The sequence below is a fragment of the Trichocoleus sp. FACHB-90 genome (genome assembly GCF_014695505.1).
Lineage (GTDB): Bacteria > Cyanobacteriota > Cyanobacteriia > Cyanobacteriales > FACHB-T130 > Funiculus > Funiculus sociatus.
On sequence record NZ_JACJOK010000087.1, the window covers coordinates 1 to 57,671 of the forward strand.

49 protein-coding genes, 2 pseudogenes and 1 riboswitch (1 of these 52 running past the window's edge) are annotated in these 57,671 nt (G+C 45.2%); of the genes and pseudogenes, 26 read left to right on the forward strand and 25 right to left on the reverse strand.

Annotated elements, in window-relative coordinates:
* The 7 genes and pseudogenes from H6F74_RS25195 to H6F74_RS25225 form a co-directional block, all read left to right on the forward strand.
* Positions 1-114 (forward strand): annotated as a pseudogene (locus H6F74_RS25195) (photosystem II protein D2); the annotation flags it as partial.
* A 975-nt stretch (positions 115-1,089) separates the two neighbouring features.
* Positions 1,090-3,225 (forward strand): iron uptake porin, encoded by a 2,136-nt coding sequence (locus H6F74_RS25200; protein WP_190444880.1) that lies wholly within the window; start codon positions 1,090-1,092, stop codon positions 3,223-3,225.
* 302 nt (positions 3,226-3,527) lie between these two features.
* Positions 3,528-3,965, forward strand: coding sequence for an Rrf2 family transcriptional regulator (locus H6F74_RS25205; RefSeq protein WP_190444881.1), 438 nt, complete (start codon positions 3,528-3,530; stop codon positions 3,963-3,965).
* A 106-nt stretch (positions 3,966-4,071) separates the two neighbouring features.
* Positions 4,072-4,320: a transposase gene (locus tag H6F74_RS29525; RefSeq protein WP_199301627.1), complete on the forward strand. Its 249-nt coding sequence runs from the start codon at positions 4,072-4,074 to the stop codon at positions 4,318-4,320.
* A 212-nt stretch (positions 4,321-4,532) separates the two neighbouring features.
* Positions 4,533-4,673, forward strand: a complete 141-nt coding sequence (locus tag H6F74_RS25215; protein WP_190444882.1) for a hypothetical protein — start codon at positions 4,533-4,535, stop codon at positions 4,671-4,673.
* A 96-nt stretch (positions 4,674-4,769) separates the two neighbouring features.
* Complete coding sequence (gene cysK, locus H6F74_RS25220; RefSeq protein WP_190444883.1) at positions 4,770-5,732, forward strand: cysteine synthase A; 963 nt, start codon at positions 4,770-4,772, stop codon at positions 5,730-5,732.
* A gap of 140 nt (positions 5,733-5,872) precedes the next feature.
* Positions 5,873-6,625 (forward strand): DnaJ domain-containing protein, encoded by a 753-nt coding sequence (locus H6F74_RS25225; RefSeq protein ID WP_190444884.1) that lies wholly within the window; start codon positions 5,873-5,875, stop codon positions 6,623-6,625.
* Between the two features lie 255 nt (positions 6,626-6,880).
* Here the strand turns inward: H6F74_RS25225 and H6F74_RS25230 are convergent, their stop codons facing one another.
* The 9 genes and pseudogenes from H6F74_RS25230 to fabG all read right to left on the reverse strand — a co-directional run bounded on the left by H6F74_RS25230 (position 6,881) and on the right by fabG (position 16,411).
* Positions 6,881-7,573 (reverse strand): hypothetical protein, encoded by a 693-nt coding sequence (locus H6F74_RS25230; protein ID WP_190444885.1) that lies wholly within the window; start codon positions 7,571-7,573, stop codon positions 6,881-6,883.
* A gap of 108 nt (positions 7,574-7,681) precedes the next feature.
* Entirely contained in the window at positions 7,682-8,845 is a 1,164-nt protein-coding gene (gene corA / locus H6F74_RS25235) for a magnesium/cobalt transporter CorA (protein WP_190444886.1), read from the reverse strand.
* 103 nt (positions 8,846-8,948) lie between these two features.
* Positions 8,949-10,235, reverse strand: coding sequence for a 1-acyl-sn-glycerol-3-phosphate acyltransferase (locus tag H6F74_RS25240; RefSeq protein ID WP_190444887.1), 1,287 nt, complete (start codon positions 10,233-10,235; stop codon positions 8,949-8,951).
* A 198-nt stretch (positions 10,236-10,433) separates the two neighbouring features.
* Positions 10,434-11,999: a tetratricopeptide repeat protein gene (locus H6F74_RS25245; protein ID WP_190444888.1), complete on the reverse strand. Its 1,566-nt coding sequence runs from the start codon at positions 11,997-11,999 to the stop codon at positions 10,434-10,436.
* A 631-nt stretch (positions 12,000-12,630) separates the two neighbouring features.
* Entirely contained in the window at positions 12,631-14,313 is a 1,683-nt protein-coding gene (groL, locus tag H6F74_RS25250) for a chaperonin GroEL (RefSeq protein WP_190444889.1), read from the reverse strand.
* Between the two features lie 199 nt (positions 14,314-14,512).
* Positions 14,513-14,749 carry a hypothetical protein gene (locus H6F74_RS25255; RefSeq protein ID WP_199301629.1) on the reverse strand — a complete coding sequence of 79 codons (237 nt, stop codon included), beginning with the start codon at positions 14,747-14,749 and terminating at the stop codon, positions 14,513-14,515.
* Positions 14,750-14,783: 34 nt separating this feature from the next.
* Positions 14,784-14,999: pseudogene (locus H6F74_RS25260) on the reverse strand (BrnT family toxin); the annotation flags it as partial.
* A 190-nt stretch (positions 15,000-15,189) separates the two neighbouring features.
* Positions 15,190-15,405: a hypothetical protein gene (locus H6F74_RS25265; protein ID WP_190444890.1), complete on the reverse strand. Its 216-nt coding sequence runs from the start codon at positions 15,403-15,405 to the stop codon at positions 15,190-15,192.
* A 238-nt stretch (positions 15,406-15,643) separates the two neighbouring features.
* Positions 15,644-16,411 (reverse strand): 3-oxoacyl-[acyl-carrier-protein] reductase, encoded by a 768-nt coding sequence (gene fabG / locus H6F74_RS25270; protein ID WP_347269553.1) that lies wholly within the window; start codon positions 16,409-16,411, stop codon positions 15,644-15,646.
* A gap of 148 nt (positions 16,412-16,559) precedes the next feature.
* Between fabG and trxA the strand changes: the two genes are divergently transcribed.
* A complete protein-coding gene (trxA, locus tag H6F74_RS25275; RefSeq protein WP_190424097.1) occupies positions 16,560-16,877 on the forward strand; it encodes a thioredoxin in 318 nt (105 codons plus the stop codon).
* A gap of 327 nt (positions 16,878-17,204) precedes the next feature.
* Here the strand turns inward: trxA and psb29 are convergent, their stop codons facing one another.
* A complete protein-coding gene (gene psb29 / locus H6F74_RS25280; RefSeq protein ID WP_190444891.1) occupies positions 17,205-17,909 on the reverse strand; it encodes a photosystem II biogenesis protein Psp29 in 705 nt (234 codons plus the stop codon).
* Positions 17,910-18,092: 183 nt separating this feature from the next.
* Here psb29 and H6F74_RS25285 point away from each other — a divergent pair, with 183 nt between their 5' ends.
* Complete coding sequence (locus H6F74_RS25285; protein WP_190444892.1) at positions 18,093-18,704, forward strand: chromophore lyase CpcT/CpeT; 612 nt, start codon at positions 18,093-18,095, stop codon at positions 18,702-18,704.
* A 108-nt stretch (positions 18,705-18,812) separates the two neighbouring features.
* Here H6F74_RS25285 and H6F74_RS25290 read toward each other — a convergent pair whose 3' ends face one another.
* The 3 genes from H6F74_RS25290 to hemF all read right to left on the reverse strand — a co-directional run bounded on the left by H6F74_RS25290 (position 18,813) and on the right by hemF (position 21,035).
* Positions 18,813-19,181 carry an STAS domain-containing protein gene (locus tag H6F74_RS25290; protein ID WP_190411700.1) on the reverse strand — a complete coding sequence of 123 codons (369 nt, stop codon included), beginning with the start codon at positions 19,179-19,181 and terminating at the stop codon, positions 18,813-18,815.
* A gap of 318 nt (positions 19,182-19,499) precedes the next feature.
* Positions 19,500-19,919, reverse strand: a complete 420-nt coding sequence (locus H6F74_RS25295) for an anti-sigma factor antagonist (RefSeq protein WP_190444893.1) — start codon at positions 19,917-19,919, stop codon at positions 19,500-19,502.
* A 72-nt stretch (positions 19,920-19,991) separates the two neighbouring features.
* Positions 19,992-21,035, reverse strand: a complete 1,044-nt coding sequence (gene hemF, locus H6F74_RS25300) for an oxygen-dependent coproporphyrinogen oxidase (protein ID WP_190444894.1) — start codon at positions 21,033-21,035, stop codon at positions 19,992-19,994.
* Between the two features lie 441 nt (positions 21,036-21,476).
* Here hemF and H6F74_RS25305 point away from each other — a divergent pair, with 441 nt between their 5' ends.
* From H6F74_RS25305 to H6F74_RS25330, 6 genes are all read left to right on the forward strand, one after another.
* Positions 21,477-21,968, forward strand: a complete 492-nt coding sequence (locus H6F74_RS25305) for an SRPBCC family protein (protein WP_190444962.1) — start codon at positions 21,477-21,479, stop codon at positions 21,966-21,968.
* A gap of 169 nt (positions 21,969-22,137) precedes the next feature.
* On the forward strand, positions 22,138-23,202 hold the full coding sequence (locus H6F74_RS25310; protein WP_190444895.1) for an Mrp/NBP35 family ATP-binding protein: 1,065 nt from the start codon (positions 22,138-22,140) through the stop codon (positions 23,200-23,202).
* A 76-nt stretch (positions 23,203-23,278) separates the two neighbouring features.
* Positions 23,279-24,532 (forward strand): rod shape-determining protein RodA, encoded by a 1,254-nt coding sequence (rodA, locus tag H6F74_RS25315; protein ID WP_190444896.1) that lies wholly within the window; start codon positions 23,279-23,281, stop codon positions 24,530-24,532.
* A 221-nt stretch (positions 24,533-24,753) separates the two neighbouring features.
* The gene (locus tag H6F74_RS25320; RefSeq protein WP_190444897.1) at positions 24,754-24,951 is read left to right on the forward strand and encodes an NAD(P)H dehydrogenase subunit NdhS; all 198 of its coding nucleotides are present in this window, start codon (positions 24,754-24,756) and stop codon (positions 24,949-24,951) included.
* A 73-nt stretch (positions 24,952-25,024) separates the two neighbouring features.
* Positions 25,025-25,693: an HAS-barrel domain-containing protein gene (locus tag H6F74_RS25325; protein WP_190444898.1), complete on the forward strand. Its 669-nt coding sequence runs from the start codon at positions 25,025-25,027 to the stop codon at positions 25,691-25,693.
* Between the two features lie 215 nt (positions 25,694-25,908).
* Complete coding sequence (locus tag H6F74_RS25330; RefSeq protein WP_190444899.1) at positions 25,909-28,044, forward strand: cation:proton antiporter; 2,136 nt, start codon at positions 25,909-25,911, stop codon at positions 28,042-28,044.
* 255 nt (positions 28,045-28,299) lie between these two features.
* Here the strand turns inward: H6F74_RS25330 and H6F74_RS25335 are convergent, their stop codons facing one another.
* Together H6F74_RS25335 and H6F74_RS25340 are read right to left on the reverse strand one after the other, a co-directional pair.
* Complete coding sequence (locus H6F74_RS25335) at positions 28,300-28,758, reverse strand: hypothetical protein (RefSeq protein WP_190444900.1); 459 nt, start codon at positions 28,756-28,758, stop codon at positions 28,300-28,302.
* Positions 28,759-28,896: 138 nt separating this feature from the next.
* Positions 28,897-31,935 carry a valine--tRNA ligase gene (locus tag H6F74_RS25340; protein ID WP_190444901.1) on the reverse strand — a complete coding sequence of 1,013 codons (3,039 nt, stop codon included), beginning with the start codon at positions 31,933-31,935 and terminating at the stop codon, positions 28,897-28,899.
* A gap of 1,027 nt (positions 31,936-32,962) precedes the next feature.
* On the opposite strand from H6F74_RS25340, the gene H6F74_RS25345 reads away from it, so the two are divergent.
* Together H6F74_RS25345 and H6F74_RS25350 are read left to right on the forward strand one after the other, a co-directional pair.
* A complete protein-coding gene (locus H6F74_RS25345) occupies positions 32,963-38,980 on the forward strand; it encodes a hybrid sensor histidine kinase/response regulator (protein ID WP_190444902.1) in 6,018 nt (2,005 codons plus the stop codon).
* A complete protein-coding gene (locus H6F74_RS25350; protein ID WP_190444903.1) occupies positions 38,977-40,554 on the forward strand; it encodes a response regulator in 1,578 nt (525 codons plus the stop codon). Before H6F74_RS25345 ends, H6F74_RS25350 begins: the two co-directional genes overlap by 4 nt.
* 415 nt (positions 40,555-40,969) lie before the next feature.
* On the opposite strand, the gene H6F74_RS25355 is transcribed toward H6F74_RS25350, so the two are convergent.
* Both H6F74_RS25355 and H6F74_RS25360 read right to left on the reverse strand, forming a co-directional pair.
* Positions 40,970-41,179: a hypothetical protein gene (locus H6F74_RS25355; RefSeq protein ID WP_199301631.1), complete on the reverse strand. Its 210-nt coding sequence runs from the start codon at positions 41,177-41,179 to the stop codon at positions 40,970-40,972.
* 134 nt (positions 41,180-41,313) lie between these two features.
* Entirely contained in the window at positions 41,314-42,426 is a 1,113-nt protein-coding gene (locus H6F74_RS25360) for a heparan-alpha-glucosaminide N-acetyltransferase domain-containing protein (RefSeq protein ID WP_190444904.1), read from the reverse strand.
* Between the two features lie 211 nt (positions 42,427-42,637).
* Here H6F74_RS25360 and H6F74_RS25365 point away from each other — a divergent pair, with 211 nt between their 5' ends.
* The 4 genes from H6F74_RS25365 to H6F74_RS25380 all read left to right on the forward strand — a co-directional run bounded on the left by H6F74_RS25365 (position 42,638) and on the right by H6F74_RS25380 (position 45,165).
* Entirely contained in the window at positions 42,638-43,066 is a 429-nt protein-coding gene (locus tag H6F74_RS25365; RefSeq protein ID WP_190444905.1) for a nucleoside deaminase, read from the forward strand.
* 596 nt (positions 43,067-43,662) lie between these two features.
* Positions 43,663-44,388, forward strand: coding sequence for a hypothetical protein (locus H6F74_RS25370; protein WP_190444906.1), 726 nt, complete (start codon positions 43,663-43,665; stop codon positions 44,386-44,388).
* A gap of 111 nt (positions 44,389-44,499) precedes the next feature.
* On the forward strand, positions 44,500-44,922 hold the full coding sequence (locus tag H6F74_RS25375; RefSeq protein ID WP_190444907.1) for a P pilus assembly/Cpx signaling pathway, periplasmic inhibitor/zinc-resistance associated protein: 423 nt from the start codon (positions 44,500-44,502) through the stop codon (positions 44,920-44,922).
* Between the two features lie 72 nt (positions 44,923-44,994).
* On the forward strand, positions 44,995-45,165 hold the full coding sequence (locus tag H6F74_RS25380; RefSeq protein WP_190444908.1) for a hypothetical protein: 171 nt from the start codon (positions 44,995-44,997) through the stop codon (positions 45,163-45,165).
* Between the two features lie 50 nt (positions 45,166-45,215).
* Here H6F74_RS25380 and H6F74_RS25385 read toward each other — a convergent pair whose 3' ends face one another.
* Positions 45,216-45,857 carry a uracil-DNA glycosylase gene (locus H6F74_RS25385; RefSeq protein WP_190444909.1) on the reverse strand — a complete coding sequence of 214 codons (642 nt, stop codon included), beginning with the start codon at positions 45,855-45,857 and terminating at the stop codon, positions 45,216-45,218.
* 141 nt (positions 45,858-45,998) lie between these two features.
* Positions 45,999-46,129: riboswitch (cobalamin riboswitch) on the forward strand.
* A 36-nt stretch (positions 46,130-46,165) separates the two neighbouring features.
* Between H6F74_RS25385 and H6F74_RS25390 the strand changes: the two genes are divergently transcribed.
* Together H6F74_RS25390 and sipA are read left to right on the forward strand one after the other, a co-directional pair.
* Positions 46,166-47,149 (forward strand): sirohydrochlorin chelatase, encoded by a 984-nt coding sequence (locus H6F74_RS25390; protein ID WP_190444910.1) that lies wholly within the window; start codon positions 46,166-46,168, stop codon positions 47,147-47,149.
* Between the two features lie 82 nt (positions 47,150-47,231).
* Positions 47,232-47,543, forward strand: coding sequence for a regulatory protein SipA (gene sipA / locus H6F74_RS25395; protein WP_190444911.1), 312 nt, complete (start codon positions 47,232-47,234; stop codon positions 47,541-47,543).
* A 114-nt stretch (positions 47,544-47,657) separates the two neighbouring features.
* On the opposite strand, the gene H6F74_RS25400 is transcribed toward sipA, so the two are convergent.
* The 6 genes from H6F74_RS25400 to H6F74_RS25425 all read right to left on the reverse strand — a co-directional run bounded on the left by H6F74_RS25400 (position 47,658) and on the right by H6F74_RS25425 (position 54,026).
* Complete coding sequence (locus H6F74_RS25400; RefSeq protein ID WP_190444912.1) at positions 47,658-48,023, reverse strand: aspartyl protease; 366 nt, start codon at positions 48,021-48,023, stop codon at positions 47,658-47,660.
* Positions 48,020-48,337, reverse strand: coding sequence for a hypothetical protein (locus tag H6F74_RS25405; protein WP_190444913.1), 318 nt, complete (start codon positions 48,335-48,337; stop codon positions 48,020-48,022). Before H6F74_RS25405 ends, H6F74_RS25400 begins: the two co-directional genes overlap by 4 nt.
* A 144-nt stretch (positions 48,338-48,481) precedes the next feature.
* The gene (locus H6F74_RS25410; RefSeq protein ID WP_347269554.1) at positions 48,482-49,366 is read right to left on the reverse strand and encodes a lysophospholipid acyltransferase family protein; all 885 of its coding nucleotides are present in this window, start codon (positions 49,364-49,366) and stop codon (positions 48,482-48,484) included.
* 164 nt (positions 49,367-49,530) lie between these two features.
* Positions 49,531-51,288, reverse strand: coding sequence for a pentapeptide repeat-containing protein (locus tag H6F74_RS25415; RefSeq protein WP_190444914.1), 1,758 nt, complete (start codon positions 51,286-51,288; stop codon positions 49,531-49,533).
* A gap of 294 nt (positions 51,289-51,582) precedes the next feature.
* Positions 51,583-53,112: an Ig-like domain-containing protein gene (locus H6F74_RS25420; RefSeq protein WP_190444915.1), complete on the reverse strand. Its 1,530-nt coding sequence runs from the start codon at positions 53,110-53,112 to the stop codon at positions 51,583-51,585.
* 131 nt (positions 53,113-53,243) lie between these two features.
* Positions 53,244-54,026: a TIGR03943 family protein gene (locus H6F74_RS25425; RefSeq protein ID WP_190444916.1), complete on the reverse strand. Its 783-nt coding sequence runs from the start codon at positions 54,024-54,026 to the stop codon at positions 53,244-53,246.
* On the opposite strand from H6F74_RS25425, the gene H6F74_RS25430 reads away from it, so the two are divergent.
* Complete coding sequence (locus tag H6F74_RS25430) at positions 54,019-54,162, forward strand: hypothetical protein (RefSeq protein WP_190444917.1); 144 nt, start codon at positions 54,019-54,021, stop codon at positions 54,160-54,162. The two genes, H6F74_RS25425 and H6F74_RS25430, sit on opposite strands and share 8 nt — an antisense overlap.
* A 38-nt stretch (positions 54,163-54,200) precedes the next feature.
* Here H6F74_RS25430 and H6F74_RS25435 read toward each other — a convergent pair whose 3' ends face one another.
* Positions 54,201-55,211, reverse strand: coding sequence for a permease (locus H6F74_RS25435; protein ID WP_190444918.1), 1,011 nt, complete (start codon positions 55,209-55,211; stop codon positions 54,201-54,203).
* A gap of 292 nt (positions 55,212-55,503) precedes the next feature.
* Here H6F74_RS25435 and H6F74_RS25440 point away from each other — a divergent pair, with 292 nt between their 5' ends.
* Together H6F74_RS25440 and H6F74_RS25445 are read left to right on the forward strand one after the other, a co-directional pair.
* Positions 55,504-56,601 (forward strand): GGDEF domain-containing protein, encoded by a 1,098-nt coding sequence (locus H6F74_RS25440; protein ID WP_199301632.1) that lies wholly within the window; start codon positions 55,504-55,506, stop codon positions 56,599-56,601.
* Positions 56,602-56,896: 295 nt separating this feature from the next.
* On the forward strand, positions 56,897-57,671 hold the 5' portion of the coding sequence (locus tag H6F74_RS25445; RefSeq protein ID WP_190444919.1) for an ATP-binding protein. It continues 722 nt past the right edge of the window; the window shows 775 of its 1,497 coding nt (coding positions 1-775); its start codon is at positions 56,897-56,899; the stop codon falls past the right edge of the window.

Here is a 57,671-nt window from a genome sequence, read left to right on the forward strand (position 1 = left end):
ACCAAGAACATTCTGTTGAATGAGGGGATTCGCGCTTGGATGGCTCCTCAAGATCAGCCTCACGAGAACTTTGAGTTCCCTGAAGAAGTTCTGCCTCGCGGTAACGCGCTGTAAGAAAGCTGAAAGATGGGGGATGAACTATTCTCCCTCTCTTCCAAATCCCCTGCCGATGAGCAGGGGATTTTTTTTTCTCCCTCGCTACACACAATCCGCTTTTGTGTGTGCTATCTTAAATGAGGGTGATGAATTCGCAAGCGATAAACACCCTAATCCTTTTGAGACATCCAACCGCTAAGGTAGATAGGAGGTGATGCCCATGAGTGATAGTAGTAAATTTATGGGTCATCAGGTTAGCGTCAACCGGCTGTGCGCCGGGGCTGTTCTCTAAAAGCCAGTTTTAATCCCCTTGTGGGATTAGAGCAGCGAAAGAGCTGGGCTGGCTAGGAGAATCTTCCGGCAGTCTGGTGCTAAACTGAAGACCCAACTAGACCGCTCTCACACTAAGTGTAATGGTTAATCCCAAATCACTTCCCGTGAGAGCGGATAGTTTTTAAGGGGCTAGGAATTAGGTAGGCAGCAATTTGACTTCTCTTCCACTGATAAAGGCGCAGTTGCTCATAAAGACAGAAAGCGGAAATGCCAGAAGGCATCACTCAGCTATCAGGCTTGACGGTAGAGAGGAAAAAGATAAGATGCAGCTGGAAATTTAAAGATTTTACAGAAGCTAAAAGCTCCATTTAGCAGCATAGGCAAAGACTTTGTAAGTTATTGGAAGTGAGCTGAAGCGGCGAGACATCATCGCAACGGAATTTAGAGAGCGCTCTGCTGGACTATACACAAACACAGGGGATAAATCTATAGACTACCCATGATGGTGGTAGTTTTACGGAAAAAGATTTTGCTCTAGTACAAGGTATTAAAAAGTTAGAATAACTCTTGCCAAAAAAGAAGTAAAATTCTAACATTGGCGTGGTATAAGCATTTCATCATAAAGGGGATGATGTTAGGCTAATACCTGTGCTACGATTACATGAAAAATGAAAGAAGGGTGTCAATCTTTCTGCATAAGGTGTGAGGAAAAGAGGAAAGATGGCTAAGTTAACGTGGAAGTCTCTGCTAGTAAGCCCAGCCGTTTTGGGAGCAGCCTTGGTAGTTTCATCGGCAGCGATCGCAGCCGAAACTCCAGTGGTCATGGAAGCGATTCAGTCGCAAACGACAGAGGAGAAAGTAAAGGTATCGCAGCCAGTGGCAGTGGCAGCTGCACCGGAAGTAGCAGCAGAAAGCCAGTTGCCTGTGTTTTCAGCGACATCTGCTGATGTGAAATTGCCAGAAGAGATGGCAGCTTCCCTCAGCCAAGCGACGGCGGCTAACATTGAAGCGTCTGTCCCCGCGACACCCGTTAAGGTGGAAACGCCGGAACAGATGGCAGTGAGTGAGAGTCCGGAAACGGCGAAATCAGCCGAAGCTTTGAGTTCTTTACCTGTAACACCATCTGGAGTAGAAATACCAAACCAGGTGGCAAGAAGCGAGAGTCAGCCTCTAGAAGCATTGCCTAGCACTTCTGTCCCGGCAATGCCAGCGACAGACTCAAGACTGGCGCAAACACCGTCTGGAGCGTCAACGGTAGATAACAGCACCGTTTTAGACCAAATCAACCGCTACAGCCGGGAAGGGAATAACTCTCAGAGTCAAGTAACTAACGTTTCCCAGCTGCGGGACGTACAACCGACAGATTGGGCGTATGAAGCTCTGAGAAGCCTGGTAGAACGCTACGGTTGTATCGCGGGTTATCCAGATGGCACCTATCGCGGCAACCGCGCTATGAGCCGCTATGAGTTTGCTGCTGGTTTGAATTCCTGTTTGCTGCAAATTGAAAAATTGATTGCCGCGTCCACAGCAGATTTCGTCACCAAAGAAGATTTGTCCACACTACAGCGGCTAATCGATGAATTTGGGGCGGAACTAGCAACCTTGCGGACACGGGTAGACAACCTGGAAGCACGCACCAAATTCCTAGAAGAAAATCAGTTCTCCACCACAACCAAACTGGTTGGCGAAGCAATTTTCGCGGTTACGGACAGCTTTGGTGAAGGTGTTGATGATAACACCGTCTTCGGCGACAGGGTGCGCTTAGACTTCCAAACCAGCTTTACGGGTTCAGACATCTTGCACACCCGTCTTGCTGCTGGAAACCTCAATGCCTTCAGACTAACCGATGATCCTGATAATAGACGTACATTTGAGGGAACCCAAACCTTTAACCTTGGTTTTGGCGAAGGCAACAACGACGTCGGAATAGACTGGTTGGCATATGAATTCAACTATGGCGGTTCCAAAGTTTACATTGCCGCCACGGGAGGACTTCATGCCGACTACGTTCCAGTTTTGAATCCTTACTTCTATGACGGAGACGGGGGTAACGGTTCACTCTCAACCTTTGCACAACAAAGTCCCATCTATCGCATCGGTGGTGGTGCGGGTGCCGGGATCAGACTGGGTGTAGGAAGAGCGCCACTGCTTGGCCCCACATCACTAACCGTGGGTTATCTAGCAGATAATGCAGAGAACCCTGGTGATAAGTTTGGTCTATTCAACGGTGACTACTCGGCTATAGCTCAGTTGAATTTTACCTTAAACGATCGCGTCGGCTTGGCTGCAACCTACGTTCATGGCTACCACAACCGGGGTGATGGAATATTCGACATTGGCGGAAGTCGGTCACAGAACGAGAACCCAATAATAGGTACTGGTGCGGCTAACGATCCACAAGCGGCATTTGGGACAGGGGCTCGGTTTCCATTAGTACTGGATAGGAATACCGCGCTGATAACTAACTCCTATGGTCTTTCGAGTGCCTTGCGAGTGAGTGACAGATTCTCCGTGAGCGGCTTCGTTGGTAAGACTGATATTAGCGCCGTTGAGAATAGTACGAGAGGAGAGGTTTGGTACTACGGATTAGGCGTTGCTTTCCCGGATTTGGGTAAGCGGGGGAACGTACTAGGACTTTTTGCAGGTGTGCAACCATACCTCGCAGGTCTGGAAGTTCAAGGCAGCCCAGTAGGGATTAAGACCGATCGCTCGTATCATTTTGAAGGATTCTACAAGTACCAGCTGACCGAGAACATCTCAGTTACTCCTGGTGTCATCTGGCTGACCAATCCTAACCAAAACGATGACAACAATGACGCTGTGATCGGTACCCTGAGAACTACATTCACCTTCTAGGCAATAATAGGCAACCAAAAAAGCCTAAGCGTCTCGAAGTCAAATTATTTAGCCCCGTCTTCAGCGGGGCTTTTTTTATTTCTCCTTCCCTGGCTGAGCCTGGAAATGCCTTCTGCGTTAGCGAAGCGGCGGGTAAAGCGCGGCTGGAGCCTCACTCTTCACTTGAGGCTCAGCCTAGTAACCAGTAGAGGAGCGATCATATCAATAGCAATTTATCGAGCAAGCGGCATTAAACCACCAAACCCCAGTGGAGAACCGGGGTATAATAGAGTTAACGATCCCTCACACACAATCTCAAGCTTGTGGAACTTTCCTGCAAAACTGAATATGCACTTCTAGCTCTATTAGAACTAGCTAGTCACTATCAGAACAGCGAACCGCTGCAAATTCGGCAGATTGCGGCTTGCCAAAATATACCTGACCGATATTTAGAACAACTACTGGCGACGTTAAGACGTGGTGGTTTAGTGCGTAGCCAACGCGGGGCAAAGGGTGGTTATTTGCTGGCGCGAGAACCCTGGAAAATTACGCTTTTAGAAATTGTGAATTGTCTAGAAGGATTGGAACCCAAACCAACTGAGAACCATGCCAATCCCAAAACGGTAGAGAGTTCGGTAGTTACGGAAATATGGCAAGAAGTGCATCAGAAAGCTAACTCAGTTTTGCAAGGATACACGCTTCAAGATTTGGCTCAGAAGCGAGATTCCAGGCGACAGTTGGACATAATGTATTACATCTAATACCGACTCACTTACCCACTTACCCGCCTGGGACTCAAGTTCCAGGCTAATAGCGAAAGTCCCTTAAAATGGACTCGATTCCCAAAAAATTTGAGGAAGACTATTAATGGCTCTGTGGCAACTTTATGATCATGTTTTTTGGGGGACAAAAGCTCGTCAACCTCTGATTACTTGTCAAAGAGAATCTTTATACAGTTATGTCATTGGTAAAGGTGACATACTGGTTTCTATTATTCATGCTATTCGTGGCATAGAAAATTATATTGATCTGGTAGCTTTTATTCCACCCACAGTTTCAATAGCTGATTTTGTTGACAACCTTAAGGGGAGTAGCAGTCATCAGTTGAATGAATGATAGCAAACCAAATTCCCGATCATCATTGGGATAGCAACGTGGATATGGACTGTTTTCGCTGGGTAGTCAACAACTCGATAAAGCTATAGCCTACGTTAGAAACCAAAAAGTATATTAATATTATTTTCCCGGAACTACTATCGTGTCTTTAGAACGAGACAGTGAACAAGAGGATGACTCGATAAAAAAAGAAGCAAGTAAAAGGTGAACAAATGAATTTGATGACAATTAATCGAATTGTTAAAGTAGTCCGTTTTAACGGAGCGCTATTAGTCTGGAAATTAATTTCCAGGCGGGATGGCGGCAAAGTGAAGTGGATTCATCAACCACCTGCAAATGAATTTGCAGGCTAACAGCTAAAGTCGGATCAAACCGACTAGATTATTTGGCATTGCTGTATCCTTAGCAGCTCACGACTTACCACTGACAAAAAACAACTACTTAAATCTATGCGGATCGCACAAAACATTACAGAATTAGTCGGTCGGACTCCTTTAGTTCAGCTAAATCGTATCCCCCAATCAGAAGGCTGTTTGGCTCGGATTGTGATGAAATTGGAGGGGATGAACCCAGCTGCCTCGGTGAAAGACCGCATTGGGGCGAGCATGATTAATGTGGCAGAACAGCAGGGGCTGATCCATCCAGGCAAAACAATCTTGGTAGAACCGACTTCCGGAAATACTGGCATTGCTCTAGCGATGGCATCAGCGGCGAAGGGCTACCAGCTGATTTTGACAATGCCAGACACTATGAGTACAGAACGACGGGCGATGTTGCGGGCTTATGGGGCGCAATTGGAACTGACTCCGGGCATTGAAGGGATGAGCGGCTGTATCAGGAGAGCGCAGGATATTGTAGACAATACGCCCAATGCGTATATGTTGCAGCAGTTTAGTAACCCAGCAAACGTCCAGATTCACCGGGAAACCACAGCCGAGGAAATTTGGGAAGATACGGAGGGGCAGGTGGATATCCTGGTGGCTGGAATTGGTACTGGCGGGACGCTGACAGGTGTGGCGGAAGTGATAAAGGGACGTAAGCCGAATTTTAAAGCGATCGCAGTCGAACCGATCAACAGCCCAGTTTTGTCTGGCGGTCGCCCTGGCCCTCATAAAATTCAGGGGATCGGTGCTGGGTTTATTCCCCAAGTCCTCAACGTGAAGATGATCGATGAGGTGATTACTGTGACAGATGACGATGCGATCGCTTACGGTCGTCGTCTCGCCCGTGAAGAAGGTCTGCTTTCCGGCATCTCCACAGGTGCAGCCCTAGCTGCTGCCATTCGCGTCGCCCAACGTCCCGAAAATGAAGGACGACTGATTGTTGTGGTTCAGCCCAGCTTTGGAGAACGCTACTTAAGTACACCCCTATTTCAAGATCCAGAACCGCGTGTGCCAGCTGTGGTGAGTTAACGCTAAAGTAGCGATTAGCGGTCAAATGCTAATTGCTAGTGGCTAATAGCTAAGAACAAACAGTGGTGGGTAATCAGAAAGAATCTAGCCAATTACCAATTAGCTATTAGCCATTAGCCATTAGTAACTGTACTATTTCCATGACAGATTCTAATTACTACGACACCCTCGACGTTAGCCCCAGTGCGACAGGGGCAGAAATCAAGCAAGCCTATCGGCGTTTAGTAAAGCTGTTTCATCCAGACAGCCATTGCGAAACAGCTAATCACGAGCAGATTGTCCGGATTAATGCCGCTTATGAGGTACTGGGCGACCCCCACCAAAGGCGATCTTACGACCAGCAGTTGCAGCAACGCTCTAGGCAAGAGCAATATGTTGCTAAACAACACCAGCAGCAAAGTCGCTACCAGACGACCTACCAAAGGACTTCGTATCGACAACCGCCAGCAAATAACGCCCAGAAACGATCCTACGGGTATCGGCATTTCCAAGACGCTGACGAGCAACTACAGCAATGGCTAAGCCAAGTCTATGTGCCAGTCAACCGCCTGCTGTGTCGCATTCTCAATCCTCTAGCAGAGCAACTAGATCACCTTTCAGCCGATCCTTTTGATGATGAATTAATGGAAGCGTTTCAGGCTTACCTGCAAGACTGTCGCAACTACCTCAAACAAGCTCAGCTGGTTTTTCGTTCTCTACCCAATCCTGCCAACGTTGCGGGGGCAGCTGTTCACCTCTACTACTGTCTTAATCAAGTGGCGGATGGCATTGAGGAGTTAGAGTTGTTTACGCTCAACTACGATGATGGCTACCTACACACTGGTCAAGAACTTTTTAGAATTGCTACTGGTTTGCACTGCGAAGCTCAATATGCTGTCAAGGACATTGGGTAGATAAAAATTGAAGAATTGGTCATCTCATGTCCGCTTGAATACTTATGTTATGCGTATGGTTGGGAATTGGTAATGGGTGGCTCAGCGTATTATCTATTCCCCACCGACGATAGCAGTTCTAAACAAATTGTAAAATTTCCTTCAATAAGAATCGCCTCGCCACAACATATTTAGGATTTATGTAGAGTTAAAAACCCAAATAAAACCACTATTTTTAAGGGAATTCTATTGGAACATAATATTATTTTTTCCTTTTTAATCGTCATCTTTAGGTTTCCAGCTTAGAGACTCTGTCCAAGGAACTTTGCTAACTATGAATTCGCAAGATAAAATGTGATTAACAAGTCTACCTACCTCAATGGTAGTATTAGCTACCCTCAGCACCAGCTTCAGAGAAAATTGCAGCGTCCGGTTTCTGGTCATAAAGTCGCTGTACAGCTTTTTTTGAGTATCTTTGCCTTTTCGGAGCTTTGATAGGTCAAACAAAGGCGCACTAATTTTCAAGGTGGGGTTTGTTGCGTCACCTTTTAGGACATCTTCTACAGTCAGCTTTTCTGAGAGGACATTTCCAGCAGCAATAACCCGAAAAACTTGACGCTCAGATAGGTCGAGTTGCATAGTGGGTGTTATGCGAATTACTCGCCGCGATTGCCCTTGAAAATCCGTTAGCGTACTGCGATCCCAATCTATTTCTATAAAATCTTGCTGAGATTTATTTTTGATGCTGATTGACAGCTCTTTCAAATCTTCTAGTAGATATCGCTTTTTAAGTTTAAATTGAATTTCAAGGATATCTTTTAGGTTTTGTTCTTCCAGTTGCGTATTCAGTAATTCTTGATTCAACTGAATTGTGACTTGAGTTATATTTAAAGATTTTACCATCCGGTACAAGACATAAGTAACGCAGATGATATAAACTGTTACAAGTAGTAAATTGCGATCGTCCAAGATTAGTAATTGGTGTAAAAGTAAGAGTTAAGACTTAGGAGGTTAGGAGTTGAGATTTATTAGTTCCGGACTCAAAACTCTCCTTTCAACATTTCGTAAAAGAATCGATTATTTATCCTTAATGGTGGAGAAGTTCTGGAACCAGCCGCGCTTCCAGAAAAAGTAGATTAAACCAGAAGCGATCGCTATCATCAACGCCAAACAAAGCGGATAGCCAAAATACCAGTTTAGTTCTGGCATATTCCAGGGAGATTTTTCTGTATTGAAGTTCATTCCATATATTCCGGCAACAAAAGTCAGGGGAATGAAAATACTGGAAATTACAGTTAAAAGCTTCATAACTTCATTCATTCTGTTACCAACCGAAGACATATAAACATCCATTAAACCAGAGGAGAGTTCTCGGTAAGTTTCCACCATGTCCATCACCTGAACCGCATGATCGTAACAGTCTCGCAAGTAAATTCGCACTTCCTCGCTGACCAGACTATTGCCATCTCGAATTAGAGTATTAATGGCATCACGCTGAGGCCAAATAGCGCGTCGCAGTGCCAATAGTTCACGTCTAATTTGATAAATTTTGTCTAGGGTCTTGCGTGTGGGATTGGCGATAACTTCTTCCTCTAAATCTTCAATTCGTTCGCCGTAATCTTCCAGAACGGGGAAAAATCCATCGATAATGGCATCCAACAGTGCATAAGTTAAATAATCGGCACCGCGCTTGCGAATAGTACCCTTATTGTGACGAATGCGATCGCGCACTGGCGTAAAGCAATCACGCTGCGGTTCTTCCTGCACAGTGAGTAAATAATGTTTTCCCAATACTAAACTAACTTGTTCGCTATAGAAGCTATTCCCACTTTCCTTGGGCATCACCATCCGGGCAATAATTACCACATGGTCTTCATAGTCCTCCACTTTGGGACGCTGCGGCACATTTACCACGTCTTCTAAAACAAGCGGATGTAAATCAAAAACCTTCCCCAACTGTTGTAAAATTTCTTCACTGCCTAATCCCAGAACATCCACCCACGAAACCGACGCGGTATCCAAATATTCAGCACACTGTTCTGGGGACTGTAATGCTAGGCAAGTCCGGTTAGTCTCGTTGTAGTCAATTAAGATAATTTTGGGCAGCGGCGCATTTTTATCAATAACGATTGTCCCCGGTAAAGCACCGGGTTTGTCGTAAAAGTATTCAAACAAATCCTCCTCATCATCTTGATTCGGCTGTGTCGCGAAGTTACGTAGTTGGGGGCGTTTTTGTGTCATGCAGATTTATCTCAAATTGAGGATTTTATTTGCACTATTTCATCTAAGTTTACTCAAATTCTGATAAAATTAATCAAGTAAAAAGCATATTATTCAGACTAATTTACTTTTTTGATGCCATATTTGAACTCAAAGCTTGCCCTCCTGGATCGTCTTTGTTGGGAAGCTGGGTGGCGATGAATGGGGAAAACGGCATTAAACGGTCAAGATTACTCTGTACAGCCTGCTGGACTTTTTCCACTAAGAAATTTACAGTCCCAGACCGATCCTGTTGATAATCCTGAAAGTATTCTTTAAGATTTACTGGGTCGCCGATCCAGATTGCTGCTATTTTATGACCTTTGGGCGGCGGTTGGTCAATGTCGAACACCTCCCTTTCCAGCCGCGTGAGGGTGTCCAGAAAGCGTTCTGGAGTCGGGGCAGCAGCTACATAACCATCATAGATGGCATCGAAGTTTAAAAGGCGCTTCGCGGCTTTTTGGATGGACGAGGCATTCCAGAAATCATCGGCTTCTAAAGTTTCAGTCTTAGACTGTAGGACGTACTCAATTTTATAGACACGCTCCCGGTTCAGTTCGTTGGGAGAGGATGAGATCGCGAGTTTTTCTTCGCAGGAGTGGAGGACGAAAGCTTTAAGGTTGGAAATACGCTGATTCCAAGGCTCTTGAGCATTTTCGGGAGTGTAAATACCATATTCCTGTTCGCAGTTTACCAAGACTTGCTCTGCCACAACGCGCAGCCGCTCGTATAAGCTAGATGCTTTTTTTACCTGTAGGGCTTGCTCCAGTCGGTTCAGGATAGCGTCAATCGCCGGATTCATGTCCTGGGTGTAACGATATTTGATACTTATGGGTACAACGTAGAAGTCGGGCGGAGTTGAGCCACGCTTAACCAACTTAGCGATCGCTTGTAGAGCAATTTGCACTGCTCCTACCCGGAAAGGCATCACCGTGTCATTCTGGAACGAGAAGCCCCCCTCTGGAAAGATTACCAGATGGCATTTCGGTTGGCTGAGCAGTTCCAGGGTTTGGGCAATACTGGCGCGATCCGCAACCCCACGCCGGATAGAATAGACCCCAGCTTGCTGAAGAAAGCAGCCTTGCAGCCCTTTGAACCCCTCAAAAGCAGCTAAGTAGTTGAAGGCTTCACCTAGCCTTGCTGATAGCAGAAACATCGACGCCGGATCGTCGAAGTTAGAGTGATTGGGTAATAGAAGCAGCCTTTGATCTCGCAAGTTTTCCAGCTTCTCCAAGCAATCTTGGCTAATCTCCACATCCAACTGAAAGCGCCAGCGCACTAATTGAGGCGCAATAGTCTGCAAAAGGCGGACAAAAATCCGGTTGAGTCGAGGCGGGTAGAACTCAGCTATCTTCTGTTTAGGAGTAGACATAATCTGCCAAGGGTTCCTAACCGATGCGATATTATTCAGTTTAGGTGGCATCAACCGCTTGGCTTTCTGTTTAGGCCAGTTTCTCGATCAGTACACACTGGGCAAACTTAGATATAGTTCGATTTCATCAAGAGCGATCGCAAAACACCCTGTGTATCCTCGTGACCAAACTTCCGCCTGGTCACGAAAGATTTGTGACTACTGTCTGGGCGATATTGGCTGGATGATTTGAAGCGCCTCAGCGAGAAGGGCAGCAGCTTTATCCTTTTGCTGCCTTGCTGCATATTGACTAGCAATATCACTCAGTGCATTAACTTTGTAAGGCTTGCCCTGAATGTTTTGAGCAACCTTAAGGGCTTTGTCAAATTGTCCCCCTTTTGCATAACTGCTGACAATTACAGGCAACATCCAGTCTATGTCCTTTTCCTCATTAGAGATATTAGTGCTAGACATAATATCCTTAATAGTTTGGGCAATCTGAATAGCCCGGTCAGGTTGCCCTGCCTCGGCGTAATTAACCGCAATCTCAGATAGAATCATGGTTTTGTCAAACTTACGCTCAATAGTTTGGGCGACTTTTAAAGCCTGGTCAAGTTGTCCAGCTTCGGCATAACTGCGAACGATTTCACTCAAAGCCCCAGCTTTGTGGTTAGCATCACTTATTGTTTGGGCGACTTGCAGTGCCGACTCAAATTGTCCCTTCTCGGCATAGTGTCCAGCGATTCTAGACAGCGCTCCAGCTTTCTCTTGGACATCTTTGATAGTTTGTGCAATTCGCAGAGCTTGCTCATATTGCCCTGAATTTGCGTAAAAATGAGCCAGGCTAGATAACGATATGGATTTAAAAGCAGGTTCTCCGGTTTGCAGCATTGACTGAAGTTGTCCAAAAATTTCAGTCGCTTTCGCCTTCTCGTTAACTGCTGCATACTGCACCGCAATCTCACCCAAAGCATGGAATTTGAAATCCGGGTTAGACATAGTTTTCGCAACGGGCAAGGCTTGATCGAGAGCTTTGATTGCTTGATCAGTTTGTCCCACTTGTGCGTAACCACGAGCAATCCCAACCAGTACGTTACTTTTACCCTCGTTGGTATTATTGATAGTTGGTGCAACTTTCATTGCCTGATTCAGTAACTCAATGGCTTGGGCGTTTTGTCCTGCTTTCGCATATTCGACAGCGCTGCGAGCTAAAGCAAAGGCTTGAGCGTGAGCATCCTTGAGAGATTGAGCAACTTTCACGATTTCGGTTAAAAGTGCAGAACTCTTATCAACTTGTCCGGTATCGGCAAAGTGGTGGGCAATTAACGAAAGCCCATATATCTTAAATACCTCATTCTCATTGTCTAATCCTCTGACGGTTTGAAGCGCGAGGTCATATTGTCCTTCCTGTACATACCGATTTTGGATGTCTGCTAAGTTTTCCACAACATCGTTGTGACTAAGACAGTTTTTTGCTGCATTGGCAACCCGAATTGCTTGGTCTAGTAACTCTTTGGCTTTAGCCTGCTGTCCTGCTTTTGCATACTGACCAGCAATTGCTGCTATCGGCTCCGATTTGTCGCAGTCATTAGAAATGGCTTGAACCAGAGGAAGAGCTTGGGCTAAGAGTTCCTCCGCTTTATCGCTTTGTCCTATTGCTGCGTATTCGCCAGCTATCCTAGTTAATATCCCAAGTTTAGAAACATCACTTTCTGGCGCGGTCGCCGCATTCACAGGCAAGATTAAGGTTAGCAGTGCTGCTGTCACCAGGATTTTGAGCTTCACTTTTGGTTTACCTCCGGTTTGAAATAGTCCGTCTTTTAGGAAAGCTAAAGTTTAGGAGCGCCCAACAATGGGATTTGGTGCCATCTTACGCAAATGGGCCTCCCAAAACACATGAACGCGGCATTAGGCATTAGTTCCAGTAAAACTTTCAAAAGCCTCGCCTGCTGAATTCTGAAGGGGTAAATGCTTCCAGAAGCTTCCCCTGGTTCGGAATAATATCTTTGGCTGCGATTTAATAGACTTATTGCATTCATGTTTTTGAAATAAATTTCTGGCTTAAAACTTAAAATCGTTTTAACGGGTTGAAACATTTACCCAGGATTCATGAGGATGACTTTAGCTATAAACCTGGAACTTTAGTTCACGGCTAAATGAATGCAAGGAGTTTAATGTAATTTTCCAATACTGTAACAATTTATTAGACTTCCGCAATACGCGATCGCGCCAAAAAAGCAGTAAGGGCAAGGTTTCCCCGCCCCTACAAAATCTCTTATAAAGAGCGATCGCGCCAAAAAAAAGCAGCCTGTCCCCAAAGACAAACCGCCTTTATATTAAGCCCGCGCAGGCGGGCTAAGTTTTGTCTAGCCGCGACTAAGCGCTAACGCGCAGGCTCCGCCAACAGTCGTTCGGGCTACATCATACCCATGCCGCCCATGCCGCCCATACCGCCCATGCCGCCCATGCCGCCCATGCCGCCCATGCCGCCCATGCCACCCATGTCGGGAGCAGCAGCACCTTTCTTCTCCGGCTTCTCGACTACCAGGGCTTCAGTGGTCAACACCATGCCAGCAATTGAACCAGCATTCTGCAATGCTGAACGCACAACTTTCGCCGGGTCAATAATCCCCGCCGCAATCAAGTCTTCAAAGGTGTCAGTAGCGGCGTTGTAACCGATGTTGAAATCAGTCTCGCGCACCTTCTCGACGATCACAGAACCTTCGACACCAGCATTATCAGCCATCTGACGCAGGGGTGCCTCTAGAGATTTGCCTACAATGTCAGCACCAACTTTTTCTTCATCGTCCAGACTATTTTTAATCTCGGCGATTTTCTTGCTCAGATGAATCAGCGTTGTACCACCGCCTGGAACTATGCCTTCTTCTACAGCAGCTTTGGTAGCGTTGAGAGCATCTTCAATTCGCAGCTTGCGGTCTTTGAGTTCGGTTTCGGTAGCCGCACCCACTTTGATGACGGCGACACCACCAGCAAGCTTAGCAATCCGCTCTTGCAGCTTTTCTCTATCGTAGTCTGAATCAGTTTCCTCTAGCTGCTTGCGAATTTGGACAATCCGCTTTTCCACGTCTGCGGTTTTTTCCCCAGAAACGATGATGGTGCTTTCTTTATCAAGGGTGATTTTCCGAGCAGTTCCCAACATTTCCAGGGAGACTGTATCTAGGCTTAAACCTACTTCTTCGGAAATCATTTGACCGCCAGTCAGAACGGCGATATCTTGGAGCATAGCTTTGCGGCGCTCGCCAAATCCGGGCGACTTGATGGCGCACACATTTAGTACACCCCGCATTTTGTTTACCACCAAAGTCGCTAGGGCTTCCCCTTCGATGTCTTCGGCAATAATCAGTAAGGGTTCACCGTTCCGGGCGACTTTTTCCAAGACGGGAATTAAATCTTGGATCGAGTTGATTTTCTTATCGGCGATCAGGATGCGGGCGTTTTCATATTCCACCACCATCCGTTCGGTATCGGTGATGAAGTAGGGAGAAACGTAGCCGCGATCGATCTGCATCCCTTCGACGACATCGAGTTCCGTGCTGATCGATTTAGATTCTTCAACGGTGATTACACCGTCTTTGGTGACTTTTTCCATCGCTTTAGCGATCATGGCACCGACTTCTTCATCGTTACCAGCCGAGACTGTAGCAACTTGCGCGATCGCGCTGCCTTCTACTGGCTTCGCTAGCGCTGCAATTTCCTCTACAAGATGGGCGATTGTTTTCTCAATTCCCCGCCGCAAGCTAACTGGGTTCGCCCCAGCTGCTACGTTCTTCAAGCCTTCTTTGATCATCGCTTGTGCCAACACAGTTGCTGTAGTCGTGCCATCACCAGCGATGTCTTTAGTCTTTGATGCTACTTCCTGAATCAGTCGAGCGCCCGTATTTTCCAACGGGTCTTCTAATTCAATTTCCTTGGCGACGGTAATGCCATCATTAACAATCTGGGGAGCGCCAAACTTCTTCTCCAGAAGAACATTCCGCCCTTTCGGTCCCAGCGTAATTTTAACGGCATCGGCCAGGGCATTCACGCCCCGCTCTAGCGCCCGCCGTGATTCTTCATTAAATGCAATGATTTTTGCCATTTTTGGTATTAAAAGCGCTTCCGCATTCCAATTTAGCACTCAGTGGCAAAGAGTGCTAATCCGAAAGTATGAGACTCCTCACCTCGACTGATATGGGGGAGGTACATAATAAACAGCTAGAGCGATCGCTCTAGCTCTCAATAGCGGCAAATTATCCCTATCCACCGCCGCAAGTTGGTTTAGCTGCAAAATTCTGTTTCTAATGAATTACTTCGCTGAGTGCGGCATGGATCGCTTCGTCACTAACACCATGACGTTTTAGACTAGCAATCAGTGCAGAGACAGTATCACCCTCTAATCGCTCAAGATCGGCTCGAAGTCCCTGACCAATATAAGCGCGAACTAAAGGCTGATAGCCAGAAAATCCCAGTAATGGCGCTACTCGCTTCAAATCTTCAATGACATCTTCAGGAATGCGAATGGTAATTGTCGTCATTGGACGATTTTTATTTAATCACTTTTTCAATGCCTCAGCTTTCATAATATTCACGTTCCTTGCGTGTTGCTTTGCGAGCTGAAATGAGCCGAATCCTGTCGTTTTCACGCTCAATGTAGACAACGTACAAAAGATTCCACCGCCGATCTAAGCCAATGATGGCATCTCGTTCCTCATTATTGCGGCTGGCATCAACTACAACTAGAAAAGGATCGAAGAATGCTTCTGCGGCTTGCTGAAAGGTTACTCCGTGTTATTAAACCTGCAATAGCAGCCCCAATTACAGCACCTATCCCAGCCCCGACTACTAAAAATGGATGAGCCTTGACGAACTGAAGAATTTTTAATAGCACAATTTTTCGGTGTTGCTGAATGCAGGTATGAAGCTATCGCTGAAACCTCGAAGGTTCGTTCTAAATTTTGGGTAATCATACCCGTATTCAGCAATGCCCAATTTTTCCGACAGCAAAGACTTTACCCGTAACCTTTTTTGTAAAGGTTATTAGTTCATGCAAGCGACTGACAACTTCTTCGGGAAGCCCAAGCTCTTGAAGTTGCGCGTATACTTTACTACTTTTTACTGACTCGGCTTCTACATTCCAAAGTGCAAGCTTTAAATTTGCTTGTGCTGTGGATAAATTTTGATTGTCCATCATTGCTCCTAATACTTGCTGCTACGCAACTTCTAGTAATTAAGTCTGGAACAGATGTTAGGACAGCACCTAAGTGAAATTACCTAAGTTACACGCTTTTTAACCTTATTAGTGCAAGCACACCCCAATCATAATCTCTCAATTACGCCCTAACTGGAGATTTCAGCTTTTGCTTTGAGCTTATGGAATTAAGCGGGCAGAATGTAGAGACGTATACAACGTCTCTACCGGAGATAGTGTTCTATGCCATCACCATACCGCCATCTACATTAAGCGTTTGACCAGTAATATAGCCAGCAGCAGCGTCCGCTGCTAGGAAACGCACCAAACCAGCGACTTCCTCTGCCTCACCGTAGCGTCCTAGAGGAATGAATTTCAAGATTTCCTCTGACTTGAGATTGCTGGTCATATCGGTGGAGATAAAGCCGGGTGCAACGGCATTTACCGTAATGCCGCGACTGGCTAACTCTTTAGCAACCGTTTTCGTAAAGCCAATTACACCAGCTTTGGCAGCGCTGTAGTTTGCCTGACCAGGGTTGCCCATCTGACCTGCAACTGAGGCAATATTAATAATGCGCCCAGAGCGTTGCTTGAGCATCACTTTACTGACGACTCGCGTACACAAAAAGACACCAGTTAGGTTGAGGTCTATCACTGCTTGCCAATCCTCCGGCTTCATCCGTAGTAGCAGGGTGTCGCGGGTAATGCCAGCATTGTTCACCAGCACATCGACCCGGTTCCACTTCTCCATTACGGTGTTGAAGAGGGTGTCTACTTGGTCAGCTTTGGAGACATCGGCAGCTAGCGCGATCGCACTCCCTACCCCCTTGGCTGTAATTTCTTCCACCACCTTTTCGGCTGCGCCACTAGAACTGGCATAATTAACAACTACGTCGGCTCCCTCAGATGCTAATGCGAGGGCGATCGCTCGACCAATTCCCCGTGAAGCGCCTGTAACGATGGCAACCTTTCCCTGCAATCGTTGCTGGTAGTTTAGCAATGCTTCCATCAATAATTCCTCTTGCTGCGTCGGCTTACACGATCGCGATTGTGCAACCGCGCTAATTATCTTATGTTGATTCGTACTTCGGAATGACCGATTTAATCTTTTTAAAGATTACGATAATCGTGAAAGAGTAGAAAACTGATTTTGTAATATGGCGACCAAAAAGCAGTTCAGCAGTTTCCAAGAGTTACTGTCTAGTTCCCAAAAGCTGATATTAGTAGATTTTTATGCTACCTGGTGCGGCCCATGTCAGATGATGGCTTCGATTTTGGATCAGGTGAACACTCGGATGAGCGATCGCGTGCAAGTTGTAAAAGTTGATACGGATAACTATCCAGACTTGGCTACTAACTATCAGGTTCACGCCCTGCCGACGCTGGTACTCTTTAAAAATGGTCAGCAAGTGGATCGCATTGAGGGTGTGCTGCCAGCCGAACAGCTGATTCAACGCTTAGCCCCTTTCGTTTAAGACTACATCACAAACCGCCGAATCTGAAGCGGCATACCCTATAGCGCGATCGCCATTATCTGAGTTTGACAATTATTTGCGATCGCAAAAATTCAGAGATTTGGGATTTCTGGAGGAAACCACAGCGTTTCTCATTTGAATTAAACACAAAACTTAACCTTCTACCCACCAAAGGGTAGAAGGTTAAGTTTGTCTGATGTTAGAAATATTCTCTACAAAGTAAAAATTGAGTTCACTACAACCAAGGAGGTCGGAGCCTAATAACCCTTTTTACCAGGCTCTTGCCTGGTAAAAAGACTTTTCGAGACTAGAGCCTCGAATTCAGTCTTAAGGACTATTTGGAGGAGCCGCCACAACGCCCTTATCTGCGGAACGTTCCCGTTTTTTTCGTTCTGCTACGAGCGCATCTTCCATGACCAGACGCATCTGGGCCATTTTTTCCAGATTGCTGCGGTAAAACTCCAAATCTTTGAGCAATTTGTCTTCCGGCAGGCTCAAGCCAAGACAAATGTGCCTAAGTGCCTCAATTCGCTGTTTTTCGTCTTTAACCAAGTCTGGGTCTGCCAATTCCAGCAGCGTGTATAGACCAATCGCAAACAAACGGCTGTACTTAAATTGAGTATGGTTAGCGATCGCCTTTACAGCTGCATCGTGTAACTCTGAAGCACCCCTAGTATCCGCCGTTGGGTTTAACCAAGCAACTATTTCTTTACCTGGAAGCCGCTTAGCTAATTCCTCCAGCCGCTGGGCATCTTGCTCGTACTGTTCCGTCTTGTCCCCTACTGCCTGACACAAGGCATCAAAAATGGGTTCTTTATCCCTTTCTGGTCGATAGCCTTGCATGAAGCGGTTAAAGGACGTTACCACCCCCATACCATATATGGGGTCATAGCGAAAGTCCACATTGACTGAAAGCAAGTGCATTTCAACCATCAACTCTTCCACTACCCGCCGATAGATGGAGTTTATGGGGCGGGTGTGGAGACTATAAAAAGTTCTTTTAGTGTCTGATACAGTGCGGACGTTATTCACCGGGAATTTTTAAGGGAAACTTAACCCTATTGTCTCCTTTAAGGACACGTTTGCCAAGCTCATGTTTTACAGATCCTCTGAGCAAGCTAAAATGCGGGATCGCTGCGATCGCTAATGGCTAATTGTTTATTGCCATTTAGCCATTAGCCATTCAGCCATTAGCCATTAGCCATTAGCCTTTTTATGACCTTCTCCCCGGAACTAACTCTCCTCGCTAGCTACCTGGCTGGGGAATTTGATAATCGAGAACAAGCGATAAAAGATCCTGCGTGGTATGTACACCTACGTCTTTGGCTGCGACCAGTACACTTATTTACAGAAGACAGCCTCACCCTATTTGCAGAGCAAGCCAACATCCTCAAACTGGATCAACCCTATCGTCCCCGGATTCTGCGCCTGCGCCAAAGCGACACCTCACAAGGGTCTGTGGTGCAATATTATATGCTCAAAGATCCAGATCGCATCCGGGGTGCTGGACAGAATCCATCGTTGCTGAAGACACTTACACCGGAGCAAATGGATTTTTTACCAGGCTGCACCCTAACTGTCACTCAGCAAGACTTAGCCCAAAATAGTTATAAATTTTCCGCTGTACCTGCACCTGATACCCGGTGCTGCTTTACCTATCTAGAGCAAACTTACCAAGTTGCTCTGGGATTTGAGGCAACTCAGGAGGAATTTAGAAGCTTTGACAAAGGGATAGACCCCCAAACAGGCAAAGCCATCTGGGGGGCGCTCCTTGGCCCCTACATTTTCAGCAAGCGGCAAGATTTTTCTACCGAGCTACCGACCTGAAGTCCTTTGTCAGTAGGCATTTAAAAATATGAAAGTTTGAAAATTCTCAAAACGTTCCCACGTTTCAAGTTTTCAACTTTCCAACTCTTAAAGCGGCTAATAACTGCCTCAGCTGACCATGCTGCGAGGTACTCCTTCAAGAGCCTCTTCTTCAGTTTCAAAAATTTCAAAAACCGAATCCATCATGGTGACTTCAAACACCAGCTTGGCTTCTGGATGAACGTTACAAATGCGGAAACTACCTTTGACTTTATCAGCATCCCGCATCCCTGCCACCAGCGACGTTAGTCCAGAGCTGTCGATAAAATTAACCTGACCGAGATTAACAACGACGTGGCGACTGAGTTTAGAAATACATTCCTGCAACTTCAGGCGAAACTGCCATGCGGTTGTAATATCTAGGCGTCCAGTGGGTGCCAAGACGATGACTGTAGTTCCGTCTTGAGTCGTATGTGTTCTCTGATCGATGTGAATCACCAAGACCTCCTTGCTCCGGAAGCTCCATCTTTAATACCTACAGAGGAGCTGCATTATAGTGCGATCGCTCGCATGAACTGAACTTTCAGTAGTCTAACTCTAACTCATATATAACAGGTAGCAAAAGTCTATTTTGCATGATTTTGAGAATAGTGGCTGGGGACTGGGGGCTGGGGATTGGGGACTGGGGACTAGGGACTAGGGACTAGGGACTGGGGGCTGGGGACTGGGTAAGAGTCCTACAATTCCCAATTCCCAATTCCCAATTCCCCAATCCCCAATTCCCAATTCCCAATTTCCAATTTCCAATCCCAATCTTTATTCCTTACCTTCAGCGCCGGGTAGCAATGGGCCGCTTCCTTTGGTGGAACCGATTTTCGGCGTGGCATTTGGATTTTCCAAGCAGTCTAAGCAGTCGTCATAGATTTCCAACACCGAATCCATCATAGTGATTTCAAACACCACCTTGGCTTCTGGTAGCGGATGACAAAGGCGGAAACTTCCTTTTACTTTATCTGCGTATCGCATCCCCGCTACCAGCGAGGTGAGGCCAGAGCTATCAATGAACTCTACCCCTTGGAGATTCACGACCACATGACGACTGCGGTTTAAGATACACTCCTGCAAATAAACGCGAAACTGCAAAGCCGTTCTGATGTCCAGCCGTCCAGTGGGTGCCAAAACGATGATTGTAGTACCGTCCTGGGTCGTATGTGTTTTCTGGTTGATGTGAAACACTGACCCTCACCTCAGATATAGCCAAAATAGCCCACTTGTGCTATCAAAGCGGATATTTTCCCATAGTCTAACTCAGACCAGGGACGCTGTATCTGGTGTCCAGTTTGCCCAATCTTGCGGCTTTAAGAAAGTTTCATAAAGCTCAGCTTCTGGGGTGTTCGGTTCTGGTTGATAGCCATATTCCCAACGTACCAGTGGCGGTAAAGACATCAAAATTGACTCAGTGCGTCCGTTAGTCTGAAGCCCAAAAATTGTGCCTCGGTCATAGACGAGGTTAAATTCTACGTAGCGACCGCGACGATATAGCTGGAAGTTACGCTGGCGATCGCTATATTCCATTGACTGCCGACGCTCGACAATGGGAACATAAGCTGGTAAAAATGCCTGACCGCATTGCTGCACAAAGGCAAATATGTGTTCCCAGTTGCGCGGCTCTGGCGTACCAACTTTGTTGCTATAATCTGCCGCTGGCCCCTTGGCATCAGGGCCGCGATACAAAACGCCTTGACCATCTTGATAGTCAAAAAAGATACCACCTACTCCCCGCGTTTCTTGCCGATGCTTCAGATAAAAATATTCGTCGCACCACCGTTTAAAGGTCGGGTAATACTCTGGGTGGTGGGCATCACAGGCTTGCTTCATGGTGCGGTGAAAATGGGCGACATCTTCCGCAAATGGGTAATAAGGTGTTAAATCGATACCGCCACCAAACCACCACACAGGGCCTGCCTCAAAGTAGCGATAATTCAGGTGAACGGTGGGAATGTAGGGATTGCGAGGATGTAACACCATCGAAGTGCCAGTAGCATAAAAGCCGTGTCCAGCAGCTTCTGGACGTTGCACTAAAATCGATGGCGGTAACTGGTGTCCCCAGACTTCAGAAAAATTAACTCCGCCCTGTTCAAATACTTCACCCTCGCGGATTACGCGAGAACGACCGCCGCCGCCTTCTTCTCGTTCCCAGGCATCTTGTCGGAAAGTTCCGCCTCCATCCAGCTGTTCCAAACCCTGACAAATTTGGTCTTGCAGCTGTTGCATAAACTGGCTGACTCTAGCTTTTGAGTCATCTGGGGGCAGAAGGTTGCTAGATGTTGTTTCTGTAGTCGAAACTGTCATAATCTCAATTCAATGTTGTTCAAAAAAGCGATGGACAAGGTAAAAACTATTGACTATATCGGGATGGGAGTTCGCCTGAGTTCACAAGCAGGCAAACCCGGTGATGTCCCAAGGGACGACCCCTGAAAGGGGTTCGCTCTCTACAATGGTGCAATGGCGCCACTCATGCTTTTGACAAGCATACGCAATTTTGGCGATCGCTGTGTCAGCCCTAAAATTAGTCAGCTCTAGGAGCCTGATATAGCTTCAAAGCAACCCACTCCATGTTATTTCTGGCAAACAGCCTATCTTAAATCAGATGGGAATGAACCTAAAGAGCATATTTATACAAATTTAGATGAAGGAGCTAGAGGTGGTGGAAATATCCTACACAGGGATGCTAAAAGCCAATAATTTATTCTAAAATAATGAGTTACCTTGGAGACTCGCTGCGGGGGTGTTGTGATTCTCAATTTTTCCTTCAAGTTCATCGTTGGTCGAAAAGGTTTTTCCTTCCGCTTTTCTCTGGCTCGGACGTATCGCGTTGTAAGTTCCGCCTCCGCGGATGTCTTATGGGAAAAATTAATTAACTTAGGCGATGTATCTTGGCATCCTCTTCTTACCAGCACTAATGTTCCGAGGGGGTTGATTGCTAAACCGGGTTTGATCTATAAGGCAGTTACCCGCTTGATGCCAATTCCAATTAGGGTTTTTGTTGAGCGCGTCCGTCCCTGCGAGTTATTCAGCGCAAGAGTTTTGGCGATTCCAGGGGTGGAGAAACGAGTGACTTACCAGGTGGAATCTACTGTCTGCGGCACGTATGTTTCTTATTCAGTGACGTTGCGCGGTTGGTTATCGCCTTTAATTTGGTGGATTATTCGGTCTTCTTCAGCCCGCGTAGCCGCTGAATTAGCCTCCGCAGCTGAACAGGTGAGTCTACAAGCGCAAGGGTGAAACAAGGGGAGTAGGAAATTACCAATTCCGAATCTTAAATTCAAAATTAGAACAGAGCAACTGTATAGCGCGATCGCGCACTCGCAACCGTTAAGATGCTTTATTGTGGGAGAATCCGCTCCGGCGATCACTTGCCAGTTGCAAGTGGGATAAGGAATATAAGTGTCCTATGCTCGATGCTAGTTCAGTTTTAGAAGTATTGCGACCAGTACAAGATCCCGAACTCCGCAAGAGTTTGGTTGAATTGAACATGATTCGCAATGTGTCCATTGATAACGGTAAAGTCAGCTTTACTCTGGTACTGACAACACCCGCCTGTCCCCTACGCCAGTTCATTGTCGAGGAATGCGAACAGGCGCTGAAAAAGAACCTACCAGAAGTAACAGATGTGGTGGTGGATGTCACCGCCGAAACCCCCCAACAAAAATCTCTTCCGGATCGCACAGGGATTGCTGGTGTAAAAAATATTGTGGCAATTTCCAGCGGTAAGGGCGGTGTGGGCAAAAGTACCGTTGCGGTAAACGTAGCGGTGGCTTTAGCACATATGGGCGCAAAAGTTGGTTTAATTGATGCGGATATTTACGGACCCAATGACCCAACAATGTTGGGACTGTCGGATGCTCAGATGACGGTACGGCAAGGCACTTCTGGCGAGGTGCTGGAACCAGCTTTCAACTACGGTGTCAAATTAGTCTCAATGGGGTTTTTGATTGACAAAGATCAGCCTGTGATCTGGCGAGGGCCGATGCTAAATGGTATCATTCGCCAGTTTCTCTACCAAGCGGAGTGGGGCGAACTCGATTATCTGATTGTCGATATGCCTCCCGGTACTGGTGATGCTCAGTTGACTTTAGCGCAGGCGGTGCCAATGGCTGGGGTGGTGATTGTCACTACACCGCAGACGGTGGCTTTGTTAGACTCGCGCAAGGGCTTGAAGATGTTCCAGCAGTTGGGAGTAAAAGTGTTGGGGATGGTGGAAAATATGAGCTATTTTATTCCACCAGATATGCCAGACAAAAAGTATGACATCTTTGGTTCTGGAGGCGGGGAAAAGACAGCACAGGAACTGGGTGTCCCCTTACTGGGTTGTGTACCTTTAGAAATGCCTGTGCGGGAAGGAGGCGATGCGGGAGTGCCGATTGTGGTTGACAAACCAGAGTCAGCATCTGCGAAAGCGCTGTTTGCGATCGCATCTCAAATAGCGGCTAAAGTCTCCATTGCCGCCCTAGCATAAGGCAAAAGACAAAAGGCAAAAGTAAAAAAAATTCTTTCTTTTGCCTTTTAATTTTTTAATTTTTACTTCTTTAGCAATGTTGCACAAGTCACTGACTGGTTTTCGTTGGAGATCGATGCTGGCACCTTGGCAAGAGGTAGACTGGCTGCTATTGTTCCTTACCATTGGTCTTACCGTTCTTGGGGGTGTGATGATCCGCAGCGCGGAACTCCACCTGGGGCTAACAGATTGGTGGTGGCACTGGCTGATGGGCGCGATTGGTTTGGTAGTGGCGATGTTTATTGCGCGATCGCGTTACGAAAACCTGCTCCAGTGGCACTGGATTATCTACGCCATCACCAATCTCTCCTTGATCGGGGTGATGATCATCGGTACTAGCGCTAAAGGCGCTCAACGATGGATTACTGTCGGCAGCTTCAACATCCAACCCTCGGAATTTGCCAAATTAGGAGTAATTATTACCCTAGCTGCTCTGCTGCACGCTCGTCCCGCCAATACCATTCCAGCGGTTTTGAGAGCTTTGGCAATAACTGGGGTTCCTTGGGCTTTAGTATTTTTGCAGCCAGACTTGGGAACCTCCCTGGTGTTTGGCGCGATCGTGCTGGGGATGCTCTACTGGGGTAATGCCAATCCAGGTTGGTTGGTTTTGCTCGCTTCTCCAGTTATGTCCGCCATCCTCTTTAACGTGTTTATGCCTGGATGGTTCGTTTGGACGGCACTGATGGGTATAATTGCTTGGCGCACCTTACCCTGGCCCATGTCGGGTGCGATTGGAGCGATCGCAGTCAACCTGATCGGCGGCGAATTAGGACAGATATTTTGGGGCGTATTAAAAGACTATCAAAAAGACCGACTCATCCTCTTCCTTGATCCAGACAAAGACCCCCTTGGCGGCGGCTATCACCTGATTCAATCTCGCATCGCCATCGGTGCAGGTGAACTTTGGGGACGAGGATTGCACAAAGGAACCCAAACCCAACTCAACTTCATCCCAGAACAGCATACCGACTTCATCTTCTCAGCTATAGGAGAGGAACTGGGATTGGTAGGGGGCTTCTGTCTGCTATTGGTCTTCTGGTTAGTCTGTCTACGCTTGGTGATTATTGCCCAAAATGCTAAAGACAACTTTGGCTCTCTCCTGGCTATTGGTGTCTTATCGATGATTGTGTTTCAGGTGGTGGTTAACTTGGGCATGACTATGGGATTAGCACCAGTGACAGGCATTCCCCTTCCTTGGGTTAGTTACGGTCGTTCGGCGATGTTGAAAAACTTCCTTGCTATTGGGATTGTAGAATCTGTGGCAAATTATCGTCACCGACTGAAGTTTTAGTTATTAGTCATTTGAATTATGGCTAATAGATAATATAGAGTTTCAAGAGTTGGGTGGAGTATATCGCGGTTCTAACGTTTGGTAGGGACGTGGCAATGCCGTGTCCCTACAGATGTATCGTACCCAACCCTTAAACTGCTATAGAACAATTAGCCATGATTCCATGATTCAATGGACACTTGTATTAAGCTAATAAATGAAAACTTAATTGAGAAGAAATTATGATTTTACCTGGAACGGCTGTACGAGTGAAGAATATCGACGATATCTACTACGGTTTTCAAGGGCTAGTTCAACGAGTTAGCGATAATAAAGCCGCGGTGCTGTTTGAAGGCGGCAATTGGGATAAGCTAATTACCTTCCAGCTATCAGAATTAGAAATTCTAGAGCCAACAGCGGGACGCAAAAAGGCAAAATAGTAAATGGCTAATTGCTAATGGCTAATAGCTAATAGCAATTTTCCAATTAGCCATTAGCAATAAATAATTGATTATGCGTCTTCCCTTACCCCAATTTGCTGCTGGCGATCGCTCGCCCAACCATATTGCTGAAGTGATTGAGACGGCAACGACTGAATTCCTGGCACAGTGTCTCGATCCCGAAGACTTGAGCTTCCCAGTCATGCCCCCTTTTGGCAGCTGGGTCAAGTCTACTGATGAAGAATCAGGCAATTTAGTCTATGCTATCGTTTATCATGCCACCACCAGCCCGATTGATTCCATCCACCGGGCGCGGGCATTAGGGCTGTCACTAGAGGAACTGCGAGAGCAACAACCTCAAATCTTTGCCATGCTCAAAACCGAGTTTCGCGCTGCCATAGTTGGGTTTGAGGCACAAGGACAGGGAAATAATGGTTACAAGCGTGTTGGCGGAATAACTTATCAATACCTGCCGCCTCGTCCGCCGCAAATACACCAAGCGGTTTATCGCTGCGAACCGGAAGAAATCATTCACTTTAGCGAACAGCTGGATTTTTTGCGAACCTTATTGCAGGTGAACGGTGCGCCTGTAGAGGCGTTAGCAGGAGCGGCAATTAGAGAAATTTATCAATTACGCAAAGGCGATCGCGACTGGTTAATCAAAGCAGGACGCACTCTGAGCCTTCTTCTCAAAGACGATTACGACAGATTGAGGTATATTTTGAGCCAAATTAATCTTTAGAAAGTTTTGATTTTGGCTTTCTAATTGGTAATAAAAAGGAAAGGGGAAAAAGTCAAGAACTTTTTTTGCCTTTGTCTTTTGTCTATTTCTATAGAGATAGGGCGTAAAAAGCCCTTTTTCTGTAAGATAACTCAAGCAATACAACTGTACTTGCAGCAGCTTTGTTGCTTATTTTTGAGAATGTTGGTTAAAACTAATCCCTAACCTACCTGACTATGGAATCAATTTCAGAAGTTTTAGAGCAACCGATTGTTCCGTTTGCAATTTTGCTAGTGGTCATCTTGACCGTCCCTATGCTGTTCGAGCGGTGGTTGCGGCTGCCAGGATTAGTTGGTTTGTTGGCAGCAGGTGTTGTACTTGGCCCGAACGGGTTGAAGCTGCTGGAAACCGAATCAGAGACGATGAACCTGCTATCAGACATCGGGTTAGTTTACTTAATGTTTGTGGCGGGGCTAGAAGTTGACATTGAGCAATTTCGCAAAACCAAGAATCGCTCGATTGGTTTTGGTACCTTTACTTTCCTAGTACCCCTGATTATGGGGACAATCGTAGGGCGTATCTTTAACTTTGACTGGAATGCTTCAATTTTGATTGGCTCTTTGTTTGCCTCTCATACCCTCTTGGCTTATCCAATTATCAGTCGTTTGGGTGTTGTAGGAAACGAAGCCGTTACTGTTACTATTGGCGCGACAATCTTCACGGATGTTGGGGCGTTACTGGTATTAGCCGTTTGTGTGGGCATTCATGCGGGTGACTTTACGGCGACTAAGTTGTTTACCTTGTTGGTGTCGTTAATTATTTACTCTGCGGCGGTTTTGTTTGGCTTTGATTGGGCTGGGAAAGAGTTTTTCCGACGTTCTGGGAACGAAGAAGGTAATCAATTTTTATTTGTACTGTTGGCCCTATTTCTGGCATCGTTGGGCGCACAGTTGATTGGGGTAGAAAAAATTGTCGGAGCCTTTTTAGCTGGTCTGGCGGTGAATGATGTTTTGGGGGAAGGGCCAGTAAAGGAAAAGGTGCTTTTTGTCGGTAGCGTCTTATTTATCCCGATTTTCTTTGTGGATATGGGGCTACTGATAGATATCCCGGCTTTTATTAAAACGCTCTCTTCTGTCTGGTTAACTCTAGCAATTGTGACGGGTTTGATTGGTAGTAAGTTTTTGGCAGCTTTGTTTGCCAAACTAATGTACCGCTACAACTGGCGCGAGATGCTAACGATGTGGTCGCTGTCGCTACCGCAAGTTGCTGCTACTTTGGCCGCGACGCTGGTGGGCTATCGGGCGCTCAATCCAGCGGGTGAGAGGTTGCTGACAGAAGGTGTTTTAAACAGCGTGCTGGTTTTGATGCTGGTGACGGCAACGTTAGGCCCGCTGATTACCAGTCGGGTAGCGCCTGGGTTGAGTGTACCGGAAACGGAAGCGATCGCAACTAACAAAACTGGACTAGATGGCATAACTGCATCGCCAGACCAACCTTTTACAGTGGTTGTACCTATCTACAATCCGGAAACCGAGAGGAATTTAATGGAAATGGCAGCGCTACTGGCGCGGCATGAAGCGGGAAGGATTGTACCGTTAGCGATTACCACGGCGCACGCGCACATGGACGCACCGCAGTTGGAAGGGGCATTCCAGCAAGGTGAGATGCTACTTGAGAGAGCCACAGGATTAGCCGTTGAACTGGGTGTGACAGCGGTACCATTGCTGCGCCTTGATGACAACGTTGCTCAGGGAATTAGCCGCGCCAGCCGGGAACAAAAAGCGAGTTTAATTGTAATGGGCTGGGGTAGACGCACCGGCTTAAGGGCGCGTTTGTTCGGGAATGTGATTGATAGCGTCCTGTGGTCGTCTCACTGTCCAGTTGCGGTGACGCGGTTGCAGGGTTCGCCATCAGAAATTCGGCGGATTTTGGTTCCGGTGGAAAATTTGACGGGACAAGCGATACAACCGTTGCGGTTTGCCCAAATTCTGGCTGAGGCAAATCAGGCTCAGGTGACGTTGTTAAACGTCTGTAATAATAGAACAACGCCAGCGAAGATAGCGTGGAACCAGTCGCAACTGTCTCTGCTAGTCTCGAAGTGGGCGCCTGGAAGTAACAACATCAACGTTGAAATTATCAAGAATGACAATGTGGCGCAAGGAATTCTAAATGCTTCTAGGTCGGTTGATTTGATTGTATTGCGATCGCTTCCTCGTCGCACCGCTGGCGGTTTGGAAATCAGCGATGTTACTACACAATTAGTTCAGCAACTTAATTGCTCTGTAGTGCTGCTAGGGGAGCCACAACGAACCCAGACTGGTGTCTTTCTACCCAGACATTCCAGCGTTTCCATGCCCCAAATTTCAATTTAGCAAAGGTCAGGATGGCTAATTGGTAATTGTTAAAAGCCATCCTGACCTTTGCTTTTGGGAGCATCCCCTTGAGTGCAAATATACACCCATAGAAAATCCGCGCCTCAATACTCCACAAACGAAGCCTAACGAAAACGGGGTTCCTATTAGCCTGCGTTGGCTCTAGCGGCGCTGCTTTCTTGTAGGCTTGGTACGCGAAAGCCACGCCTTGAGTCGTCAGGCATTTTTACAAGCATTGGGATGCCTGTTCGCTTTTTAACTATTTCCTCTCCTTTTTAAGTCTTCTTCCCAGGCTTCTAGTTGCTTTTTTTTCTGTTCTAGGTCTTGTTCCAATGTTTGAATTTGTTCCCGACGCGCTTCCATTTCTAAATTTTTGCGGGCTAATTCCTGACTTTGTAAAGTTAGGTCTTGCCGCCAGTGTTCAGCGCGTTCGGCTTCCTGCTGTAAAAAGGTGGGAGTAATGCTACTTGTTAGGTACTGCTTCACTAATTCCAAAACCCAATTTTTCGCTTTTTCAATACTATGAATCTGCTGATTTTCACTTACCTCTACTAGAACTAACCAACCGTCGTTCGGGGATTCGATATCGACGGCGGGAATTACATATTCTTTATCAATCACTGCCCAGGTATTCTCAGAGGTTTGTTTGGCAAGGATTCGCAGTTCTACCCCGCCTGACAATTCATTTTTTTGCACTTCGGCAAAATATCGCATTGCTATCTTGTCTTTAAACGAACACGTCTGGGCACCCTAAGTTTACGGGCGTATTATATCGTAAATAACACTTTTATTCCTATACCGCAGGGAATAAAGTGTTATTGAAGCCGGGATACACCACTGTGTCCCTAGATTTTAGAGCCGCTCCAGTCGCTCACGCAGAATTTCTGCCTGTTTCTCCGCTTCGGCTAGTGCGTCCCGCGCCTTTTGCACCACGTCAGGTGCGGCTTTCTCGACAAAATTGGCGTTGCCTAAACGCCCGGAAAGGGATTTGGCTTCTGCTTCAACTTTGCTCAAGTTTTTATCTAGTTTGGCACGTAGTGCGTCCACATCGACGACTCCGGCAAGAGGAATTAAAACTTGGATTGTGCCAACGACACCAGCGATCGCTTTTGGCATAGCGCTTTCTTCACTGTTCGCCTGTTCTGGTGGTCTAAAATCGGTTTCTGAGGGATGGGTGTAGCCAAGTTGTTTTGATGCTATATCCTTTTTGTCAATTTTGCCTTTGTCAATAATTTGTTTAACCCTTGACACTACAAAAAGACAAAAAAGCACCACAAATAAAAATGGCACCAAAAATAAAAATGGTAACAAAATCGGGGCATTGGCACTAGATTTTTCCTTGACAGATGCCGCGAGATTTGGTTCGGTAGAAGAAGGGGCATTTACCTCTGCGGATGAATCCGGCTTTAATATTTCGGTAGACGACGGGGTAGCTTTTGCACCCTTGATGGTTAATTTCTCTACCTTTGCCAAGTCTTGAATATAAGACTCCCCTAAGTTTAGGATATGCCGTTCTTTGTCGCTTTGGGTCTGCAAAATTACTGGCACCTTCACCCCAGGTTTGATGTCAGCTTCTGCCCGAAGATTGCGAATGGTGCGGATAGTGCCGAATAGCAATTCAAATTGCTGTTCTTTCTCCGGGTCGATGAGTGTGGGATCGGCTTCGGGATAAGATTGCAACGCTAAAGCTTTGCCTTCAGCAGCTTGAGTGAGAGTATGCCAAATTTCTTCAGTGATGTGAGGCATGAAGGGATGGAGTAATTTAAGAATCCCTTCCAGCACATAGGCAAGCGTCTGCTGGGCAACTAGCCGCGATGCTGCTGGCGCTTCCGGACGCAGGCGAGGTTTTACCAGTTCAATGTACCAGTCGCAGAAGTCACCCCAAATAAATTCGTAAAGTCCTTTGGCAGCTTCGCCTAGTCCGTAGTTGTCGATGTATTTGCTACTTTGCTGCACTACTTGATGGTAGCGGGAGAGAATCCAGCGATCGCATAATTCCAATGCCTCTGTTGCAGGGTTGCCCAGCTGTTGCGGCGTTTTCCCATCCAGATTCATCATCACAAACCGGGCAGCATTCCACAGCTTGTTAGTGAAATTGCGCGACGCTTCCACCGATGCAGATTCATCCGTCTTGCGATTGTATTCTAGGCGGATATCTTGACCTGCACCAACTACTTCCTTAATCAGGGAATAGCGCAGGGCATCAGTGCCGTATTTGTCAATCAGCAACAGTGGATCGATACCATTGTTGGCAGATTTGGACATCTTCTTGCCGTTCTCATCCAGTACCAAACCGTGGATGTAAACGTCCTTGAAGGGCATTTGACCTGTAAAATGTCCCGCCATCATCGTCATTCTGGCAACCCAGAAGAAGATGATGTCAAAGCCAGTAACGAGGGTAGTGGTGGGGTAATAAGTTGTCAAATCCTGGGTTTGTTCCGGCCAACCTAGAGTAGAAAAAGGCCACAATCCAGAAGAGAACCAGGTATCTAGCACATCTGGATCTTGTTCTATTTTGACATTTTCGCCAAATTGTGCAGTCGCTTTTTCTTTTGCTTCTGTCTCGTTTTGCGCCACCACAAACGGCGTGTTGTCGGTAATTTCGCCACCAGTTTCGCTGACTGCATACCAGGCAGGAATTTGGTGTCCCCACCACAGTTGGCGAGAGATGCACCAATCTTGTAGTTTGACTAGCCAATCCCGATAAACCTTAGTCCAACGCTGAGGAATAAACTCTGGGGAACTTTTATCGTCTAAGAATTGTAACGCCCGGTCAGCGAGGGGGCGAATTTTGACAAACCACTGAGTAGAGAGGAGGGGTTCGACCGGGACTTTACCGCGATCGCTATAAGGAACCGTATGCTTATAATCTTCTATCTTGACCAAAAACCCGTCTGATTCCAGCCGCTGCACCACATTTTTCCGGGCAACAAAGCGGTCTTGTCCCTGGAACTCCCCAGCATTTTCGTTTAAAGTGCCGTCCTTATTCATGATGTTGATAAACGCCAAATCGTGGCGCTTACCCATCGCAAAGTCGTTGGGGTCGTGGGCTGGTGTCACCTTCACGCAACCAGTCCCAAAGGCAGGATCGACCAATTCATCGGCAATAATCGGAATTTCCCGCTGCATAATTGGCAGCATCAGCGTTTTCCCAATCAAATCTCTGTAGCGGTCATCATTGGGATTCACCGCCACCGCCGTATCGCCCAGCATCGTCTCCGGTCGAGTTGTTGCTACCTCCATATACCCAGAACCATCCGTGAGGGGATAGCGGAAGTGCCACAGATTACCATTAACTTCCTTGTTTTCCACCTCCAAGTCAGAAACCGCAGACTGAGTTCCAGGACACCAGTTCACCAGGTAATTGCCGCGATATATCAACCCTTCCTCATACATTCGGGTAAAGGCTTCCAGTACCGCTTTAGATAAGCCTTCGTCCAGCGTGAAGCGTTCCCGCGACCAATCTACCGAAACGCCCAAACGCCGCAGTTGGTTAACAATCGTACCCCCAGATTCAGTTTTCCACTGCCAAGCTTTTTCGAGGAATGCTTCGCGCCCTAACTCAAAGCGAGTTTTACCTTCTTTTTTAAGTTGCTTTTCCAGAATCGTTTGCACTGCAATACTCGCGTGGTCGGTTCCCGGTACCCACAAGGTATTGCGCCCTTTCATCCGGTGGTAGCGGACGAGGGTATCAATGAGCGAACTCTCGAAGGCGTGTCCCATGTGCAAGCTACCCGTGACGTTGGGCGGGGGAATGACGATGCAGTAGGGTTCGCCGGGATGATTCGGGTCTGCTTGGAAGATGTGGTTTTCTTCCCAGAATTTTTGCCACTTGGTTTCGGTGGTTTTGGCGTCGTATTGGCTGGCGAGGGTGGGGATTGTTGCGGTCATGCTGGGAAGACTAAATGAAGAGGGGTTAACTAAATTTTGCCATACGGTAGGGGGGTAAGAAGAATGAACCGCGTTGGCGGAGCCTGCGCGGTTTATTTCTCCAAAAAATCCTTGCTTTTTGGTTTTACCATTTTGCACCATGAATTTTAAGTAGTATTGCCAGAGTTGTTCTTAGCTCGGAAATTATCAAAATTTCTAAATCCCTAAGCTAAACGCTTAATTAGTTATGGTAAATCTTTGACGAGAATCGAGGCTTTTGGTGCAGTTGCAAAGTTCTACAACGTTGACTAATACTATATGACTTTAATGACTCTACGGGTAAAAGTATTTCTGTTCCCTTTTGTTGGCGGTAAGAGTTAATTTCTATCCCATGAAATTTTAGCAATTCTGTTTTTGTTTGGCTGCGTATTTCTTGGCGATGAGTCAAGTTACGCTGAAAAATCACATATTTACCAAACATATTTTAAGTATGAATCTGTCTTTAATATCAACTTCACTAAGGCTTTAGCGTCGCTTGTTGGCGACATTTACTTACCTTTTTTACCTATTCAACTACTTTTTTTGCATATTAGGTACTGAATATCCAATAATGACAATTTTAGTTTATTTGATGCGATCGCGTCCGGGAGACAGGGGTTTGACACTTCCGGCTAGTTGAAAGCTAAAGAATCTACTCAAGCCATTCCGATAATTTTTATGACCGCGCTTCCTGAAACGGCGGATCAAGCCAGAGAGTGGAGTTTTACTGGTCTAGATTACGCCCCGACCGTATGAATGCGATCGCTTGTATATGCTACTAGGCGCGATCGCTTATGTCGTCAAGGGCTGTATTGATAATTTTAGCAAAACTTTACTGTTTGGCAGTGGTTGGTTGGCAAATACTAATTTCTATTTCTAAATGTTTAGCTTTATTTAGCTTTGGAAAATTTGGTGATTGGCTGGGAAATATAAATAAAGCTAGGTAAAATCCGGTACGCATCCATCTACTCTTACGTCAGTTCACACTATCTATTACTTCTAGAAAATAATGCTTACTCTTCCCGCCTACGAACTTACTCAAGTTTTGCATGAAGGTATATCTACAATTATTTATCGCGCTTCCAGACAGTTAGATAAATCTTCCGTAATTGTTAAAGCCCTTAAAGCAGAGTATCCCACCCTGGAAGAGCTGAGTCGGTTAAGACATGAATATAAAATTTTAGAAAATGCAGTAGATATAGAAGGAATTGTTAAGCCCCTAGCTTTAGAAAATTATAACAACGGTTTAGCGCTAATTTTGCCAGATTTTGGGGCAGAATCGCTGAAAAAATATTTAAGCGATCGCTCTCTGGAAGTAACTAAATTCCTAAATATAGCCATACAGCTAGCATCTGCATTAGCACAACTGCATCAAGCCCAAATTATTCATAAAGATATTAAGCCTCACAATATTGTAATTAACCCGCAAACTGGGCAAGTTAAATTAATCGACTTCAGCATTGCATCCAGCCTAGAAAGAGAAAATCAAACGCTTGGCAACCCCAACTTACTAGAAGGCACACTCGCCTATATGTCGCCAGAGCAAACTGGCAGAATGAATCGGTCAATTGACTATCGCACCGACTTTTATTCCTTGGGCGTTACGTTTTATGAAATGTTAACGGGTAAATTGCCTTTTGAAGCACTCGAACCGCTGGAATTAGTACATTGCCATATTGCTAAAGTTCCAGTTCCCCCTCATCAGGTCAATTCACAAATTCCTGAAGCTATTTCAAATCTGGTAATAAAATTATTAGCTAAAACTGCTGAAGAACGTTATCAAAGTGCGGAGGGATTAAAATTTGACTTAGAAACTTGCTTGCTAAAATGGCAAACTACTGGAACAATTCCTAATTTTATACCCGGTAGTGCAGATAAAGCAGGTCAATTACTGATACCACAAAAACTTTATGGTCGTGAAGCAGAAGTTACTACCCTTCTGAAAACATTTGATCGCGTTGCTGCTGGCACGACGGAAATAATGCTGGTATCGGGTTATTCCGGCATTGGTAAAACTGTTTTAGTGAATGAAGTTCACAAACCTATTGTGCGGCAACGTGGTTATTTTATTGCTGGCAAATTTGACCAGTTTAAACGAAATATTCCTTATGCTTCCCTAATTCAAGCTTTCCAATCGTTAATTCTGCAACTGCTAACCGAAGGCGAATCAGAAATCCAAAGTTGGAAAGAAAACTTGTTATCCGCTTTAGGCGATAACGGACAAGTTATTATCGATGTTATCCCTGAAGTCGAATTAATTATCGGCAAACAGCCACTTGTACCGGAACTAGGAGCAACAGAATCTCAAAACCGTTTTAGCCGGGTTTTTAAACAGTTTATTAGCGTGTTTACAACCCAAAAACACCCTCTTGTAGTGTTTCTGGATGACTTGCAGTGGGCGGATTCGGCATCGCTGAAATTAATCGAACTGTTGATAACCGATAGCGATAGCAAGTATTTATTGCTCATTGGCGCGTATCGAGATAACGAAGTTTTTCCCACCCATCCGACCGTCCAGACAATTGAAAAAATTCAAAAAACAGGTGCGGCGGTAAATAATATCGTACTCAGCCCGTTACAACTCATTCATGTTGAAGAATTAATCGCCGATACTTTAAATAAATTTGTTTGTTCGGAATCGCTATCTGTAGAAATACGAAATTTCGCGTCTCTACTTTTCAACAAAACGCAAGGCAATCCCTTCTTTTTAACTCAACTCCTCAAAACTCTTTATCAAGAAGATTTGCTGGGTTATGACTTACACTCAAGTGAGTGGCAGTGGAATATTGAGCAAATTCTGGCGATTGGCATCACTGATTATAATGTTGTTGAGTTGATTGCTAGAAATATTCGCAAACTGCCGGATGAGACACAGAAAGTATTAAAACTAGCAGCTTGTATTGGCAATACTTTTAATTTAGAAATCTTGAGCGTTGTCAATGAAGAAACCACCTTAGTTACTGCCGCACAGTTGTGGTCTGCACTTCAGGCAGGTTTGATTTTACCCCTAAGCAATGATTACAAAATCCCTCTGGTATTTAATCAGGAGGAATTTAGCGAGATTACCTTAACAGATGTCAAGGTTGACTACAAGTTTTTACATGACCGCGTGCAGCAAGCCGCTTATTCTCTAATCCCAGATGAAGAGAAAAAACAAACTCACCTGAAAATTGGTCAATTACTACTGCAAAATACAACGCCCCAAGAACGAAAAGAAAATATTTTCGCACTGGTTAACCAACTCAATTATGGTACTAGCTTCCTAACTTCTGAGTCGGAAAAATATGAGCTAGCTGAACTTAATCTTATAGCGGGTCAAAGAGCTAAAGCAGCAACAGCCCACGATTCCGCCGTTAAATATTTGCAGGTGGGTTTATCTCTTCTAGTGAGAGATAGCTGGAAAAGCCAATATGAATTGACATTAGCACTGCATGAGGAAGCAGCAGAGGCAGCTTTTTTGGGCGGTAATTTTGAAGTAATGCAGAGATTCGTTGAGATAGTACAGAACTCCGCCAAAACGCTGCTAGACAAAATTAAAGTGTATGAAGTCCAGATTCAAGCTTATGTTTCGCAGAACAAGCTACTAGAAGCAGTTAATATAGCGTTAGAAGTTTTAAAGCTGTTAGGGGTGGAGTTTCCCCAAGAGCCAAACCCGTCAGATATTGGGCAGGCACTAGGGGAAACTGCGGCAATTTTGAATGGCTTGCGAATTGAGGATTTAGTTGACCTGCCTCAAATGACCGATCCCTATAAACTAGCAGCCATGAGGCTTTTATCAAGCATCTTTGCGGCTGCATACATTGCTGCGCCGGAACTGGTGCCTTTGACTGTGTGCAAACAAGTAGATTTATCCGCCCAATATGGGAATGCTTCCGTTTCTCCCTTTGCTTATGCCAATTATGGTCTTCTTCTTTGTGGAGTTGTGGGAGATATTGATTCAGGTTATCAGTTTGGTCAATTAGCCTTAAGCCTATTGTTAAAGTTGAATGCTCAAGAAATCAAAGCCAAGACACTCCTCATAGTAAATATATTTATCCGGCCTTGGAAAGAGCATCTGAGAGAAACCTTAGAACCTTTGGTGTCAGTTTACTCTAGCGGATTGGAGACCGGAGATTTACAATATGCTGCATTTGGTCTATTGATGTACTCCTATTTAGCTTACTTTAGCGGCAAAGAACTTATTGCCCTTGAAAGAGAGATGGCAATCAACAGAGATGCTATTCATAAAATCAAGCAAGAAACAGCGCTTCATTATATAGAAACCTATTGGCAGGCTATTTTAAATCTGCTCAGTAAAAGTGAAAATATTTGCTGCCTAAAGGGCAAAGCCTGCGATGAGCAGATTAGGTTGCCATTACACGAGCAAGCAAACGACAGATTGGGAGTTGCTTACATATATTGGAACAAATTTTTACTTAGTTACTGGTTTGAAAATTACTCAGAAGCGATTGAAAATACTGCCATAGCAGAGAAGTATTTAGACGCACTGATAGGATTACCCCCTGTTCCTCTGTTCCATTTTTACGATTCTTTGGTGCGGTTAGCGGTGTATGCCGAGCGCTCAGAGTCAGAGCAACAGGAAATCCTCGATCGCGTTCAAGCTAATCAAGAAAAAATGCAAAAATGGGCCCATCATGCCCCAATGAATCATCTGCACAAATTCTATCTAGTAGAGGCAGAAAGGCATCGGGTTTTAGATCAAAAAGTAGAAGCGATCGTACATTTCGATCGCGCGATCGCTCTTGCTAAAGAAAACGAGTATATCAACGAACAAGCATTAGCTCACGAACTTGCTGCCAAATTTTATCTGTCATGGGGTAAAGAAAAAATTGCCCGCACATACATGACCGATGCTTATTATGCCTATAGCCGATGGGGTGCTTTAGCTAAAGTCAAACATCTAGAAGAAAAATACCCGCAATTAATAGCGCGATCGCTTGTCACAGAAACATCCCTTGGCTTCGACTTCACTGCAACAATTGCCAGTCTAACCACTACAGGTAGCCAGGCAGAAATTCTGGACATGGCATCGGTAATGAAAGCGTCTCAAGCCATTTCCGGCGAAATTGTCTTAGAAAACCTGCTAGAAAAATTAATGAAAATATTGATAGAAAACGCAGGTGCTGAAACTGGCTTGCTCATTTTATCAAAGCAGGGTCAATTCTTCATAGAAGTAGCCGGGAATAAAGAGGAAGTAAAAGTGCTGCGATCGCTTCCTGTATCAACCAGCCAGCAGCTACCTGTCTCAGTAATCAACTACGTCACCAGAACTCAAAAAGATTTCGTTTTAAACGATGCCGTTCAGGAGAAAATATTTAACACCGATCCTTACATCATCCAAAATCAACCAAAATCTCTCCTGTGTGTCCCCATCATCTATCAAGGCAAGCTAACTGCCATTCTTTATTTAGAAAACAATCTAATTGCGGCTGCATTTACGCCGAAACGGATAGAAGTTCTACGGATATTATCCTCCCAGGCGGCAATTTCAATTGATCATGCTCGTTTGTACACCGATTTAGAAGTAGCCAATGCGAGTTTAGAAGCGAAAGTAGAAGAACGAACCCAAGAGTTACAGGAAAAAAATGTGCGTTTGCAAACAGCAGAAACAGTCGCACAATCTGCCAACCGTGCCAAAAGTGATTTCCTCGCGAGTATGAGCCACGAACTCCGCACGCCACTTAATGGCATATTGGGTTATGCTCAAATCCTCAAACGCGACAAAACTATAACTGACTCGCAAAAAGATGGTTTAAACATCATTCACCAGTGCGGCGAACACTTGCTGAACTTGATTAATGAAATTCTAGATTTATCCAAAATCGAAGCTAGAAAGATGGAACTTCATCCGACAGAATTTCATTTTCCAGAATTTCTAGAAGGCCTAGCTGAAATCTGCCGCATTAAGGCGCGACAAAAAGGCATTTCATTAATTTATGAACCGATTACATTACTTCCTACCGGAGTCCGAGCCGATGAACAAAGGTTGCGCCAAGTATTAATTAACTTGTTAGGAAATGCCGTAAAATTCACTCAAGCTGGCGGAGTTGCTTTTAAGGTAGGTTATCACGAAGGCAAGATTCGGTTTCAAGTGGAAGATACGGGATTGGGGATGGCACCAGAGCAATTAGAAGAAATATTTTTGCCCTTCCATCAGGTGGGAGACCACAACCTCAAAACTGAAGGAACTGGATTGGGATTGGCGATTACCCGTCAATTAGTTGAGTTGATGGGTGGCAAAATCAAAGTAAAAAGTACCTTGGGTAAAGGTAGCATTTTCTTCTTTGACCTAGACTTGCCGGAAGCCTCTGACTGGGCCGATAATAGGAAAGAAGACAAATTAAATATACAAGGTTTCAAAGGCTATAAACGCAAACTTATCATAGCAGATGACAAAAAAGAAAATCGCTCACTATTGGTCAAAATGTTATCGCCTTTAGGGTTTGAGATTGTGGAAGCAACAGATGGCCAAGACTGTCTCAATAAGGCTGAGCAATTGAATCCTGATTGCATCTTGATGGACTTGATGATGCCTGAGTTGAATGGGTTTGAAGCCACCCGAAGGATTAAGCGATCGCCAGAACTAAAAGATGTGGTAGTGATTGGCACTTCCGCCAGCGTTTTTGAGTTCGATCAGGACAAAAGCAAGGAGGCGGGTTGCAACGATTTTCTACCCAAACCTATTCGAGTAGAAGACCTGTTAGACAAGTTAAACGTTCACTTAAACTTGGAGTGGGTTTATGAGGAAGGCAATAATGAAAATGCAAATATGCACGCAGAAGAACATTCGCAGGATACTAGACTCAAAACTCAGCATTCGCTTGTAGTCCCCCCTACAGAAGAGATTGCTGCTTTGTTGGATTTAGTAATGATGGGCGATCTCAATAGTATTATCGAAAGAGCGGTTAACCTAGAAAAAAAAGATGTGAGGTTTGCACCTTTTGCCAGAGAAATACAGGAATTAGCTAAAGGTTTTCAAGTTAAACAAATACGCGGCATCCTTAAAGATATAGGAATAAATAAATGAAAAGCACAAATACTGATAACGGCGTAATTTTAATCGTTGATGACAATCCAACTAATTTAAAAGTGCTGTTCAAGTTTCTGGCTGATTCTGGCTTCAAAGTTTTGGTAGCTGAGGATGGCGAAGATGCTATTGATCAGGTGAATTATGCACTGCCAGACCTCATCTTATTGGATGTACTCATGCCTGGTATGGATGGCTTTGAAACTTGCCGCCACTTAAAAGCTAAGGAATCAACGAAAGAAATTCCCGTGATTTTTATGACGGCGCTTTCTGAAACGGTGGATAAAGTTACAGGCTTGAGTCTTGGAGCCGTAGACTATATTACTAAACCACTTCAGCATGAAGAGGTTTTAGCCCGTGTCAAGATTCATTTAAGTTTGCGAAACCTAACTAAAAAGTTACAATATCAAAACGTGCGTCTTGAAGAGGAGATTGAAGAGCGTGCAAAGGTAGAGGCAGCTCTCTTAACGCTCACTTGTGAATTAGAAATACGAGTTGCAGAAAGAACGGCTGAACTTTTCCAATCAAATCAGCTGTTGACGGGATCGAATCAGCAGCTGAAACAAGAAATCCAAGAACGCATCACTACGGAAACTGCATTGCAGAAATCAGAAGCACGTTATCGAGAACAAGCCAATCAGCTAGAACTTGCCTTTCGCAAACTTAAAGAAACTCAAAGCCAATTAGTTCACAGTGAAAAAATGTCCAGCTTGGGACAATTGGTTGCAGGTGTGGCGCATGAAATTAACAATCCTGTCAACTTTATCTACGGCAATCTTACCCACGCGCATCATTATAGCCAAGACATTCTCGGACTTTTGAAGCTCTATATTAAGTATCTTCCGTCACCGCCGCCGGAGATTCAGGAGTACGTTGAGGCTATAGATTTGGAGTTTTTGATTGAAGATTTGCCCAAATTACTGGCTTCGATGAAGGTGGGAGCCGATCGCATCCGCGAGATTATTCAGTCCTTGCAACATTTTTCCCGCGTGGATGAAGCCCGAATGAAGCCAGTGGATATTCACACTGGGCTGGATAGCACGCTGTTGATTTTGCACAATCGGTTTAAACCTAGTGCTAACCATCCAGGTATTCAGCTTGTCAAAGAATATGGCAAGCTGCCCCCAGTAGAGTGTTATGCAGGGCAGCTCAACCAGGTGTTTATGAATTTAATTGCCAATGCAATTGATGCTTTGGAGGATTATGACAAAAACCGATCGCCCGAAGATGTTTACTGTTCCCTTAGCTTAATTCGGATTCGCACGGAAGTAACCGATGGTAATTTCGTGACTATTCGGATTGGGGATAATGGCCCTGGTATAGCACCTGAAGTACGCGATCGCCTATTCGACCCGTTCTTTACAACCAAACCCCCAGGTAGAGGCACTGGTTTGGGCTTGTCTATTAGCTACCAAATTGTCGCCTCCAAACACGGTGGTCAGATAATGTGTCTTTCAGCGCCTGGGCAGGGAGCCGAGTTCATAATTAAAATTCCGATTCGACGACAGCCTCTGGAATCCGCTTGCCAATTAGGTAAGTTGGAAAAAAGCATAATGCCAGCTAATCTCCGGTAACTGTCTACCGAATTCTGCGGGGCTAAAGCCCCGCAGAAAATTACGCAATTCTAAGTAACTTGCTTTTTAGCTTTATTATCATCGCTAACTTCGTGAGAAACTTTTTGCACAAAAGACTGACGACCTAGTTTGTGGGGATTTCCCCAACTTCAATACACACCAAATTCCTTATATTCAGGAGCGGCAAAAAGCTTTAGCTTTGTTTAGAAGCGATATTTCCTTACCTTTTTTACCTATTCAACTACTTTTTTGGCATATTAGGTAATCAAGACCCAGAATTATTTTTCTTTCCTTAACTTTTGCATTATTGGCTAAGACTAATAAATAATTTTTTTTCTACTTTAAATGTATAATTTGTTACAGACGAATAGCCGAGAGAATGTGGCGATCTAAGGTAAGCGATCGCTGCCCCGACTCACTCGCCTATTCGCAGTAATCCATGCCGCACACCATAAAACAGCCGATTTAGTAATGTCTGTTCTTGTTCATCCAGCCACTCCTTAGCTAATAGGACATACTTCAGCTGATACTGGTTAATGCGAGTAATCCGCCGTGAGACAAATATCTGAGCAACGATATCTTCAATAGTGACTTCGATAGGAAAAAACTCAATCGGCATAATCATAGAAGAAAGTTGATATTACCAATTTCAACTTTTTCCGTAGAATCCTAAGCGATCGCAATCTATAAAATTAGGTGACAAAGCTCTAGCAACTCTGTGATCCCTGTCATTGCGCGAGTGAAAACCTAAGCGATGGCTCAAATTTTGACAAACCACCGTTGGCGATACATCGCGTAGCAAATCGCCCACCAGAACAACAATGTTAGTACGGCAAACACTAGGGAAGCATTCATCGGACTTGCCCAAGGCAAAAATAAATGTTCGTAGATCCAGGTGTAGGTGCTGGGTGCGTTTTCGCCAGTTCCGATTTTAGTTTTGACGAGAATTTTAATCAGCAGAACCGAAGCGACAAAGACGAAGATAGCATTTAAACCCATCACTTCAAACGGTTTCCCCCAGCGACGATTTCGTACTTCAATTAATTCATAACAGGCTGCTAGTAATAGCAACGCCCAACCAGAACTAAAGAGGACGTAGGAACTCGTCCACAACCTCTTGTTGATGGGAAATACCAAACCCCACGCCCAACCTAGACCCAAGCAACCGATACCAAACAGTACCAAACCGATACTGGTGCGCCTTTTGACAGGTTGGAGGCGTAACCAGTCACCTGTAAAGTAGCCAATGAGGACAGTGACAATTGCTGGGAGAGTGCTGAATAAACCTTCGGGATCTCCCATCGTTTTAAAAGCGTCGCCTGGATGCAGATGCTTTGTACCAATTATCAAGCGATCGATATAAGAGGCGAAGTTTCCTTCCGGCGATGATAAGTTTCCAGCGCCATAACCGGGAACGGGAATAAAAGACATTGCTACCCAGTACCCGATGAGTAATAGTAGCGCGATCGCCCACTGTCCTTTTCGCGGTACGTTGATAACTATCAAGGCGGCAAATAAGTAGGCTAAGCTGATGCGCTGCAACACTCCCATGATCCGGATGGTGTCCCAGTTGTAAGTCCAGAAACCATTCAGCAACAAACCGAGGACAAACAGAATTGCCACTCGGCGGAAAATTCGCCTATATAAGGCGGCGGTGGGACGGTTCCCTTCGTTGTACTTGGAAAGGGAAAAGATCATTGCCACACCAACTATAAATAAGAAGAAGGGAAAAACTAAGTCTGTCGGCGTGCAACCGTGCCATTTGGCGTGTTCCAAAAACGGATAAACTTGGTCGGCGACTCCCGCTTTATTAACGAGGATCATGCCTGCGATCGCTATCCCGCGAAATACATCGAGTGAAGTTAGGCGCATAGTTAATTTACAGAAGTGTTCCAGTTGGTAAACGAAAGGTTGAGTAATTTTCATCCCTCTGTAGGAATAGGACAATCACTGTGATGATTAAGTTAGCATCGCGGGGTAGAAAATCAAAACGATTAATATTAAAGTAAACAGAGTGCAATGCTAGTTATTGCCTTTCAACCACACAGTAAGCAGAAATTTTTTGCCTTTTTAGAGGATTAATATGAATCCAGAAGATTTTATGAAAATAGCGCTGGAAGAAGCAAAGATTGGAGATGCTCCTTACGGTGCAGTTATCGTTAAAGATAATCAAATAGTCATTCAAGCCCACAATACTGTAAAGACGGATAGCGATCCAACTGCCCACGCAGAAGTTAACGCGATTCGCGGTTTAACAACCAAAATTAAGAATCCTTCTTTAGAAGGTTATACGTTATATACAACTTGCGAACCATGCCCAATGTGTACGGCGACTTGTATTTGGGCAGGAATATCGGAAATAGTAATTGGGGCTTCGATTCAAGACTTGATTGATGCTGGGGTTTCTCAAATAAATCTCAGCAGTGAAGAAATTATTGGGAAGGGTTTTAAAAAAATAAAGGTTACGAAAGGTCTTTTAAAGGAAGAATCTCTGCAATTATTCAAGCGTTAATTCGGCTTATCAAGCTGCGGTAAAAATAAATTGGCGAAAATTGCGGATCGAGTGCGATCGCGCAAACTTAAGCTGCTTAAAATATTGGTTGCGTGGTTTTCACTTTCCCCTCAGAAATATAAAAAGTTTGGGCAAATTTTTAATTATTGGCACCAGCGGCGATTAAACACAAAACTTCCCTTTCTCTGAGTGTTCGTTCATCCCAAAGAAAGGGAAGCTATTAGTCGGTTGTTAGTTGTTGGAAGCTGTTTGTAAATAAATTTAAAGGTGCCTGAACTACTCTGTGTAGCTAGATCCTCCCTAACCCTCCTTAAAAAGCAGGGAACCGAGCCAAAAGCCTGAAGTCCGGTATCTACACCTTTGCTTACAAACAGATTGTTAGAGATGCGATTGACTTTACTTGTGCTTGCCTAGCACAAGATTCAGTAGGAACGGCAACCTTTACGGCTTTTATATTACTAAGTCAATTCGTAGTTACCCGGAATAAAGATGTATTAATTAATAAATTTATATTTAATTAATATAGCTTTACTATAACTTTAATGAAAGCTTTGAATTTTGCTTTTATTATCAGTTGAGATAGAAAGGAAAAAGCTATGAAAAAACTCTTGACATTAGCAGCTTTAACGCTCTTTATTCCGTTATTTCACGCGAAAGCCGAAGCAGCCACTATGATTAAGGTTTCACAAGAATCAAGGGCAGGAGCAGGTGACTTTAACAGCAACATTTTAGGATATATCAAAGCCTTCAGTACCGCTAAGACAACAGCCGAGTATTATAAGTACAGTTCGCACTACTACGGTGGATTGTCTAATGATGCCTCACCAGAGTTAACTGCTAAGCAATCTCACCTTTTCTTTGTAGATGCTGCCGATGGGCTGTCACTATTCACTGTTCACGATAAGCCGGGTAATGTAATTGGTGGCGCAGCAAAAATGCGTTTCGATTTGTTGGGGGATACCGCCTCATTAAAGATGGTGGACGATCCGGGGGAAGCGATCGCATCTGCTGATGGCACTGTCTTCATCGCAGATCACGGCTGGTCGCCTTGCTGCACTGATGGTTTAGCGATAGGTTCCCTGGATGGCAACTGGGAAATGAAGGTGCAATTCACTGGCTGGTACAGAGGGTTGAACGCATGGAAAGCTTATTCATCATCGTCCAAATCGTCAACTATTTCGCTGGCGATGCAAAATTATCGGAGAGTTCAATTAAACGTAGTACCCGCTTCTATCCCTGAGCCTTCCAGCATCGCCTCTATAGTTTTTGCTAGTTTTCTGGCGCTAGCTGTACTTCGTCGCCAACCCAAGGACATTTTGTAAAAGATTATCCGTGACGAAAGTCATGGTCGGCTTTAGGAATTTCTTCTGATGCAATCGAGAATATTTTTTGTTTACTATAGAGAGAACGAACCGGAAAAAGGATAGAACACGGTGAAACTCAAACTGATTTCGATGTTAGCTGGAGCGGTTGTATTTTTCGTTCCCTTCACTTCAAGTGCAGCTTTTGCCCAAACCAATTCGCCAAGCGCCCCGGCATCTAGCGGATTGATGGGTATCGAATTAACTCCGCAACAAAAAACTAAAATCGAACAGATTCGCAGTAATACTCGATCCCAAATTGAAAATATTCTGACGGCAGAGCAAAAAAATAAATTTAAAGCTGCTGTAGGGGAAGGTCAGGATATGCGTAGGGCTTTCGCGGCGATGAATTTATCTGACCAGCAGAAAACTCAACTGCAAGGTATTTTTCAGTCGGCAGCATCGCAGTTTTCCGCAACGCTTACTCAAGAACAGCGGCAGAAAATTATGGAGAATATGCGATCGCGTCAGCAGCCACAACAAAACCCGAAATAAGTTTCATCAGCATCAAATAAAAAATGATGAACTTGTCTGTTGTTAGAGTCAATTTTTTCCTTCAGATTCAATATGCTGGGGCGGAATGTTCCGCAAATTGTGGAAATTGAGAAATTGCGATCGCTTCCAGAAACCTCTTTTGGTCGCACCTTAGCTGATTTTCTCGACTCCCATCACCTGTGCAACCATTACTGGGGAAGTTGGCTTTGGGCAATGTGCAAGCCTTGTCTGGCGTTTAATTAGATGCAAATGCGGGGCAGCCATTGTGTCTGCCTCAGCAGCCATCAAGTATTTTATATTAGGGTGTTCATCACATCTTTGATGCCATTATTAAATTTATTTTTTCCCCCATTAGCGGGGTGTCGAACTTTCTGAAAAGCCAATCCCATTTTTGTGAGAGTTTTTTCAGCTTCCTTTCCGACAGCAACAACACTCTTTATATCAAATAATATAATTAACTCTTTTAAAAAATACTCCCCAATGTTTATTTCTTCTTTAGTGGGCGTTCGATTAGATTGCTGATTTCCAACTTTAAAAGGATGAAAAGGAAAGGCATTCCAAAGTAAAGGGATTTGCTGATACTTTACCAAGGTTTCCCAAACAATGGTTGCACTCTGCTCTTTATAAACTCGATCAAACTCATTAGTTTTCCGGTAGCCCCTGGATTTGCCAAATAATCTAATTTCATCAAATCCATTTAATAGAATAAATTCGCTGGTAAAAGGAACACCTGTTAAACGACATCCTCTATGACCTGGAGAAGCTCCAAGTAACAAAATTTGGGGGTTTCTTTCTGCTAGATGTTTCAAGTATAAAAATAAATTTTTTCTTCTGACCTCATTTACTAAAAAGTCATAAGAATACTGATTAAATACCTTATTGCTAGATTTAAAGTTAGATAGCTCTTTGATAAATTTGTGAAATTTATCGTTCATTTTCTTGGGCGTTATCAAAGAATTAGCATCAGACTTGAAGAGAAAAAAGAGAGAATAAATCGGAAGCAACCTATAGTAACTTTGGTAGTCAACCCCTCCCCCCGCATTCTAAGTGTAGTCGAATCAGCTAAGATAGCAAGGCAAACGTGAACCGTAACAGGGTAGGGAAACTCCGGTGCAATTCCGGGGCTGTGCCGCAGCTGTAAGCGATTTTTGTCCTTGGCTATGACGAATCGTTAGCCAGAATGCCTACCTGTTGCGAGGCGCATTCTATTTCCTGCGTTGCACGGGAAAAAAGTTGTAAATCCATGCCTACTATCAATTCAACCACTCTGATTACTCAGCCCTTGGAATTATCGCCACTACCGCTACACCGCCCGTTATTGATGATTGGTCATGGTACAAAAGATAATGACGGACGGCAGAGTTTGCTGGATTTTGCGGCAGCATATCAAGCTTTAGACACCTCTAGACCTGTTCTTCCTTGTTTTCTAGAACTCACTGGCCCGACAATTCAGGAGGGGGTAGATCGGTGTGTGGAGGAGGGTTACACGGAAATTTCGGTGTTGCCGATTTTGCTATTTGCGGCGCGACACAATAAGTTTGATGTGACCAATGAGTTAGACCGGGCAAGGGCTAGACATCCCCAGTTAAAGTTTTACTACGGGCGACATTTTGGGATTACGCCTGGGATTTTGGATTTGTGGCGATCGCGTCTTGCCGAACTAGACCAACCTCAATGGAACCGTTCAGACACCGTACTACTATTTGTCGGTCGCGGTTCCAGCGATCCCGATGCTAACGGCGACGTTTATAAACTTGCGCGAATTGTGTGGGAAGGTAGCGGTTATCAGACTGTGGAAACTTGCTTTATCGGCATTACCCACCCGCGTCTAGAAGAAGGTTTCCGTCGCGCCAGACTCTACCAGCCTAAACGAATTATTGTCCTGCCGTATTTTCTGTTTACAGGAGTCCTGGTTAAAAAGATATTTGAAATTACTGCCCAGCAGCAAGAACAATATCCCGACATTTCCATGACTTGTCTGCCAGAAATGGGCATTCACCCGCAGTTGTTGTCTGTATTGCGAGAACGGGAAATCGAAACCCAGCTGGGACAAGTGCAGATGAATTGTGAAATGTGCAAATTCCGACTAGCAGCAGTTGGGAACGGTAACGGACACACTCACGATCATCACCACCAGCATGACCACAGTCACGACCATTCCCACGCCGCCGCCGATCCCTATGCAAATTTAGAGCGTTACCATGAGAAGATTTGGCAAGCGCCTTGAACAAATGGGTAATAGGTAGTAGGTAATAGGTAATAGGGTTAGATTTTCCTACCAATTACCCATTACCGTTTACCTAAAACTTATGTCTAAAGAATTTTCAATTGGTGAGCGAGTCCGGGTGGTAGCATTGCCACCATACGTCAAAACAGCGGAACCGATGCCAATGCTGCGTCCTCCTGATGTGATTCAGCTTGGAGAAGAAGGCATCGTTATGGATCGTCGTCCGGGGGGATATTGGGGTGTCCGGTTTTCCACGGGAGCTTTTTTGATGGATAGCCAGTATATTGAGCCTGTGTCAGTGACAACTGAATCAATCCAGTCAGGTGCAGAGGTGACGGATACGACAGCGCACACAACATCACCTGAACAAAAGTATTTTGTTGACCCCAGCTGAGTAGAAGGATGCGATCGCACTCCTTGTATGCTGCTATAGGCAGCTACTCGCGCTCTTTTTCCTGTAGCGTTCTGTGTAATGAAAGCGGTTCGCTTTTTCGTAGAGTGCGATCGCTCATTCCCCCAAAGTCAATAATCCCTCCCGAAAATTTACCACTAGAGGCAGATTCATTAACCACTGCGAACCTAACAATATTTCTGTTATTTCTTCTCCTGCAAAAACTGGGATTTCCAACTCTTGTCCATTCAATAGCACCTTACCCAAATACATATCGAAAGTGGTTTCACCCTGTGCTGTACGCAGTTCTTCCTTACCGATATAAGCCCAATCAAGACCATCTAAATCTTGTTTGTTCATTGCTACGAAGCCTGTGAAACCTGTATCCAATAGGACATCTACCGTGAGATTTATGCCAGCAGCACTAATCAAATCTATTTCAAAATATAGCTGACCCCTGCTGCCAAATGTACCGTGAATCATATTCTGCCAGTGGCTCCCGTCTCATTCAAACAAAAGACACAGTGGATAGAATTTGGGTGCTTATCATTTGCCTTTTGATGAGCGACTTCTTTATCAGCATCAATGAAATAATCGCCACTGTCTGGTTCAACGGCAATATACCAGCCATAGTGTTCCTCGCTTAAATTAGGGCGCACTCGCTCAAAAATTATCCGACAACGCTTATGAAAAGCTTCATTTTCAGCTTTGCGTCTGGCTAGTTCCTCTGGCGATAACGTGCGTTCTGGAAATACCCGACCGCGACGAACGTGTTTTTTTGGAGTTGCTTCAGTCATAGTATTAAACATCTGTTGCAATTGCTTTTATTTTAGCCAAAAAAATTGAAAAGCCTATGGTTATGAATTGAGGGATTTCAGGAATAAAAGAAAGCGATCGCACTCTTTTATTCCTTTATTTCGCGTCATTGTGGCTAATTTATTTTAACTACTTGCCCGAACACTGAGAATTAAACTATCGAGTTCCAACTGCATATGAAAACAGACTTTTTCATAGCAATCATTTACATAATCGCGACAAAGAGCAGCGTCACGACCATAACGCTCAAATACAATTGGCGCACATACGCGAGTATGAATTTGTATTGGTAGAGGAAAATTTGGTAAAGGGCCAATTCCCAAAACCCAAGGCAACCCCAAATAAATCGGAAAAACACCCGTATCTAAATCTAATTTCCAGGGAAAACCCCATTCATGTAGTTGGCGTACCTGGTCATAAAAATCTGCCAAAACAATCAGAGTATCGTGAGCGCCATAAGAAATAATTGGTACAATTGGCACCTCTTCCCGTAGCGCCAATTTAATAAATCCCTTACGCCCTGCAAAATGAATGCGATCGCGCATATAGTAGGGACGAAACAAATCTTCAGCACCTCCGGGATAGACCAGAACAGAAGCATCTCGCTGAAGGGCAGCGATCGCCATCTTCGGATGAGCAATAACTGCCCCTACCCTAGAGCCAGGGATGGAGAAAATAGGAGACTTCCAAGCCGCCGGGTGCATTAGCCCGTAAATCAGGCGATCGTAACCAAACCTGCGAAACCAGTCATACATGAACATAGAGGTATCGGGTGAAGCCAAGCCGCCATTATGGGAACCGACAATCAGCATTTTTCCCGACTGGGCCATATGATGCCAGCCATCAGTTTGAACCCGAAAATAGTAGCGGTAAAACCATTCCCAAATCGGCATCCAAGATTTAATTGCATCGGGACTTCGATCTTCTAAAGACCAACCATCAAATCGATGGTCAGAGGCTCTACCCGTATCCAGCAAACTGTTTGTAAAAGTTTCAAAATAATCAAACAATGGTTCTCAACCGCCTTAAAGATAGGGACTGGGGATTGGGGGCTGGGGACTGGGGGCTGGAGGCTGGGTAGTGGGGGCTGGGGACTAGGGACTAGGGACTGGGTAAGATTCTTCCCAATCCCCAATTCCCAATTCCCAATCCCCAATTCCCAATTCCCAATCCCTCATTTTCGCGGAAGGTCGGGCCAAAGGAGAGCGATCGCTAGCCGTACTGATTCCCCCACCATCGAAAAACGAGCTGCCTTTGCCGCCGTTTCCTCCCAGCGTAGCAACTGCTGCTGGAACATCGGGTCAAGACGCGCCCGCTTCACAATTGCCTGACTAATAACTGACTTTTGGATTTCCTCTGTCGAGATCCCCTGAGTTTTAAGGAAATTCAGAAGCCGCTGTACGCTGTCCACAAACTGGTCAGGCGTTTGGGAGAGAATAATCATTTGGATTTGCTTGACCACTTCTTGATACATCCGCAGGCGCTGATCTGGTGAGGGTGGCGGTGGCGGTGGTTGTGGTGGCTGTACTGTTTCTATCACATTTTCTGAGCGAGGCTTGATTTGCAGCAGATCCAACATGGCTTGGCGAGAAGAAGCGACCCGCCCAAGCATTTCCGGGTACAACTCCAAAAGCCGTTGAGCAAGAGTTTTGGCATTCACAAAATGACTGGATACCAGCCGCAGCAGATACCGAGCCTCTAATTGTTCGTAAGATTTAATACTCAGTTCTAAGTCAGGACAATCTAGTTGTACCTGAGCCAGCGTAAAGACTAGCGCTTCCCAATTAGGAGATTCTTGCAAAAAAACTTCTATTGTGGTGGAGGCATTAGTATCATTTTTGCCATGTTCGGGATCTTGGTTGCCTAGTTCTCCCGGCTGGAAATCGCGACCCACAGGAAAGCGATCGCTTGGTTTTTTAGTAGCGTAATTGAACCGGGTAAAAACATAACGACAATCAACCTTGGAAAAATCTACATCCTCAATATGCCAATTACTGATGCAACAACCAGTCATGTGCGCCTGGTCGAGATTGGTGCGAATTAGATGACTCTCCAAAAGACAGGCATCGACCAAATTAGCCTCACTTAAAGTAGCATCACTCAAATAAGCACCGCTCAAATCTGCCCGTTGCAGATCCGCAGATCGTAAATTTGCCTCGCTCAAATCGGCACGTAAAAGATACACATCCTGCAAAATAGCTCGCAATAAATAAGCTTTTCTTAAAGTTGCCTTGAGTAAATAAGCCCCAGTCAGATTCACCCGACTCAAATCAGCACCGTTAAGAATTGCTTCGCTCAAATCTGCCCCCGCCAGAATTGACCGATGCAAGTTTGCGTCACTCAAATTTGCCCCTCGCAGGTAAGCGGCGGTAAGGTCAGCTTCCGTTAAATTGGTGCCAACCAACTTCGCCTCTCGTAAATTTGCTTCTTCCAGATGAGCTTCCCGGAGATTTGCGGCGCTGAGGTTAGCGCTAATTAAACTAGCGCGACGCAGATTTGCCTCCATCAACTGGGTTCCAATTAAATTAGTGCTGTTGAGTTTGGCGGATTCTAGATTAATCTGATCCAGCTTAGCCCCCTCAAGGTTCGCACCGCTCAAGTCTGCCTCTTGGAGAACTGCCCAGTTAAGGTCTGCTTCTTGCAGGGTTGCTAAACGCAAGTCTACTTTGCCCAATTTTGCACGGCTCAAAGTTGCAGAATTGAGATTAGCAGCGTTGAGGATAGCGCTACGCATATCAGCTTGGCGCAGACTTGCCCCGATGAGTTTGGCGTTACTTAAAGTTGCCCAGCTGAGGTTAGCACCAGTCAAGTCAGCCCCAGTCAAGTCGATATCGCGCAGATTGACCCCACTGAGGCTAGCTCCACTGAGGTCAACATGGGAAAAATCGCGCTCTCCTTGTTTATATCGGTCGAGAAAATTATGTAATTGCATGGGGCGGTTGCCAGAAAGCGATTAGCCGCTATGAATAAGCTAACAACTCCACTTAAAGCGCCTGTGGTTAATTATTCCTCAGTCTACCCAGATACAGCTAAACACAGAATGAAGGCTGTTACCCGCTCATAGCAATTTTTTCGTTCCTGGGCTGCGGCCAGGGAATGTTATGAGTGGGGCAAAGAGCCTCACCGATAGTGCAAGCGTTCTTTGTCATTGCAGCCTGGAAACGAGGATAGGGGGAGAAAAATTTCTCCTTGTCCCCAGCCCCTAATCCCCAGCCCCCAGCCCCTTTTACGGCAACCATCGGGGCTGTAAGCCTGGTAATGGCAGCTGTTCGGGTTGCATCTGGGTGCGGGGTTCTCCTGGTTTTGAGGAGGTTAGGGGAAGCAGCCAGAGGTTACTGGTAGCGATCGCTTGCCCTTCATCTGTTCTTAAACCATCCGCTGTGGTGGGTATTCCGGGGGAGGTGACAACTTGATCGAATAGCAGCGCTAACCCATCTGGTGACAAACTCATGTGAATGTCGCGCTGGGCGGGTAATAGCAACAGCGGCTTCACGGCATTTGCATCCAGAGGACTTGTGGACTTTTTGATGTCAATTGCGGCAATGTAAGGCTGTTCTTGGTAATCTGTTCCAGCGAGTAGCTGTGTGAGCAGACAGTAGAGTATGTCCTGTTGGGGAGCAAATTCGCAACCGAGAATTGAGCCGTTTGTCCGCAGAAGTTCTTTCTGTACGCCAGAGTTAGTGACCAGAAAAAGCGATCGCGTGTAATCTGTGTTGAATTTAACGAAAGTGCCTGCCGATCCATCTCTGGCGAACCCTAGCACTAAACCAAATTTCGGCAGAAAATCCAACGGCTTTGCGGCTGGCGTGAGTGGCAGAATGGCGATACCTTCTCCTTGAGCGATCGCTACTGTCTCACTATCCGGCGCTATCAAAAATTCTCCTCCCGGTTGGTTTTTCAACGGTTGTGGCGGAGCATCTTCTCGCACTACCCACAATCCAAATTCTGCGGGATTTTTGCTGTTTACGCGCTGCACAACAATTGTTTCCCCATCCGCCGACAAGTCAAATTTGAGATTTTGGTAATCTGTGTTATTTAGAACCACGTTCAGTCTGCCTGCTGGCGGTGATTCTTCGTTAGATTTTCCGGAATCGGAACTTATTCCCGTGGTTACGGTGTAAATTTGTTGTTCCGACAAGCCTGGTTTATTATTCCTCGAATCGGTGGCAGAAAACAATATTTTTTCGCCATCTGGGTAAGACTTAAAGTCCATTACTACCAGGTCTTTAGGCGTCAGAACTGTTTTTTTATTTTGAGTAAAGTTGTAGAGGATTAATTGCCCTTGTTCTTCCTTCTCAACTCCCAGATAAACCATAGCGCGATCGCGGGTGCGAAACTGTCCCGTAAACGGCTGCATTTCCTTTCCTACACGACTCGTTCCTATGCGCTCGTTTGCCCCTTCTAAGCTTACTTTATAAGCTGTGTCATAAGGTGCTGGGGAAGTTAAGGTATAAGACATTTTCCGCCCTGCCCAGCTGAATTTACCCGGCAAAGGTGGCTCAATACGCAGATTTGCTTCCACACTGCCACGATCCATTGGGCGGCTAAAGGTGAGGATAAAGGAAGGATCATTAGCACCTACTTGTTTTCTCTGCCAGCTGAAATCTCGCACGCGAGGCCCGGTGACTAAAAAGCAATTGGTGCCGCTGGCGCAGGCATTGCCACCCCACAACATTAGCCCTATCACCAAACTCAGCACTAGCATGAGCGCTAAGGCAAGGCGATCAATTGGTTGAAGAAATTGTTTGGAAGTCATTGGTCAGTTGTCAGTTGTCATCTTAAGAGTTGTCCAGTTATCAAGTTGAAACGTTATCAGGTTCTAGCCACTTTCTAACCTGATAACGTTCTAACGTTCAAACGCCAATAGACAACAAACAATCGAAATAGTTAATAATCATAGGGATTCTTTGGCGGGTCTATTTTTTTCAGTGAATTTGCTTTGATTGTGAGTTGACGTTTACCTTGGAAGGTTTCGGTAATCATCTCACCTTCGACTTCTAACCAAGTATCGGGGATATAGGCATTGCGATTTTCAATTAATTTTACGGGCAACCCTACTGGATAAGCATCTGCTGCACAGCAGGTAATTACAAATCGGGATATTAACAGGTATTCTGGCGGTAGTTCTGGTGGATGAACCACGAATCCTTGAACTTTGGCTTTCTGACCTGTGTAGGCGTCGGGTTCGGGGTTGAAGTTTAGCGTCCGCACCCAGTCAATTAGCGATCGCTGTTCCGGTCGTACTGAGGAAGTAAATGCTTTGGGATTCGATCTGGTAAAGCTAATAGATTCAGTAACACCCCGTTCTAGTGCTGTTGCAGAGGTAAACACGCGGGGGGCAATTAGTAAACCCAATATTGCTGTCGCCAGGAGCAATATGCTACTCCATCCTGGGGGAAACAAGGTGATATGCTGAAGAACCGCTACAGTCCGATTTCGCTCCCTACCATTAAACAGGTCTTGGAGCAGTTGTACAGCTTTCAATACTGCCAAGATTAACAAAGATATACCAGTTACAATCACCAGCCAGAAATAATCTTCGTGAATCAGTAAGTATAATTGCCCTGTGATCCGGTATTTTAGCAGCAATATTCCCCACGCCAAGAGTGCCAAGACATCCAAGCTAGGGATGATAAATTTTTGGGAAATAAGCTTTGGTTGATTGGTCATTGGTCAAGGGGGATTGGGGATTGGGGAATTGGGGAATTGGGGATTGGGGATTGGGGATTGGGGAATTGGGGATTGGGGAATTGGGGATTGGGGATTGGGGATTGGGGATTGGGAAAAAGTCTTACCCAGTCCCTAGTCCCCAGTCCCTAGCCCCCAGCCCCCAGTTCCCTGACATCAGAAAAAGTAGGTATAAAACAAGGTAAAGATGAAAGTCAGTTGGGCGGCGAGTCCAAAGAGATAGAATACTGCTCTGGGTTTAAGAATTGATAACATCAATCCGATGCCTTTGAGGTCAATCATCGGGCCAAATACCAGAAAAGCTAGTAAAGATCCGCTGGTAAAAGCTGAGGCAAAGGAGAGGGCAAAAAAGGAATCTACCGTTGAACAAATCGACACCAGTGCAGCCAATACCATCATGGCGACGATAGAGGTAATTGGCCCTTGACCAAGACTTAGGATAAGTTCGCGGGGTGCGAGTACCTGAATAGCAGCTGCGATCGCACTTCCCAAAATTAACACACCTCCCAGTTCCCGCAGCTCCTGCACTGTATTATCTAGCAACATCCGCAGCTTGTAGGGTAGCGGTTTTGTGCTTATATTACCCCCCATTGTGTTGTCAAGAGCCACGGCATCCATTGGGGTCGGCCCGGACTGTCCCAGCCAAAACGTTCCCGATTGTAGCAAAGTGGGAGTTTTATCTTCCAGTCTTGATTTTGATTGGGGACGGGGTATGGCGCAAGCGATCGCTGGTTGCAGGATTGGTTTCAAATTACCCTGAACGCTGAATACGGAAGCAATGATGGTTGCGATCGCTAACGAAAACACTACGCGCAACACGACAATTTCCGGCTGATCTCGAAATGCCACCCAGGTAGACCAGATCACAATCGGATTGATTGTTGGCGCTGCTAGCAAAAACCCAATCGCTACTGGTGATGGCACCCCTTGAATCAGCAACCGTCGCGCTACTGGCACATTACCGCACTCGCACACTGGAAACAAGAAGCCTACACAGCTGCCCACAAAAGCCCCTAAAATTGGGTTCTTCGGCATAGCACCAATCAGCTTCCGCTCATCGATAAACAACAGCAGTATACCGGAGAGCAAAACCCCCACTAGCAAGAAAGGCATTGCCTCTACTAGCAAACTTAAAAACAAGGTGAAAGCGTTGTGCAGTTGATTCATGCTGTTGGTCGTGAGTAGCCTTTTCTAGCTTTTTGCGGCTGCCAAGCCATTTTAGCGGTAATTACTGTTGATTTGATGAATGTGGTATTCGACGAGGTACTGTTTCAATTGTTTCAGTTGTTGCTTTCAACATCCCAAACATATAAGTATTTTCCGCAACCGAAGAGAAATGTTGGTTCTCTAGATTACAAATTTATAGGTAATTTTGAGTAATTTCAGCATTTTTGCTGATGATGTATTTCTGATAACACTGTAAATTTACTCAAGACAGTAAGATATTTATAAAACATTTATGAATCAGGCTCAAGCTTTAAGACTGGATATCAGTTATCTAGGGCAACCTGACATGAATGCCCTTGGAGAACCGCCCTTGTCACTCCAGGTAAGCGATCGCTATTTATCTTTACAATCCACGCTTCTGGAACTATCACTGCACGATGGTCAGGTTGAAACCGATAAAATCGGCAGGGAGGTGGCTGGGGCTTTTAAAGCCAATCCTCTCCTTCCAGGCATCATCTTAAACCAGCAAGGTCGTTTGGCTGGGATGATTTCCCGACGGCGATTTTTAGAATTTATGAGTCGTCCCTACGGGTTAGAATTGTTTTCTCAGCGACCGATTGAGTGTTTATACCGAGCTGCTCAAACAGAAATGTTAAGTTTTTCAGGGGAAACACCGATCGTGACGGCGGCCCGTCGGTCTTTAGATCGACGCCCTGAGTTACTTGATGAACCGATTGTGGTAGAGGTCGCCCCGCAAGTTTACCGCTTATTGGATGTACATCAATTACTTCTAGCTCAGGCGCAAATTCACGAATTGGCAACCCAATTGGTGACTCAACTCTACAACCAGCTGGCAATTACAAACCAACAGTTACTACACCTGGCAAGTTCTGATAGCTTAACTGGAGTTGCCAACCGCCGCCGTTTTGATGAGTATTTCCTTTCTTGCTGGCAACAGAGGCAGGAAAATAGTTCTGGGCTATCCCTGATTCTGTGCGATGTTGACTTTTTCAAAAAGTATAACGATACCTACGGTCATCAAGCAGGTGATGACTGTTTGCGGCAGGTAGCTGCTGCCATTGAGCAAACGGTTAAGCGTCCGGAAGATTTGGTAGCACGTTACGGCGGGGAAGAATTTGCTGTAATTGTGCCGCACACGCCGCTTGCTGGTGCGGTTCATATTGCAGAATCTATTCAACAGGCAGTAAAAGCTTTGAAAATTCCCCATGCTTGTTCAGAGGTTAGCGAGTACGTCACCGTCAGTTTAGGTGTTGCCATCGGTTTTCCCAGTCCAGCTTTCTCACCATCAATGCTGGTTACGGCAGCTGACGAGATGCTGTACACAGCAAAGCTGGCTGGACGCGATCGCGTTAGCGTATGCAGCTTTTAGCATCTCTAGGCGTTATTTAAGCCATCGGCAATTTATTAAATGAAAAAATATTTTCTTTAATAAATATATAGTTAAACTTTAAATTACTTCAAGAAAAATTTTATATTTTAGTCTACAAAAATTAAATTATCTAATTAATTTATAAGTTAAGATTTGATTAAAATAAACTTTAGACTAGATTAAAAGTAAATAAATATTGTAGGAAAAATCTTTATTATATAAATTAGCAAAAATGAGTGCTATCGTAAAAATACGATATTATTAAAAAAATTGAAATAACTAACTCAGGGATCTTATGGTTAGTTGGCAAAAGTCCAAGTCCGAATTATCAATATTACCGGAATTCGCTACCAAAAAGCTGAGTTTGGAGTCAACCCTTCAAGAGCTGTCACTATACGATTTTCAAATAGAAGCCTCATGCCAGGGCAAGGAAGTTGCTCAGAGGTTTGAAGTTAACAAGCTGTTGCCGGGAGTCATTTTGACCACAGAAAATAAATTTGTGGGGATGATTTCGCGGGGACGATTTTTAGAACAAATGAGCCGCCCTTATGGGCTGGAACTATTTTTAAAACGCTCTCTAAAATCTCTATATGAATTTGCCGCAACAAATTTTTTAAAATTACCAGGCGATACGTTAATTGTGACGGCAGCAAAATTGTCTTTGCAGCGTCCACCTGAGTTACTAAATGAACCGATTGTAGTAGAGTTGGCGAATGGAGTGTATCGGTTAATAGACGTGCATCAATTACTGGTAGCTCAGTCTCAGATTCACGAACTGACAACTCAGCTTTTAGATGAGCAAACCCAAGCCCAAATGTTGCAAGCAGAAAAAATGGCGACTTTGGGGCGGATGGTTGCTGAAATTGCCCATGAAATTAAAAATCCTGTTAACTGCATTAATGGTAATTCCGCATTCATGTCAACTTACTGTCAAGACTTGATGCAGTTAGTGGCAGCTTATGAAGCAGAACCAAATATATCAGCTAAAATTGTTGACCTCAAAAAAGAAATTGAACTAGATTTTCTTTTGGAAGATTTGCCAAAGTTAATAGAAAGTATGAAAGTGAGCG

What these genes read in the sequence shown, in the direction of transcription:
- H6F74_RS25200 (WP_190444880.1), top strand. Translation starts at nt 1,090, where the DNA reads ATGGCTAAGTTAACGTGGAAGTCTCTGCTAGTAAGCCCAGCCGTTTTG.
- H6F74_RS29525 (WP_199301627.1), top strand. Translation starts at nt 4,072, where the DNA reads ATGGCTCTGTGGCAACTTTATGATCATGTTTTTTGGGGGACAAAAGCT.
- H6F74_RS25215 (WP_190444882.1), top strand. Translation starts at nt 4,533, where the DNA reads ATGAATTTGATGACAATTAATCGAATTGTTAAAGTAGTCCGTTTTAAC.
- cysK (WP_190444883.1), top strand. Translation starts at nt 4,770, where the DNA reads ATGCGGATCGCACAAAACATTACAGAATTAGTCGGTCGGACTCCTTTA.
- H6F74_RS25225 (WP_190444884.1), top strand. Translation starts at nt 5,873, where the DNA reads ATGACAGATTCTAATTACTACGACACCCTCGACGTTAGCCCCAGTGCG.
- corA (WP_190444886.1), bottom strand. Translation starts at nt 8,845, where the DNA reads ATGACACAAAAACGCCCCCAACTACGTAACTTCGCGACACAGCCGAAT.
- H6F74_RS25240 (WP_190444887.1), bottom strand. Translation starts at nt 10,235, where the DNA reads ATGTCTACTCCTAAACAGAAGATAGCTGAGTTCTACCCGCCTCGACTC.
- groL (WP_190444889.1), bottom strand. Translation starts at nt 14,313, where the DNA reads ATGGCAAAAATCATTGCATTTAATGAAGAATCACGGCGGGCGCTAGAG.
- H6F74_RS25255 (WP_199301629.1), bottom strand. Translation starts at nt 14,749, where the DNA reads ATGACGACAATTACCATTCGCATTCCTGAAGATGTCATTGAAGATTTG.
- H6F74_RS25265 (WP_190444890.1), bottom strand. Translation starts at nt 15,405, where the DNA reads ATGATGGACAATCAAAATTTATCCACAGCACAAGCAAATTTAAAGCTT.
- fabG (WP_347269553.1), bottom strand. Translation starts at nt 16,411, where the DNA reads ATGGAAGCATTGCTAAACTACCAGCAACGATTGCAGGGAAAGGTTGCC.
- trxA (WP_190424097.1), top strand. Translation starts at nt 16,560, where the DNA reads ATGGCGACCAAAAAGCAGTTCAGCAGTTTCCAAGAGTTACTGTCTAGT.
- H6F74_RS25285 (WP_190444892.1), top strand. Translation starts at nt 18,093, where the DNA reads ATGACCTTCTCCCCGGAACTAACTCTCCTCGCTAGCTACCTGGCTGGG.
- hemF (WP_190444894.1), bottom strand. Translation starts at nt 21,035, where the DNA reads ATGACAGTTTCGACTACAGAAACAACATCTAGCAACCTTCTGCCCCCA.
- H6F74_RS25310 (WP_190444895.1), top strand. Translation starts at nt 22,138, where the DNA reads ATGCTCGATGCTAGTTCAGTTTTAGAAGTATTGCGACCAGTACAAGAT.
- rodA (WP_190444896.1), top strand. Translation starts at nt 23,279, where the DNA reads ATGTTGCACAAGTCACTGACTGGTTTTCGTTGGAGATCGATGCTGGCA.
- H6F74_RS25320 (WP_190444897.1), top strand. Translation starts at nt 24,754, where the DNA reads ATGATTTTACCTGGAACGGCTGTACGAGTGAAGAATATCGACGATATC.
- H6F74_RS25325 (WP_190444898.1), top strand. Translation starts at nt 25,025, where the DNA reads ATGCGTCTTCCCTTACCCCAATTTGCTGCTGGCGATCGCTCGCCCAAC.
- H6F74_RS25330 (WP_190444899.1), top strand. Translation starts at nt 25,909, where the DNA reads ATGGAATCAATTTCAGAAGTTTTAGAGCAACCGATTGTTCCGTTTGCA.
- H6F74_RS25335 (WP_190444900.1), bottom strand. Translation starts at nt 28,758, where the DNA reads ATGCGATATTTTGCCGAAGTGCAAAAAAATGAATTGTCAGGCGGGGTA.
- H6F74_RS25340 (WP_190444901.1), bottom strand. Translation starts at nt 31,935, where the DNA reads ATGACCGCAACAATCCCCACCCTCGCCAGCCAATACGACGCCAAAACC.
- H6F74_RS25345 (WP_190444902.1), top strand. Translation starts at nt 32,963, where the DNA reads ATGCTTACTCTTCCCGCCTACGAACTTACTCAAGTTTTGCATGAAGGT.
- H6F74_RS25350 (WP_190444903.1), top strand. Translation starts at nt 38,977, where the DNA reads ATGAAAAGCACAAATACTGATAACGGCGTAATTTTAATCGTTGATGAC.
- H6F74_RS25355 (WP_199301631.1), bottom strand. Translation starts at nt 41,179, where the DNA reads ATGATTATGCCGATTGAGTTTTTTCCTATCGAAGTCACTATTGAAGAT.
- H6F74_RS25360 (WP_190444904.1), bottom strand. Translation starts at nt 42,426, where the DNA reads ATGCGCCTAACTTCACTCGATGTATTTCGCGGGATAGCGATCGCAGGC.
- H6F74_RS25365 (WP_190444905.1), top strand. Translation starts at nt 42,638, where the DNA reads ATGAATCCAGAAGATTTTATGAAAATAGCGCTGGAAGAAGCAAAGATT.
- H6F74_RS25370 (WP_190444906.1), top strand. Translation starts at nt 43,663, where the DNA reads ATGAAAAAACTCTTGACATTAGCAGCTTTAACGCTCTTTATTCCGTTA.
- H6F74_RS25380 (WP_190444908.1), top strand. Translation starts at nt 44,995, where the DNA reads ATGCTGGGGCGGAATGTTCCGCAAATTGTGGAAATTGAGAAATTGCGA.
- H6F74_RS25385 (WP_190444909.1), bottom strand. Translation starts at nt 45,857, where the DNA reads ATGAACGATAAATTTCACAAATTTATCAAAGAGCTATCTAACTTTAAA.
- H6F74_RS25390 (WP_190444910.1), top strand. Translation starts at nt 46,166, where the DNA reads ATGCCTACTATCAATTCAACCACTCTGATTACTCAGCCCTTGGAATTA.
- sipA (WP_190444911.1), top strand. Translation starts at nt 47,232, where the DNA reads ATGTCTAAAGAATTTTCAATTGGTGAGCGAGTCCGGGTGGTAGCATTG.
- H6F74_RS25400 (WP_190444912.1), bottom strand. Translation starts at nt 48,023, where the DNA reads ATGATTCACGGTACATTTGGCAGCAGGGGTCAGCTATATTTTGAAATA.
- H6F74_RS25405 (WP_190444913.1), bottom strand. Translation starts at nt 48,337, where the DNA reads ATGACTGAAGCAACTCCAAAAAAACACGTTCGTCGCGGTCGGGTATTT.
- H6F74_RS25415 (WP_190444914.1), bottom strand. Translation starts at nt 51,288, where the DNA reads ATGCAATTACATAATTTTCTCGACCGATATAAACAAGGAGAGCGCGAT.
- H6F74_RS25420 (WP_190444915.1), bottom strand. Translation starts at nt 53,112, where the DNA reads ATGACTTCCAAACAATTTCTTCAACCAATTGATCGCCTTGCCTTAGCG.
- H6F74_RS25425 (WP_190444916.1), bottom strand. Translation starts at nt 54,026, where the DNA reads ATGACCAATCAACCAAAGCTTATTTCCCAAAAATTTATCATCCCTAGC.
- H6F74_RS25435 (WP_190444918.1), bottom strand. Translation starts at nt 55,211, where the DNA reads ATGAATCAACTGCACAACGCTTTCACCTTGTTTTTAAGTTTGCTAGTA.
- H6F74_RS25440 (WP_199301632.1), top strand. Translation starts at nt 55,504, where the DNA reads ATGAATCAGGCTCAAGCTTTAAGACTGGATATCAGTTATCTAGGGCAA.